Source organism: Pseudomonas sp. zjy_15 (genome assembly GCF_043101865.1).
GTDB classification, from domain to species: domain Bacteria; phylum Pseudomonadota; class Gammaproteobacteria; order Pseudomonadales; family Pseudomonadaceae; genus Aquipseudomonas; species Aquipseudomonas putida_Y.
In genome coordinates this window covers 1-53,251 of the sequence record NZ_JBICII010000023.1, presented here as the reverse complement: position 1 = coordinate 53,251, position 53,251 = coordinate 1, and the positions used below count along the sequence as shown (strand labels likewise).

Genomic DNA, 53,251 nt, shown 5'->3' with positions numbered 1-53,251 from the left:
AATTGGCCACCAGGGCCGGCCTCTTCGCGGGTAAACCCGCTCCTACGAAGACCGGCAGATACAAAAAAGCCCGCAGCGAATGCGGGCTTTGTCGTATCTGGCCGTTTGATCAGAACCGATAAACTTCCATATCGGTGCGAATCGGCGAGGCCATCGGGATTTTGGGTTTCTCCGGCCCTTTCTTCACCTGCTTCGGTGCAGCGGACTTTTTCGGTGCCTCTTCGGCAATCGCCGGCTGGTTGGCCAGCGGCTTCACCGCTGTGCTCAACTGTTCGGCCAACTTCTGCAGCAGTTGCCCCTGGGCTTGCACCTGCGACGACTCACTGCCCTCGTGCTGTTGCTCGAGGTGAATGATGCGGTTGTCACGCACATGGCCACGGCGGTCCAGCAAACGCCACTGGGCATCCAGGATGGCCGGCTGGTTCTTGCCCGAGTCCAGGCGAGTGATCGACAACAGCACTTGCACGTCCGGGGTGAAGCCTTCGGTCGCCGGGGCCAGTACTACGCGCTGGCTGTCCAAGCGCCAGGCCAGTTGACGCACCAGCAGTTGGTCGATATCCGATGAAAGGCTACCAGCCCAACGACCGTCGGTCGCCGCGCTCAGGCTGCCATCAGCTTGACGCTGCAAGAACGTCTCACGCTGAAGATAGTCGGCCACCGATACCGGGCCAAGTACAACGGCCATACCCGCACTCTGCGAAGGCTGGCCAGGATCACCACTGTCGAGCTGATACAGGGCAACCGGCTGATGCATGGTGCACCCGCCAAGTCCCAGCAGGCCAGTCATCAACAGCGCAAATGGAAGGCGCAGAAATTTCATCATCCCATCCAGGCGGCTGCCACAAGGCACACCGCAGTGATACATGTATATTCAAACGGGCACACGGCTACGCCGGCACCGCAAGGGGCATATCATCCGCGAAATAACCGTACGACTCCAGCGTTTCTGCCCGAAACGGCGTTGAAATTGCCGTTCCAGGCATTACAACCGGTTATGTCGGCACCTCCACCTGCAACCCATCGACACGCTGGAACCCGCGTGGCAGCTTGCTGCCGCGCCGACCGCGCTCGCCCTTGTAGTGTTCCAGGTCGTCCGCCTTCAAAGACAGGGTACGCTTGCCGGCCTGCAATACAAGGGTCGCACCTTCGGGAATCACGGCTAGATCGGTCACAAATTCTTCACGGCTGGCCACCCGGTCACCCGGCACGCCAATGATCTTGTTGCCCTTGCCTTTACCCAACTGTGGCAAGTCGCTGACCTTGAACACCAGCAGGCGGCCTTCGGTGGTCACCGCCGCCAACCAGTCCTGCTCGCGATCAGCCACTGGGCGCGGGGTCATGACCTTGGCCCCGTTGGGCAAGCTGAGCAAGCCCTTGCCGGCCTTGTTCTTGGCCTGCAGGTCCTCACCCTTGACCACAAAGCCGTAACCGGCATCCGAAGCCACCACGTACAGCGCATCGTCGTCAGGCAACAACACACATTCGAAAGTCGCCCCCGGTGGCGGTGTCAGACGGCCAGTCAGCGGCTCACCCTGGCCACGCGCCGATGGCAGGCTGTGGGCGGCCAGCGAGTAGCTGCGACCGGTGGAATCGATAAGCACGGCAAACTGGTTGGAACGCCCGGCCGCGGCAGCCTTGAAGCCGTCGCCGGCCTTGTAGGAAAGGCCAGTGGCGTCGATATCGTGGCCCTTGGCGCAGCGCACCCAGCCTTTCTCCGACAGCACCACGGTGACGGGCTCAGTCGGCATCAGCTCATTTTCCGACAGCGCTTTGGCTTCGGCACGCGCTACGATCGGCGAACGACGATCATCGCCATAGGTTTCGGCATCCTTGATCAGCTCGCTGCGCACCAGCTTGCGCAGTTTGGCCTCGCTCCCCAGCAGGGCCTGCAGCTTGGCTTGCTCCTTCAGCAACTCATCCTGCTCACCGCGGATCTTCATCTCTTCCAGGCGCGCCAACTGCCGCAAGCGGGTCTCGAGGATGTAGTCGGCCTGGATCTCGGTCAGCTCGAAACGCTCGATCAGGGCCTGCTTGGGGTATTCCTCGGTACGGATGATGTGGATCACTTCATCCAGGTTGAGGAACGCGGTGAGTAAACCGTCCAACAGGTGCAGACGCTTCTCGACCTTATCCAGACGGTGCTGCAGGCGGCGACGAACGGTATTGGTGCGGAACTCCAGCCACTCTACCAATATGGTTCGCAGGTTTTTCAACTGCGGACGGCCGTCCAGGCCGATGATGTTCACGTTGACCCGGTAGGTGCTTTCCAGGTCAGTGGTAGCGAACAGGTGCTGCATCAGCTCGTCGACATCCACGCGGTTGGAACGCGGGATGATGACGATACGGCACGGGTTTTCGTGGTCCGACTCGTCGCGCAGGTCGGCGACCATCGGCAGCTTCTTGGCCTGCATCTGCGCGGCAATCTGCTCCAGCACTTTGGCCCCGGAGACCTGGTGCGGCAGCGCCGTGACGACGATGTCGCCATCTTCGACGCGGTACACGGCGCGCATGCGGATCGAGCCGCGGCCGCTTTCGTACATCTTGAGAATTTCTGCCCGCGGCGTAACGATCTCTGCCTCGGTCGGGTAATCCGGCCCTTGGATGTGCTCGCACAACTGCTCGATGGTCGCCTTGGGCTCATCGAGCAGTCGCACACAGGCACTGGCCACCTCTCGCAGGTTGTGCGGCGGCACATCGGTGGCCATGCCCACGGCGATACCGGTGGTACCGTTGAGCAGGATGTTGGGCAGGCGCGCGGGCAGCACGGCCGGCTCCTGCAACGTGCCGTCGAAGTTCGGCACCCAGTCCACGGTGCCCTGGCCGACTTCGCTGAGCAGCACTTCAGCGTAGCGCGACAGCCGCGCCTCGGTATAGCGCATGGCGGCGAACGACTTCGGATCATCCGGCGCACCCCAGTTACCCTGGCCATCGACCAGGGTGTAGCGGTAGCTGAACGGCTGCGCCATCAGCACCATGGCCTCGTAGCAGGCCGAGTCGCCATGGGGATGGAACTTGCCGAGCACATCACCGACGGTACGCGCCGACTTCTTGTGCTTGGCATCGGCATCGAGCCCCAACTCGCTCATGGCATAGACGATGCGTCGCTGCACCGGCTTCAGGCCGTCGCCGATGTGCGGCAGGGCACGGTCCATGATCACGTACATGGAATAGTTGAGGTAGGCCTGTTCGGTGAAGTCAGCCAGCGAGCGGCGTTCGACGCCGTCCAGGCTGAGTTCCAGTGAGTCGCTCATGCGGGCCTCGTCATTATTTCAGGTTCTGGCGCAGCAGCATGGTGCCACCGCGCTGGGTAAATTCAAGTTGTTGCAGGGCACTCATGCCCAGCAGTACGGTGGGGCCGTCCAGGCCCGGCACCACGATGGCGCGTACGTTCTGCAGGCGGATATCGCCCAGTTGCAGGCTGGCCAAGCGCGTGCGGTAGCCTTCGGTGCGGCCGTTGGCGGTGCTCAGTAGCACGGGGCTACCGCGCTCCAGGCTCAGTTCACGGGCCAACGCCTCCGGGATCGCCACGTCGGTGGCGCCGGTGTCGAGCATGAAATGCACCACCTGCCCGTTGATGGCACCATCCACCACGAAGTGGCCCTGGCCATTACTCAGCAGGCGCACTTCGATATAGCCTGCACCATGCTCGGATTGCACCTGGCTATTGGGGTTACGCTGGCTGTCTTCCCACTGGCCGAAAAAACGCGTGGCAAGAAACAGCGCCGCCGCCCAGGCGACGATCATCAGCACCCTGCCCGCGCGCTTGCCCGGCGCCTGGCTCATGGTTTGGCGCTCCAGCCGCCTTGCGGTGCGTCGAAGCGCCAGACGACCGGGCGGGTTTCGCCATCGGCTCGGGCGCTGTCGTTGTTGTCCAGGCCAATCCAGGCACCCTTGGCATCGATCACCAGTGCTTCGGCCAGGCCAAACGGCTGCGCGTAACGCCGTGACTCGACCAGCGCATCGGCAGCGAACGACCAGCAACGCTCGACCTTGCCACTGTCGGCATCACGCCGGCACACCCGGTAGGCGTTACGTTCTAGGGTAAACAGCTTGCCCTCGAACCAGGCCAGGTCCGCGAAGTCGCGCGACAGGGCCCGGGCATTGGGCATTTGCGCCGGTTGCATCTCGACCCCGGCCTCGCTCAGCAGCACGCAACTGCGCCCACAAGTCCATACCGACTGCCGGCGCTCAATGGCCACCAGGCCACGGCGCTCACGCTCGGCGGCCAGCCACAGGCGGTCGCCCGCCGGGTTGATCGCCACACCTTCGAACAGGGCATTGAAGTTCAGCAGCATGCCGCTTGCCCGGGCCTGGCGCACCATGGCCGAGTCGATCCTCAACCAGTCCGGCTCGCCTTCCAGCGGCAATTGCAGCACCGCGGCATGCGCCTCGCTGACCAGATAGAGGTTACCCGCCTGATCACAGGTGATACCTTCGAAATCCAGCTCGCCACCGCGAATGTACGATGCCGCCCAGTTGCGCGACTTCAACCCCCATGGCAGGCCGCTTTCCGGGACAGCCGGCGGGGTGAAGGTAAGCGGCTGCGCGCGCCAGGTGGGGTTCTGCTGATCGAAGCGGTAGATACGGTCGTCGTCACGATCGGACACGCCCCACAACCCGCCCCGGCATTCCACCAGACCCGAAAGGTTGCCACCGCGCATACCGTCGATCGGGTGCTCGGCTCTCATCTTCAGCTCTGGCCAGTTGCCCGCCAGGCAAGGCAGGGCAACCAGCACCAGGCAAACGGCAAGGACTTGCCGAATCAAACCATGACCTCGGCCAGGTTGCCCTTGGTTTCCAGCCAGCTCTTGCGGTCACCGGCGCGCTTCTTGGCCAGCAGCTTGTCCATCAGCTCGCAGGTAGCTTCTACATCGTCCAGGGTCAGTTGCACCAGGCGCCGGGTGTTCGGGTCCATGGTGGTTTCGCGCAACTGCGGCGGGTTCATCTCGCCCAGGCCCTTGAAGCGTGTTACCTGAGGCTTGCCACGCTTCTTCTCGGCCACCAGGCGGTCGAGGATGCCGTCACGCTCGGCTTCGTCGAGGGCATAGTAGATTTCCTTGCCCAGGTCGATGCGGTACAGGGGCGGCATGGCCACATAAACATGCCCAGCCTCGACCAGTGCCCGGAAGTGTTGAACGAACAGCGCACACAGCAGTGTGGCGATGTGCAGGCCGTCGGAGTCAGCGTCGGCGAGGATGCAGATCTTGCCATAGCGCAGTTGCGCAAGGTCGGTGGCACCCGGATCGACACCAATGGCCACGGCAATGTTGTGCACTTCCTGGCTGGCCAGGACTTCGCCACCGTCCACTTCCCAGGTGTTGAGGATCTTGCCGCGCAGCGGCAGGATGGCCTGGAATTCCTTGTCCCGCGCCTGCTTGGCCGAACCACCGGCCGAGTCACCCTCGACCAGAAACAACTCGGCACGCATCGGGTCCTGGCCCGCACAATCGGCCAGCTTGCCGGGCAATGCCGGGCCCTGTGTGATGCGCTTGCGCTCGACCTTCTTGCTGGCCTTGAGGCGGCGACCGGCGTTGCTGATGGCCAGTTCTGCCAGTTGCATGCCCAGCTCGGGGTGGGCGTTGAGCCACAGACTGAAAGCATCCTTGACCACGCCGGAGACGAACGCGGCGGCCTCGCGTGATGACAGGCGCTCTTTGGTCTGCCCGGAGAACTGCGGGTCCTGCATCTTCATCGACAGTACGAAGGTGATGCGCTCCCAAACGTCTTCCGGCGCCAGCTTTACCCCGCGCGGCAGCAAGTTGCGGAACTCGCAGAACTCACGCATGGCATCCAGCAGGCCCTGGCGCAGGCCGTTGACGTGGGTGCCGCCCTGGGCAGTGGGGATCAGGTTGACGTAGCTTTCCTGAATGCTGTCACCGCCGTCGGGCAGCCACAGCAAAGCCCAGTCAACCGCTTCCTTGTTACCCGCCAGGCTGCCACAGAACGGCTCGTCGGGCAGGCGCTGGAATTCGTTGACCGAGTCGACCAGGTAGGAGCGCAGGCCATCTTCGTAGTGCCATTCGACCTTTTCGCCGCTGGCCTTGTCCTCGAAGCTGACCAGCAGCCCCGGGCACAATACCGCCTTGGCCTTGAGCACGTGCTTGAGGCGGCTGATGGAGAACTTGGGCGAGTCGAAGTACTTCGGGTCGGGGCTGAAGTACACGCTGGTGCCGGTGTTGCGCTTGCCGACAGAGCCGACCACTTCCAGCTCGCTGGCCTTGAAGCCATCGGCAAAGGTCATCTGGTATTCGTTGCCGTCACGTTTGACGCGCACGCGCACCTGGGTCGACAGGGCGTTGACCACCGAGATGCCCACCCCGTGCAGGCCACCGGAAAACTGATAGTTCTTGTTGGAGAACTTGCCGCCGGCGTGCAGCTTGGTGAGGATCAGCTCGACCCCGGACACGCCCTCTTCCGGATGGATGTCCACCGGCATGCCGCGGCCGTCGTCGCTGACTTCCAGCGAATGGTCGGCATGCAGGATGACCTGCACCGAACGCGCGTGGCCGGCCAGTGCTTCGTCGACACTGTTGTCGATGACTTCCTGGGCCAGGTGGTTGGGGCGGCTGGTATCGGTGTACATGCCCGGCCGCTTGCGGACCGGATCAAGGCCCGAGAGGACTTCGATGGCGTCTGCGTTATAGGCGCTAGCGCTGGGATTGGCCATAGGGTCTCGTCGTCAGTCTGGTGAATGCAAAAAAGTCAAAATACAGAAAAATCGAGCGCCGCATACTGCCCACGGGCAATGCCGGCGAACGCCAGCAGTGCCGGCAGGCGCTCGGCGAAGCCCTGGAAGCTGTGGTCGCCACCGGCCTGGATACGCAGGGCACAAGCACGGTAATAGTGCTCGGCGTGTCGATAGTCCAGGGTTTCATCGGCGGTCTGCAGCCACACTTGATAGCGGTCGGCATCGGCCGGGGCCGCTACTTCCAGCTCGGCCAGGGCCTGCACGTGATCGTGGGTCAGTTCCCAGGTTTCACCGCTGTAATGATTGCGCTGGGTGCCCAGGTAACCGTCGAAATGCTTGTGCGGGGTTACCGCCGGGTTGACCAGCAGGGCCTTGAGGCCATGGCGCTCGGCCAGATGGGTGGCATAGTAGCCGCCGAGCGAACTGCCCACCAGCAGTGGCGCCCCCAGTTCGGCGGTGGCCGCTTCGAGCTGGACCATGGCTTGCCGTGGGTGGTGGTGCAGGGCCGGCACTCGCAGCTGGTCGGCCAGGCCGAGCTGCTGCATGACTGCCTCCAGCTGACGCGCCTTGGTCGAAAGCGGCGAGCTGTTGAAGCCATGGATATAGAGGATGGAACCCGACATGCTGCCCCCGGAATCTGTGGCTTCGCGCCTGATAATGCGGGCGCAGGGACGCGCAGTGTAGCGCGTTCGCCGGGTTTTGGCGCCGCACAGGGGTTTTAGCAACAAATTCTTCAACAGCTTTGAAAGTGCCGGGGGTGCTTTGCGCCCCTGTCGCGACACAAGGCCGCTCTCACAGGGGTACGCGATCTCCTGTGGGAGCGGCCTTGTGTCGCGATAGGGCTGCGCAGCAGCCCCCAAAATCATCAATAGCCAGGGCTATCGAAGTCGAGCTGCACCTCGAAATCCAGTGCCCGCTCCACCCCGGTCTCCAGCCGCCCATCGGCATGCAGGCGCAACCAGCGGTACCCCGGATGCTCTTCGCTCACCTGGAAGTCTTCGCTGCGCGCCGCGAACTGAATGCAGGTCGACGGCGTGGCCAGCAGGCGCCGCCCCCCTCGGACTTCATCCCATTCCTGATGCACATGCCCCCATAACAAAGCCCGTACCTGTGGATATCCTTCAACGATATCGAACAGCGCCTGGGCATTGCGCAAGCCGATCGGCGCGATCCAGGCGCAGCCGATGTCCACTGGCTGATGGTGGAAGCACACCAGGCAATGCCGCTCGCCGGCCTCTTTCAAGGCGGATTCCAGTACGGCCAGCTGGTCATCTTGCAGAAACCCGTGGGTAGCACCCTGCACGGCGGTGTTGAGCATGACCACCCGCCATGCGCCAATATCGGTCACCGCCTGCACCAGTTCCGGCGCCACCTGCGCCATCACCTGAGCCTCGTCATGGTTGCCCGGCAGCCAGCGAGTGGGTATGGCAAACGGTGCGGTCAGCTCCCGAAACGCTTCATAGGATGCCACGCTGGCATCCTGGGACAGGTCGCCCGTGCACAGCAGCAAGTCGACAAGCGGCTGCTCGCGCCGCACCTGGGCCACCACGTGGCGCAGGCTGTCGCGGGTCTTGAGGCCCAGCATGCTGCCAGCCGGGTCAGCGAACAGGTGGGCATCGGTCAGTTGCACCACGTGCACAGGGCGGGATTGGTCTGGCGGCGACAACGGCCATCTCCTCGAATGGATTCAGCGGGGATTATGGCTGGGCGACGGTGACGAGCAAACACCCGCAACCGACTCACGTCACAATTCAGCGAACACTTGCCAGTTCGTGGCCGCAAGCCAGGCAGTGGCTAAGCCATTCACCCAGGAACAGGTTGAGCTGGGCCTTTTCGTCCGGCTGGTGCATGGCGTCGTTCGGATACGGGTAGATGCTGCGCAGGCGCCGGGTGTGTTCGGCACTGACCACTTCGGCCATGCGCGCATCGTGATACACCTGCACTTCCAGGTGTGGCACTGGCAACCAGGGCAGGCTGTGTTCCTGGCGCACATGCAGGGTGGTGGTGTACGGGCAGGCCAGCACCACGTCGATTACCAGCACGCCGAGCATCTGGTCGCCCTGGGTCATGCCGATGCGGCGCGAGCTCTGGGTGGTGCGCATGTCGGGCAACAAGCGCATCAGCCGGGCGTAGTTGGCCTCGCAGGCTGCCTGCAGCCCGACCAGGTCGACTCGATAGCGCTCGCGCAGCAGGTTCACTTCCACATACCTCTTACTTCGTCACGGTTCAGCGCCAGCCATTGCAGGCCAATGATGGTTGCCGCGTTGCAGATGCGCCCGTCGCGCACCGCCTGCAGGGCATCCTCGAACGCCCATACGCGTACGCGAATGTCTTCGCCCTCCTCTTCCAGGCCATGCAGCCCTCCCGCGCCCTCGCTGCTGCAACGGCCGAGGAACAGGTGAACGTATTCGTCACTGCCGCCAGGCGACGGGAAGTAGCGGGTCATCGGCCACAGGGCGCTGAAGGTCAGGCCGGCTTCTTCTTCAGCCTCGCGATGGGCGACTTCCTCGGGCTGCTCGTCTTTGTCGATCAGCCCGGCAACCATCTCGATCAGCCAAGGGTTGGCGACCTTGTCCAGTGCGCCCACGCGGAACTGTTCGATCAGCACCACTTCATCGCGCGCAGGGTCGTACGGCAGCACGCATACCGCATCGTGGCGCACAAACAGCTCGCGACTGATCTCGCGCCCCATGCCACCGGCAAATAGCTCGTGACGCAGGCGTAACTTGTCGAGCTTGTAAAAGCCCTGGAAGCAATTGGCCCGCTCGATGATTTCGAAGCCCTTGGGCACAGCGTTCAACGCGTCTGACATGGAAATCCTCATTACCTCGAATACTGCTTCGCGCCATCCTACTCCGCACGCCTGTTGGTTTCATCCCTTTCCAGCAACCGCTGGCGCACTCGGGACAGCAGCCCTTCACTCTGTTAGCTTAGTGGCGAACTGAAGGCCGCGCAGACGGTCAAAGGCCGACTTTTCCCTGTTCTGCAAGGATCATCATGACACTTGTCAAACTGACTTCCGTGGCCGTGCTGGCACTCGCTCTGGGCGCCTGCCAGAGCCTGTTCACGCCCAACTACCGGGCCCCGCTCGAGGTCAAGCGCGACGCCTGGGAGCATGTCAAACCCGGCTGCAGCGAGAGCGACTGCCCGCTGGTGAACATCGACATGATCCACTTCCCGGCGCTGCCCAAGCTCGACGGCATCGTCGAAAAACGCCTGCTGCAACTGACCGAAGACAATCAGCATGGCACCGCACCAGGCACCCTGCAGGCCTACGAACAGCAATATCTGGCCAGTGCCGACAAACGTAACAGCAGCTACTTGCAAGCCAAGGTACGCGAGCAGCATGACGGGCTGGTGATCATCGAGTTGTCCAGCTACCTGGACAGCGGTGGCGCCCACGGCATGCCCGGCCGCGGCTTCATCAACTATTCACGCAAGCTGGACAAAGTGCTGACCCTGCAGGACATGCTGGTGCCCGGCCAGGAAGACACCTTCTGGAAAACCGTCGAAGAATCGCACCGTGCCTGGCTGATGAGCGTGGGTATGGACAAGGATGCCGAGTTCGTCAAGACCTGGCCGTTCAAGAAATCGCCGCACGTCGCCCTGACGTACGGCGCGGTAGTGGTCAAGTACGAGGTCTATGCCATCGCGCCCTATTCCATGGGCCACGTGGAACTGAAGATCCCCTACCCGCGCCTGAATGGCGTACTCAAGCCTGAACTGTTTCCCGGCCGCGGCTGAGGCTCAGTAACCCATGCAGCACACCTGCCAGCAGCAATGCTGGCAGGGTCGCGCCCAGTTCCGGCGCCTTGGCGGCAATCAGGTGATAGGCCACCGCCCCGGCAAACCAGGCCACCAACGCCTGCCAGTGCAAGCCATTGACCTGGGCTGGCAAACGGCGTCGACGGACCACGTAGTGGTCCATCAGCACCACACCGAACAGCGGTGCGAACACCGAGCCAATCAGCAACAGGAAGTTTTCGTACTGTGCCAGTGGCGCCAACAGGGCGATCAGGGTGCACAACACGCCGATGGCCAACGCCAGGTGCTCGACCTTCAGCGGTAGCAGCACACCGGTGGAAACCGCTGCCGAGTGAATGTCGGCGAAGGCCTTTTCCGACTCGTCCAGCAGAATAAGCAGCAGCGGAATCCCCATGCCGGCGCCCGCCAGGGCCAACAGCAAGGCATTGACTTCGCCACTGGCGGCGAACGCCAGCGTGTACGCCACGCCCAGGCTCATCAGCCAGGTGTTGCCGATGAAGTAGCCAACGACCGTACCGCCGAACACATGCTTGCCATTGCGGGCAAAGCGCGAGTAGTCCGCGATCAGCGGCAGCCAGGACAGCGGCATGGCGATGACGATATCGAAGCCAACCGCCAGCGACATCGAACCATCCCCGGCACGGTTCCACAGCTCCGCCAGGTCGGCCTTGGCGAACAGGTTCCAGGTCAGCCAGAGGCAGGCGCCCAGCAACAACCAGATGCCCCAGGCGCGCAGCACCTTGCGCACGAAGGCCAGTGGCCCGCTGACAGCCAGCAGGGTGGCCAGGGCACCGAAGCACAGGGTCCAGAGCATGGGGCTGTTCCAGGCACTTTCCTCACCGAACGCCCGTGCACCCAACAAGCTGGCAGCATCGCGCATGACGATGATCTCGAAAGCGCCCCAACCCACCAGTTGCAGCAAGTTGAGCAGCGCCGGCAAGCGCGCGCCATGGCTGCCCAGGCTGAGTTTCAGGGTACCCATGGCGGACAGCCCGGTGTCACTGCCGATAACCCCCGCCGCACCCAGCAACAGCACACCGACACCGGTGCCCAGGGCGATGGCCAGCACCGCGCCAGCAAGGCCCAGACCTGGCGCCAGCATGGCACCGACTTGCAGCACCATCAGGCCGATGCCGAGGGAAAACCACAGTGAGAACAGGTCGCGAGCACCGAAGATGCGCTGCTGGATGGGGATTGGATGGTCGGGAGAGAACTGGCTGGGTGATGTCATTGTCATGTCCGCAGGAATGATGGTGAGTGGCATGCACCACCCTGTGGGAGCGGGCTTGCCCGCGAACACCGGCAAAGCCGGTGCCATGCACCGCAGTGCTTGCTTCGCGGGCAAGCCCACTCCCACAGGGTAAGGTGCTGCGGTTTAGACTTTGTGGTACAGCTGGCTGCCTTCCTGGCGGAACCGCTCGGCCTGCTCACGCATGCCTTGCTCGACCGTCACATCCACGGCCTCGATCTTGGCAGCGTACTCACGCACTTCCTGGGTGATCTTCATCGAGCAGAACTTCGGCCCGCACATCGAGCAGAAGTGCGCGACCTTGGCCGATTCCTTCGGCAGGGTCTCGTCGTGGAAAGCACGGGCGGTGTCCGGGTCGAGGCCCAGGTTGAACTGGTCTTCCCAACGGAACTCGAAACGCGCCTTGGACAGGGCGTTGTCGCGGATCTGTGCACCCGGGTGGCCCTTGGCAAGGTCGGCGGCATGCGCGGCGATCTTGTAGGTGATGATGCCGGTCTTGACGTCGTCCTTGTTCGGCAGGCCCAGGTGCTCTTTCGGCGTAACGTAGCAGAGCATGGCGCAACCGAACCAGCCGATCATCGCCGCACCAATGCCCGAGGTGATGTGGTCGTAACCCGGCGCAATGTCGGTGGTCAGTGGGCCGAGGGTGTAGAACGGCGCCTCGTCGCAGCACTCCAGCTGCTTGTCCATGTTCTCTTTGATCAACTGCATCGGCACGTGGCCGGGGCCTTCGATCATGCATTGCACGTCGTGCTTCCAGGCAATCTTGGTCAGCTCGCCGAGGGTTTCAAGCTCACCGAATTGCGCGGCGTCGTTGGCGTCGGCAATCGAGCCAGGGCGCAGGCCGTCGCCCAGCGAGAAGCTGACGTCGTAGGCCTTCATGATTTCGCAGATTTCGTCGAAGTGGGTGTACAGGAAGTTTTCCTTGTGGTGCGCCAGGCACCACTTGGCCATGATCGAGCCACCACGGCTGACGATGCCGGTGACGCGCTTGGCGGTCAGGGGTACATAGCGCAGCAGCACACCGGCGTGAATGGTGAAGTAGTCCACGCCCTGTTCGGCCTGCTCGATCAGGGTGTCGCGGAACAGTTCCCAGGTCAGGTCCTCTGCCACACCGTTGACCTTTTCCAGGGCCTGGTAGATCGGCACGGTACCGATCGGCACCGGCGAGTTGCGAATGATCCACTCGCGGGTTTCGTGGATGTGCTTGCCGGTGGACAGGTCCATGACCGTGTCCGAGCCCCAGCGGATGCCCCAGGTCAGCTTGGCCACCTCTTCCTCGATCGAGGATCCCAGGGCGCTGTTGCCGATGTTGCCGTTGATCTTCACCAGGAAGTTGCGGCCGATGATCATCGGCTCGACTTCCGGGTGGTTGATGTTGGCCGGAATGATCGCGCGGCCACGGGCGATTTCCTGGCGAACGAATTCCGGGGTGATTTCTTTCGGGATGTTGGCACCGAAGCTGTGGCCGGCATGTTGCTCATTCAGCAGGCCGGCGGCGCGGGCCTCCTGTAGCTTCATGTTTTCGCGGATGGCCACGTATTCCATTTCGGCGGTGATGATGCCCTGACGGGCATAGTGCATCTGCGAGACGTTGGCGCCGGCCTTGGCCCGGCGCGGGTTGCGCACATGGGCGAAACGCAGCTTGGCCAGCTCTGCATCGTTCAAGCGCTGCTGGCCGAAGTCGGAGCTCAGACCTTCCAGGCGCTCGGTGTCACCGCGGGCTTCGATCCACGCCGAACGCACATCGGCCAGGCCTTTGCGCACGTCGATGATCACGTCGGGGTCGGTGTACGGGCCAGACGTGTCATACACCAGCACCGGGGCGTTGGCCTCGCCGCCGAAATCGGTCGGAGTGTCATCCAGGCTGATTTCACGCATGGGGACGCGGATGTCCGGGCGCGAGCCTTCGACATACACTTTGCGCGAACGCGGGAACGGTTGTACGGACTGCTGATCGACTTGTGCCGATTCGCTGAGGTTGATCGTTTTTTCTTGTTTGGTCATCACAGGCTCTCCTGACGGCTTCCTAGCAGTGGAATGTCGGGGTGAACCTGAAACGCGCGGACGCACCCTCTTTGGGTGCAGTGCCGGATATGGGGGTGCCTGAAGCTGTATGCAGCTGTGACAATCCCGGACCTGGCACAAGAGGCTCCCCGGGAAGGTGAGCAATCTTGTTCCCTACGCAGGCGCTAACCTGATCAGGTTCAACGGGATCCGCACCTCTGCGATCTCAGCCTTTGCTTCAAGGCACCCCGACAAGAACATGCGCAGTCTAGACTGGAGTGGTCAGCAAAGCCAAGCAGGTAAATGCGCGGATGATGAAAGGCACACCGAGCGATTGTTGCCGGGTGCGCATGGCACTACACTGGCCCATCGCTCGATACTCAACAGTTCAGTAATTAAATTTCGTACAAGGATTGCCTCTATGCTGCGCAAACTCTCACTGGCGATAGCCGTGTCTTGTGCGTCCAACGGAGTGGTCTGGGCAGCGGACGTGCCCTCGACAGTCAAGACCGATCTGGTCAGCGTCTACCAGGAGGCAGTGGACAACAACGCCGACCTGGCTGCCGCACGCGCCGATTACGGTGCGCGCCGCGAAGTGGTGCCGCAGGCCCGCGCCGGGTTGCTGCCAAACCTGTCGGCCGGTGCCGAGATGATGAACACCCGCACCAAGCTGGACGAGCCGTCCATGACGTCCAATCGCAGCGGCAACTCCTGGAGCGCGACCCTGGCTCAACCGATCTTCCGCGCAGATCGCTGGTTCCAGCTGCAAGCCGCCGAAGCAGTCAACGAACAGGCAGCCCTGGAGCTGTCGGCGACCGAGCAAAACCTGATCCTGCAAACCGCGCAAAACTACTTCGCCGTCCTCCGTGCCCAGGACAACCTGGCCGCCACCAAGGCAGAAGAAGCTGCCTTCAAGCGCCAGTTGGATCAGTCCAACGAGCGTTTCGACGTGGGCCTTTCGGACAAGACCGACGTGCTGCAATCCCAAGCCAGTTATGACACTGCACGCGCCAACCGGATCATCGCCGAACGCCAGGTGCAGGATGCCTTCGAGGCCTTGGTGACCCTGACCAACCGTGAGTACACCTCTATCCAGGGCGTGGTGCATAGCCTGCCGGTACAAGTGCCAACGCCCAACGATGCCAAGGCCTGGGTCGAAACCGCCGGGCGCCAGAACCTCAACCTGCTGGCCACCAACTACGCGGTTTCTGCCGCAGAAGAGACCCTGCGTCAGCGCAAGGCCGGGCATGCACCGACCCTGGACGCCGTGGCCAAGTACCAGAAGGGTGACAACGACAGCCTTGGCTTCACCAACCCATCGCAACTGGGGGTGCGCTACAGCGGCGATGTCGAGCAGACCAGCGTTGGCCTGCAACTGAACATACCGATCTACAGCGGCGGCCTGACCAGCTCGCAGGTACGCGAGGCTTACCAGCGCCTGAGCCAGAGCGAGCAACAGCGTGAAAGCCTGCGCCGCCAGGTCGTGGAAAACACCCGCAACCTGCACCGCGCAGTGAACACCGATGTGGAACAGGTGCAGGCGCGCAAGCAGTCGATCATTTCCAACCAGAGCGCGCTGGAAGCCACCGAAATCGGCTACCAGGTCGGTACCCGCAACATCGTCGACGTGCTTGATGCCCAGCGCCAGCTGTACACCTCGGTGCGCGACTACAACAATAGCCGTTACGACTACATCCTCGACAACCTGAGCCTGAAGCAGGCAGCCGGCACCCTGAGCCCGCAAGACCTGCAGGACCTGAAGCGCTACCTGAAACCTGACTACAACCCGGACAAGGACTTCCTGCCGCCGGACCTGGCGGCAGCAGCGGCCAAGAACTTCGAGCGCAGGCCTTGAGATAGGGGCTGGACTCTTCGCGGGCTTGCCCGCTCCCACACGGTGCCAGGCCTGAAGGCATGATGCACCTGTGGGAGCTGGCTCGCTGGAGATAGGCCTCCAAAATCTCCAGCCCTGAACGACAACGCCTAGGCGGCTACGGCAATCGTCGAGTCGATGCGTTGAACCGACATATCACCAATTAGCGCAGGCCCCGCAGGTTCAGGGGCGAACGCAGCCATTGCATCAACAAGATTCCCCAGGTTCGGTAGCGAGTGCTCGACAGCAAACAGCGACGCCCCTGCGGAAAGGGCTGAAACCTCTGGCACGGCAACCGCTTCAGATGTGACCATTGCCGGCTGCGCAAAGATAAAGTCCTCCGCTGTCACCTGCGCAACTTCGAGCGCATCCAGGTACAGCATCTTCACAATACCTTCCTGCCCCGGCACTGCCTGGGTATCAACGGCTACACCGTGGATCTGCGCAAAGTCATTGAGTTTGAAGCGCTGGACTTTGCTGACGTGCAGATCCTCGAAGCGACTGATGCCTACCTGGGTCAGGTCAATCTTGTCGATACCGTGTCGGAACCCCCGAAGGGTGTTCTTGTAATCGCTCACACCTTCTTGTTTTGTCACCAGAAACACGCTGGGCGCAACCGTCGGCGGGGAATATATCGTGCCTGCCAACGAAGCCACCAACTGCCCGGAGGCGTCACTGGCAAGCGACACGCCACCTGCACCACCGGTAAGCAGAACATTCGCGCTGACAGGCGGGGTCGTCTGCTCTTCAGGGCTGCCCTCGAAATAACCTGGTGCAGCGGTGAAAGCGTCAAGGAAACGGAAGTTCGCTGACCGCAGTTCGGCAATCGTAGTGTCCGCAAGCGTCAGCTTCTGCCCACTGCCAAGGTCGAGCACAGTCGAATTGCCGTCCTGTTGCATCTGCAAGTCAGCAAACCCTGAACCACCAAAGCCGACCAGGTCGATCACCTCACGCGAAGTCTCGAACTGCTTGAGTACATCATTACCGCCTGCACGCCTGTGGATGACAAAGCGGTCGGTACCCTCACCCCCCTTGAGGAGATTGTACCCACGGCCACCATCCAGTAATGCCCCGGCGGTCCCGGCAATCAAGGTATCGTCGCCATCACCACTGATAAGGTTTTGCACCGAACCAGGGGCTATGGTGAGCGCCGCACCGGCAATACTGGCGCTGCCGCTGGCCAGATCCACCGAGATACTGCGACTTACTGCAGCCGCGTTCAACGTATTGCGCCCGCCAGCGGTGCCGCTGATGGCATCGTCAAGCTTCGCGCGCCCTGGGTTTTCTGCCACCAGGTTCGCGTAGTCGTCGGTGAAGTAATAGACATCATCGGTGGTGCCGGGGCTGCCGACGAGGCGCAGCGTCCAGCGATCAAGCGTTAGCGGTAAGCCAGCAACAGCATTACGCACCTCAAGCTTCCACTCCCCAGCCGAGCGCTCTGCGCGATGATGGGTCGACATGAACCCATATTTGAACGCCCCTGAACGCGAATCGCCCAGATCGTCATCACCCGAGCCCGGCGCCTTGCCTGTGCGATCGAGCAGTACGCTGCGCGTGCCGCCAGGCGACACCAGCGTGAGCGTCATGTCGCCAAGGCGGCCGACCATCGAGTGGACATCGACCTCCACATGCTCCACCAGCAAATCAGCCGGCAGGGTCAAAGACAAAGTCGCAACCTGCCCCGCCGCAACCTGTTGAGCCACTGGTTCACTGCTGGCTGTCAGCAGCCGTTCATTGGCCTTGGTCGCCCGGCTCCCCCAGGACTCGGCAAGGCGCACCGCGGCGCGGGCGTCGATCATGCCAAAGCCATAGTCGTGGCTGGCGTGCATGCCACCGCCATTCCAATTGCGCCCTGCGTTGTAAGCCCATTGGGTTGATGCGTCATCCACTTTGCGCGCAGACAGTGCGAGGATCTGCTGAACATCCCGGTAACCCAACCCCGGGTTGGCCTGCAACATCAACGCCACCACGCCTGAGACGATCGGCGCGGCGAAGCTGGTGCCCTGAGTCGTGCTGTAGGCGCTGCCGACCGACGCACCGCGCTCCGCTTCAAGGCTGACGCCACTGGATAAAACATGGCTCCCCGGTGCAGCGACCAGCAAGCTGGAACCTGGATTGGAAAAGGGTGCCGTGGCAGCTTGCAGCACCGAGAGGTCTGCCTTTGCATTGATGGCCGCCACTTCAATGGCGTGGCGGTTGTTGTTGGTCAGCGAGCCCTGTGCATTACCGCCTTTATGGCGCTGGTTGCCACCAGAGGCAACGACGATGGTGCCTAGCCCGCCACGGCCGTTGGTGGCGGCAAGCGTAGTGCTGAATGCCAGCGCCAGAGCAGTATCGACTTTTCCTTCTGGAACATTTGTGAGCCCGAAGTCCGTTTTGAAACCCCAACTGTTGTTGGCTATGTCGTAGTTGACCATTTGCCCCAGATTGGTCAGGTCATCGCCTTTGTTGGCCAGGTAGTGCCCGCCGATCTTCGCCTCATATGCGATGCCGATCCCTCCTTGATCATTGCGCGCGCCAACCATGACCCCAGCCACTTGAGTGGCATGATTGGACGCCAGAGCGGGCAGCGTGCCATTGGTGCGTTGGGTTTGCAGCCAGATGGGATCGATATTCGGCTTGAGATCGGGGTGCCCGATGTCGAAGATTTCCGGCGCCACGGCAAACTCCCCTCCCGGCTCGAACTGCCCTATCCTCACCCCCTTGCCCGTGAAGTCACGCCATACCGGCGCGACATTGATCTCGTCCAGATACCACTGCCGCCCCGACAGCGGGTCAGCGGGGGATTGTTCATGGCGCAACGTTACCGGTGCCCGCAAGGGTGCTGATGCAGCACTGCCCACCTCGGTCACACTCATGGACGCGTTGCCGGCAGCATCGACCAAGTCGTAGCGGAAACTGACATCACCGTCATGGCCTGGTAACGGCGTGACCTCCACATCACCCTGCTCGTTCAGCCGCACTGTTGCACCCTTGCCAGCGCTGACTGAGGCGATGCGCAATGGCCCGCTGCTGCCAAGTGGCTGATCATTGCCCAGCAGCGCCGTTGCAGGGACTATTAGCGCCGTATCAGTGGTGGCGAATGTAGCCAGTTGCTCAGGCGAGAGCCTGTCGCCGATTGGCATGGCGCCCCCGCCGAGAAGATCGACGGCAGCAATGTCGGCGAAGCTGAGTTTCTGGATGTTGCTCAAACTCAGACGGCCATCTCGTCCCGCCACGGTGTCGGTGATCAGGTGGCCCGATTCGGTACGTGTGATCAGGTACTCGTCGTGAGCACCATGCAAACTGACCAGGTTGGTGCCCGCGCCTCCGTCGATCGTGGCATCGCCGCGTCCGGCCTCGATCACGTCATCGGCAGCACCGCCCGTAATCTGATCAGCGCCACCACCGGCGTAAATGATACTTCCGCCCGCCGAGGCCCGGATGCGATCCCCCTTGGGGCCCGCATAGATCACCGACTTGCCGGTACCACCAATGATGTCGTTACGGCCCGTACCGCCAACCAGCACATCGTTGCCGCCACCGCCAATCAGCAAGCTGTCGCCCGAGCCGCCCTTGATGAAAACTCCGCGTTGACCGCCGCTGGCGATGATGTCCTTACCCCGCCCGCCTTGCGCAATGGTCAGCCCGGCCTTGGCCATGTTCAGCCCAACGCCATGCTCCCCCACGATCAGTGCCGTGTCGCGCCCACCATTGCCCTGCATGTTCGCCCAATCGTCGCTGGCACTGATCACGAATACATCGTCGCCCGCCCCGCCGTGATAGGTGTTGCTGCCACCGCCACCAACCAGCCAACTGCCCTCTGGGGCCGCGGTCAAGACATCATCGCCCGCGCTGCCGTACAGCGTCTGTACGCCGAGCGCTGCGGCGTCCAGCGTGCTGCCTTGAGCACTCTGGCTGATGTAGGCCCTTCGGGAAGTGGGCCCGCTTGACGAAGTCAGTAGAGTGCCACCCTCCTGGGCCTCGATCCGATTACCGACGGTATCGGCGAGAAACCTCACCGCCAGTACTTCCCGGTCCTCACCATTAACAGTGAAAGCGCCTCGGGAAATGACCTCGTTACCCTGACGCACCTCTCCTACCGGCTCGACCTGGCCGAGCTTGATCTGGCTAATGCCATGCTCCTGCAATGCCCTCAGCTCACCGGCATCGGCACGCCCGTCGTGGTTGCCATCGACCCACACCTTCAATTGCGCCCAGACGGCGTCTTCAACATTGATGACGCCATCGGCGTTGGCGTCAACACTTGCCAGGGCGGCGAAGCCATCCTTGAACGGCGTTTCACCAGAGCTGCCATCGCTGCCTGCCTTGCCGCCGTAGTATTCGGAGAACAGCTGGCTGACGTTGCTCACCTGGCCGGTACCGTTGTCATGCACCAGCATGCCGGTCAGCCGGTCTGCCCAGCCGGTGCGGCGCAGTGAACCACTGTTATCGATATCGAACAGTACGCCTTCCTCGATACCCGTCAGACCAACGCCCTTGCCGCTGAGGTCGAGCAAGAGCGGGTCGACAAACGTGTTCACCGTAGTCATTGCTGCCAACCCGTTGAGTACCACGGCATTGCGCAGGCTGAAATCCGGTTGTTCATTGCCATCACGATAGAACTGAGCCAGGTGCTGATTGGGTCGCACGTTGGGGTCGATCTGGAGCTCGCCGGGGCGAACACCACCGGTGGCCAAACTGCCCAACTGAGCGGAGGTGAAGTCGGTGTTGTCGAGGGTGCTGTCGGTGAATGCGATACTGTGGGTCAGGCGACGATCGACGTAGCCGTTGGAGACGTCATTGCGGATATCGTCCTGGCCTTGGAGGTCGCGGCGGGATTCGGTTGTGGGGGTGATTTCGATGTTCAAGGATGGATCTATAGCCCCTGGATTCTCAGAATCTACGAGTTCGGAGATCACACTGGCCAAGCCATTTCCCGCAACTTCTCCTATTGAATAAAGAAAAGATGCAATGGCGGTCGGCGAATCAATACGAGATTTCCAGTACTTGGCCATGCCACGCATATCATCCGGAGCCACTACAGTGCTATTAGCCATTCTACTATCAGTCTGAATGGACAACCAAAACTCACTACCCGGGCTTCCCGCCGCATCCAGTACCTTTTTCCAATATGACTCGCGATACTCCGGATCGGTTAACTCAAACACAGAGTTCAAAGTCCAGGCATCTTTCGACCTACCCAAGCTTTTAAATACGTCACTATGGAAATCCCAAACCTCCATATGATTTGGATCACCATCTAACGTACCATCCATCACCCTGCGCTCTTGAAGCTCCAAATAAGCTTTCCCCATTTCCAATCTTACTTCTTCAACATCTGCCTCGCTCATGGGGCGCCCGGCATCTGCCTCAGTTCGTTTCATGAAATTTATAGCAGCCAACCCTGCTATGGAGTTGCCTTTAGCAACGCCATTGGCAAGCACGGCATATCGATCCCCCTTCATAGCCATATAGTCATACATATCCCCAACACCTTTGGACTCAAAAATTTTACGCGCAACCGCTATATCTTCTTTTGTCAACCCCGACATTTGCCACCTCATCTTCTGCTATTGATTAAAAAATCGACCACTGAGCGCCTCACTTCCAACCACCGCACTAACTTATCAGGGCGCATTATCACCTTGACGAGTACGTCTCCAAACACTACAAATGTCATTCCGCACGAATAGTAATTCGGCACTTTCGGGCGCCAGCTGCAATACCCCACAGCAGCCAAGTCATCGAGCTCACCCTGCCAATAGATAAGCTTCTTGTGATTTTCAAAAATCGTGTCACGCGCCTCTACACGATAGAGGCTGCTTGACTCATCGTACTCAGCAAGCGTTATTGTTTCTGCTGGGCTTTTCCGCAAAAGAAAATCGAGTTGACGCCGTAAATCCCCCTCTCTTGCAGTTATCGGGCCCACTGCGACCAACAGCCCCTCATGCTCCAAGCCCTGCCGGAACACTAGACTGTCATCCGCCGGCTCGAGCTCTGGCCAGGTCATTGACAAAAATACAGATACCAGGTTTGCGTCACAGCCTTTTTTGTTATAAATAAAGCCAGGATCAAAAGAGCTTTTTCCCTCATATTCTGGCCAAAATGGAAAGTACAACCTAGAGAACTTGTACACTTCCCCTGAAATTCTGCCGCACACGAAAGGATCAAACGTTACCTCCCCTGGCTTCCAAGGTTCGCTTTTCCAAGCCACAACTATCATCACCAGCACGGGAGTCAACAAGAGTACAGCGGAGCAAAGCCTCAAAAAATTCCAAGCCCATAGGAAAAACAAACATGGTATTTTTCTCATAATGACTTAGCGCTCCTTCAGCTTTCTCGGACATGCAACCAAAAGAGGGCAGAATCTAACTTTGATCATTTCCCTTCTCCTTGCCTTACACCTCGCCTTGCAATTCTTCAATTCTATTAACCACACACCTCAACTCACCCCGCAAAAAATCAACACTCACAAGAGCCTGCCCTCTTATCACGCTAAGCCTGACGCGCCTCTTCCACATCGGACATTTCCATCCTGATTATTTATCGACCCGATACCTCGCAGCATTCATGAAAAACTCACCCACTGCCAAAGCAATGTTATGCCACTCCCCAAGCCTCTCCCATAAAAATTCCACATTAACAATTGCATCCCCTCCGGGTATCAAAAACTTCAAATAGCAACGCGAGTAATTGGCCTTGGGTTCCACCCAGTTGCAATAACCGATGTATTGCATGCGTCCCTTGGCCTCCAGCCAGAAAAAGCCCTTGCGCCGATTAGGAAATTCACTATCAACACCCTCGAGAAAATTTAGTCCGAGATCTTCGTTCAGCTTGCTAGCCTTAACTAGAGCCGCGGGTGTTTCACGAAGATAATGCTGGAGCTGTTTTCTCAACCCTGCTTCCCCATGCAGCCAAGGCCCAATTGCGACCGATATCCCATCAAAGCGAAAAGACGTCGCCTCACCGTAAGAGACGGGCTGCATCTCCGGCCAACTCATTGCCATATAGAGTGACGCCAAGTTTGCACCACAGCCTTTTTTGATATTTATAAATACCGGCTCCCAAGAACTCTTGCCCTCATCCCCAGACCAATAGATCACATACTTCCTAGGGAGCTCATAAACAACACCCGAGACCTTTCCACACACCATTGGATTAGGGGTCGTCAGCTTCTTCGGCGCCCAAGTCGGGGTAACAACAATGGCGACCAACAACCACGCCACACTTAGCAACAACAACAATTTGCTAAAACCCCACAGCACCAAACCAAATCTTCTACACAGCGCAATTAGCTTTCCGAACAGCACCTTCACAAAGAGAAAGATATACCTGCAACCAATCATCACCCCTCCCTAGAGCCAGTCTGCCCATATCAGCCACTAAGCAAACTTCGCTTCAGACAATGCATGAACTTCTCCAAAATTTCTTTCGCACAACACGGAAATGCTGCTCCCAGCCCCAAACGCATCTGAACCACCGAGACCGACAGCACAGCAACTCGCCATGCCAGCCAATATTATTGGCACTACAGATCCGCATTAAGCTCCAAGCCGCTCTATATACAATGCACGCATTTTTATATTTCATTCATCGCTCCTTCAGACTTTCCTTTGCATGCCGCTGCAGGGGACTCAAGAAGAAACTGATAACCCTGCGCCTATCCACAATCACTTCTGCACGCACAGCCATGCCTGCCGTCAACGGCAAGTCATTATCCCCTACGCGCAAAGCTTCCTTGGCCAACTTGATTCGAGCGCTATACAAAAGACCGTGCCGGTCATCCTCAATGGCATCATCGGAAATACTCTCCACCACCCCCGGTACAACGCCATACCTAGTAAAGGTGAATGTCTCGATCTTCACTTCCACGTGCTGACCCGGAAAAACAAAGCCGATATCTTTGTTCTCGACTTTCACTTCCACTTCCACCGGCTCGCCCGTCGGCACAATGACCATCAGTGTCTGCGCGGGTGTAACCACCCCGCCCTGTGTATGGATCGCCAACTGCTGGACGGTGCCGTCAACGGGGGATGTCAGTACCTTGAGGCGATGCCGCTGCTCGGCCTTGTTCAACTCCTGCTCAAGGGTTGCAATGCGCCGTTGCGCCTCACCGTGAAGGTCGAGCATGGCTCTGCGCAGTTGGGCAATGGCACCGCTACGGCGGTGCTGAGCAGCAAGCCGTGCAGCGTTCAGTTCGTCGATGCGCGAGCGCTGGAGTGCCAGTTCGCGTTCCTGCTCCAGGCGGGCCTGCTCCTTTTCCAGGTAGGTGTGCTTGGCCACGGCCGATTCGCTGAACAACAGCTTGTAATCCGCCGTCAGTTGGCGGGTGATCACCAACAGTTGCCGGAGCGCGTCAGCCCGGCCCTGGGCGGAACGGATTTCGGCAGCGCGTTGACCGATTTCGGCATCGGCCTGTTCCAGCGTGGCCTGCAACTCCAGGTATTGCCCCTCCAGCCAGCGCTGCGCGCCTGCCTGCTGCGCGGCCGTGGCCTGCGGTATCAATGGTGCCAGGGAGGCAGGTGCCACATCGCCGTCCAGCGCACTCAGCAGTGTGCTGGCGCGGGCCTGATCGATCTGTGCAGCCAGCAGTTCGCTGCCCAGGCGCTTGATATCAGCCTCGGTCAACTGCCCTTCCAGTTCGACCAGCACATCGCCTTTGCGCACCGGCTGGCCATCGACGACGTGGATCGACTGCACCACCGCGACCTCGCTGGCCTGTATCAACTTGCTCCTGCCACTGGGCACGATCTTGCCTTCGGCACTGGCGATGACATCGATCTCACCGATGCAAGCCCAGGCAAGCGCCAGCCCGATGAACATCAGCAGGCTCCACTGCAGGTAGCGCGGCAAGGGATGCACTGGCGTTTCCTGCAAGGACAGTGCCGCAGGTAAAAAGGCCAGTTCGTCGGCTTCACGTACGGGGCCGTCCATGCACCGGCGCTTTCGCCATGCCGTCCTCCACGCATCCCGGTAGCGCTCGGCAAGGTCCTTGAACGCCACACTCATACGGCGGCCCCGAGCTGCAGTTGATGCAGGTAGGCATAGGTGCCCTGTGGATAACCCAGCAGCTCATCATGAGTCCCTTGCTCGATGATCTGCCCACGCTCCATGACCACGATGCGGTCGGCATGGCGTACTGCCGAAAGCCGATGGGCAATGATGATGACCGTGCGCTGCGCGCAAATCCGCGCCATGTTCTGCTGGATGATCCGTTCGGACTCATAGTCCAGCGCACTGGTGGCTTCGTCGAAAATGAGGATGCGTGGGTTGCCGAACAGCGCTCGGGCGATGGCTATGCGCTGTCGCTGCCCACCCGACAGGCTGGCGCCGTGCTCACCAATCAGGGTTTCGTAGCCATCCGGTAATTCGAGGATGAACTCGTGAGCACCCGCCAGCGTCGCTGCGGCGATCACTTCTTCAAGCGGTGCTGCTGGGTTGCCGAGGGCAATGTTCTCGCGCACGGTGCGCCGAAAAAGCACGTTGTCCTGCAACACCACGCCGATCTGCCGACGCAGTGACGCCACATCGGCTACCGCCAGGTCAGCACCGTCGAGCAATACCCGCCCCCGCTCAGGTGAGTACAGCCGCTGAATCAAGCGTGTCAGCGTGCTCTTGCCTGACCCCGAGCGACCTACAACGCCTATCACTTCTCCGGCGGCGATCTTCAGGCTGACATCGCGCACCACTTCGCCCCCGTCCGGCCGATAGCGAAAACACACACGATCGAGTTCGATCTGCCCGACAAGTGTGGGCAGCACCGTGCCCTTGCCTTGGTTGACCTCGGTACGGGTGTTGAGAATGTCGCCCAGGCGTTGAATCGATACCCCTGTCTGCTGGAAGCTGGTCCAGAGTTGGGCCAGGCGGATGATGGGCTGCGACACGCGCCCTGCGAGCATGTTGAAGGCGATCAGCTCGCCCACCGTGAGTGCGCCTTCGATGACCAGCCGGGCCCCCAGCCACAAGGTGGCTACCGTGACCAGCTTGCCGATCAGGCCGACGCTTTCATTGGCCAGACTGGAAAGGTTCTGGGTCTTGAAACTGGCAGATACATAAGCGGCCAACTGATCATTCCAGCGCCGGGTCACCTGAGGTTCCACGGCCATCGACTTCAGTGTGTCGATGCCGTTGACCGCCTCGACCAAAAAAGCCTGGTTCTCGGCGCCGCGTTGGAAGCTTTGATCAATCAACGCCCGCAGTAGCGGAGTAACGACCAGGGATACGAGAAAGTAGAAAGGCAGCGAGCCAACGACGACCAGCGTCAACCATCCGCTATAGAGGAACATGACAGCGATGAAGACCACCGAGAACAGCACATCCAGCACTAGCGTGATGCTGTTGTTGGTCAGGAAACTTCTGATGTTCTCCAGTTCTCGCACTCGGGCAACCGAGTCACCGACTCGCCTGGCGTGAAAATAGGCGGTTGGAAGATCGATCAAATGCCTGAACAGTTTTGCACCCAGTTCGACATCGATTCTTGACGCTGTATGAGCTGCCACATAGGTACGCAACCCACTCAGCAATGTTTCAAACAGAACGACGACCAATAAACCCAAGGCGATAACATCCAGCGTGGTCAAACCGCGATGCACCAGGACTTTGTCCATTACCACCTGAAAGAACAAAGGCGTCAGCAAAGCCAGTATCTGAATGACCAGGGAAACCACGAGCACTTCGCCAAATAGCCGCCTGTACTTCACCAGAGCAGGAATGAACCAGGTAAAGTCGAAGCGCGACAGCCCTAGGGGCAACTGGGCATCGGAGCGAACCAGAATGAGTTCTCCCGACCAGCGCACCACCAGTTCCGCGAGGGTCAGCGCTTGCGGCGCGCGGGAGTGCGGGTCCTGCACCAGAACCTGCTCGCCCTCCACGCGCGCGATGATGAAGTATTCACCACGCGTATCCACTGCAATAGCGGGCAAAGGAGTATGCTGCAGCCGAGCCGGATCGACGCTGCGGTGTCTGGCCTTGAGGCCCAGTTGCTGAAATGCCCGAAGTAGTGTGCAGGTAGAGAAACGCTCACCCGCTGCTGCATGATCGTGCTGCAACTGCTCGGCAGAGACGGCAACACCATGGTAACGCGCCAGCGTGATAAGACACACCAGCCCACTTTCAATAGTGTTGGCATTGCCATCAGATAAATCAGCCATCACGCCACCTCTTATGAAAACCGGACATGAGGCGATACTAGCCCGAAGCAATAGGACAAACGTCCTACAAGCTTCCGACACAAGCGTGTGACACTTCTGACTTTTAAAGTCTATTCGTAGGAAGTTTCCTAACGGCGAGAAATCCAGTGTAGGAAGTTATAACTTACGCCGTAGGAATAAATAACCAGAATCAGACATACCCACTCTAGACCGGGTCTTTGAGTGGATATGTCGATTATCAGCGGATCAAGGCCCCCAGACCCTCGAGCAATCGCTGCAAAGCCCCCTGATTGGCCCGCATCACCGCCCTGCCCGCCTCGCCCATGCGCTGGGCATCCTGCGGCAGTTCCACCAGACGGCGCACCGCGCCGGCCAGCCCGTCAGCATCATCCACCTGCTGCAACGCACCCGCCTCGCGCAGCATCGCGCTGATTTCGAGGAAGTTGAACACATGCGGCCCCATGAGCACCGGCAAGGCCAGCGCCGCAGGCTCCAACGGATTGTGCCCACCGGTCGGCACCAGGCTGCCACCGACGAAGGCAATATCGGCCAGGGCATACAGGAACAGCAGTTCGCCCATGGTGTCGCCCAGCAATACCTGCGTTTGCGCATCGACCAGCGTGCCGGCAGAGCGGCGCACGGTGGTGAACTGCTCGCTGCACAGCGCATGCACTGCATTGAAGCGCTCGGGATGGCGCGGCACCAGGATCAGCAAGGCATCGCCATGCACCTGCAACAACTGCCGATGCGCCTGCAGGATCAAGGCATCTTCACCTTCGTGGGTGCTGGCGGCGATCCACACAGGGCGCTGGCCGCCCCCCCACTGTTCACGCAATGCCCTGGCGCGCGGCAACAGCTGTTCGTCGATCGTCAGGTCGAACTTGATCGAACCGGTGACTCGCACGCGCTCAGGGCGTGCACCCAGGTCACGGAAGCGCTGGGCCTCGGTTTCGGTCTGCACGGCAATCAGGCTCATCTCGGCCAGCATCGGCCGGGTCAGCCTGGCAAAGCGCCCATAGCCACGGGCCGAGCGCTCGGACAAGCGCGCATTGGCCAGCGCCACCGGAATGCCGCGCCTGGCACACTGGTGAATGTGGTTGGGCCAAAGCTCGGTTTCCATGATGATGCCCAGCTTAGGCTGCACATGATCGAGAAAACGCCCCGCCGCCCAAGGCAGGTCGTAGGGCAGGTAGCAATGCTGCACGCGCGGTTCGTCGGCGAACATGGCGCGGATGCGTTCAGAGCCGGTAGGGGTCATGCAGGTCAGTGTGATCGGCAGCTCCGGGTAAGCCTTGAGCAAGGAACGCACCATGGGTGCGGCCGCAATGCTCTCGCCCACCGATACCGCATGTACCCAGATACCACCCTGGCGCATGGCCGGCAGCTTGAAAGCGAAGCGCTCGCCGATACGCTGGCCATAGGCCGGCGCCTTGCGCGCGCGCAGGTACAGGCGCAGCGCAACCAGCGGCAGGCCCAGGTGAAACAGCAAGGTATAGAGAGTTCTGTTCATGGCGGCTAAGTCTACCCGATCGCGCGAAGGTGCACTGCAAAGCGCTCGGCCAGCCACTGCGCAGCCGGGCCCAGAGGTTCATCGCGGCGCCAGGCCAGCTCTGCCACCAAGGCCGGCGGCCGCCAGTCGCTGTCCAGTTCGACCATGTGCGCCTGGTAGGTCGGGTACTGCACCACATGCCGGGGTAACCAGGCCCAGCCCAGGCCGCGCATCAGTAGTTCGGCCATGGCGTAGAAGCTGTCGGCACGCCAGACCTGCGGGCTGATCGCTTCGCCGCCGGGGTAACCGCTTTGTTGTGGCGTGATCAGCAACTGCCGGTGGCGGGCCAATTGTTGCCGGGTAACCCGGCCTTCGCCCGCCAGCGGGTGGCCGACCGCGCACACCGTGACCATCTCCACGCTGCCCAAGGCACGGCGTTCCAAGGAAGCCGGGATGCTTTCGTGGAGGAAGAAAAGGCCCAGATCGGCGCGGCGCTCCACCAGCTTGCGCGCCACATCGCCCTGGGCTCCGCTGGCCAGTTGCACCTCCAGGAACGGGTAGCGGCTAGCCAGTTCGTCGAGGCTGTCGATCACCGGCTGATATGGCATGGCTTCGTCCTGAGCGACCCGCAGCAAGGCCTCCTGCCCGCGCATCAGGGCCAGGGCGCGGCCATCCAGGCGTTCGCACTGGCGTAACAATTCGCGGGCGTCTTCCAGCAAGGCGCTGCCGTTTTCAGTCAATTTCGGTTGCCGGCCGCTGCTGCGCTCGAACAGGGTGACCCCTAGGTCTGTTTCGAGCAGCGCGATGGCGCTGCTGATCGCCGACTGGGCTTTGTGCTGCTCACGTGCCACCGCGGAGAACGAGCGCAGTTCTGCAACGCGCAGAAAGGTACGCAATTGTTCAAGGTTCCATTGCTCGGCCATCAACCTATCTCCCCAATTGATAGGTAATGACTTTACCCCATCCAGGCAACGTCTAGAATGCTCGCTCAGTAACGGAGGATCCCGCCATGAATGCCTATACCTACCTCGCCATTGCCATCTGCGCCGAAGTCGTCGCTACCGCCTCGATGAAGGCGGTTAAAGGCCTGAGCACGCCGTTGCCACTGCTGCTGATGGTGGTTGGCTATGGCATTGCGTTCTGGATGCTGACGCTGGTGGTACGCAGCATTCCGGTGGGGATTGCCTATGCCATCTGGTCGGGGCTGGGGATTGTGCTGATCAGTGTGGCGGCGCTGGTGATCTATGGGCAGAAGCTGGATATGCCGGCGATGCTTGGCATGGCCATGATCGTGGGTGGCGTGGTGGTGATTCAGCTGTTTTCGAAGACCGCTGGGCATTGAGAGCCGGTGTGCGGGGCTCGCCGACGATAGGGCCCTCACAGGTATAGCCTGTATACTTGCCAGCTGTCCCAGTCTTCGAGGTACCGCCATGCCATCTGCCATTTCCACTGACGTGCTGATCGTCGGCGCCGGGGTCGCAGGCCTCTGGCTCAATGCCCGCCTGCGCCGCCTGGGCTACTCGACAGTACTGGTGGAGCGCGCCAGCCTTGGCGGCGAGCAGACCATCAAGTCGCAGGGCATCATCCATGGCGGCACCAAATACGCCCTGCACGGCGCCCTGACCGGCGCCTCGGAAGCCATCGCCGACATGCCGCGCCGCTGGCGCGAGGCCTTGGCCGGCAACGGTGAACTCGACCTCGGGCGTACCCGCCTGCTCTCCGATGCCCACTACCTGTGGTCGCCGGGCACCTTGGCCGGCAACCTCACAAGCTTCTTCGCCAGCAAAGCCGTGCGCGGTCGGGTCGACCAGGTCAAGGGTGACCAGTTGCCACCGGCACTGCAGGACCGCGCGTTCAAGGGCAAGGTGTACCGCCTGGCGGAACTGGTGGTCGATGTCCCCAGCCTGCTGGCCAACCTGGCCGAGCTGGCCGGCGAGTCCTTGCTGGCAGGTGAACGCATCGAACCCTTGCGTGAAGCTGATGCGTTGGTCGGCCTGCGTGTGGACGACCGGGAAATCCGTGCCCAGCGCATCGTGTTGAGCGCCGGAGCCGGCACCGAAGGCTTGCTGCAGGCGCTGGGCCTGGATCAGCCGGCCATGCAAACCCGCCCGCTGCACATGGTCATGGCCAAGGGCCCGAACCTCAAACCTTTGTACGCCCACTGCCTCGGCGGCGGGCCCAAGCCGCGGGTAACGGTGACCACCCATCCGGCAGCCGATGGCCAGTGGGTCTGGTACCTCGGTGGGGACCTGGCCGAAGCCGATGGCGTGGCGCGCGAGCCTGCAGCGCAGATTGCTGCAGCGCAGAAGGAAATCGCCAGCCTGCTGCCATGGGTCGACCAGAGCCTGGTGCGCTGGGCCACACTGCGCGTCGACCGCGCTGAGCCGGCACAATCTGGCCTGGTACGCCCGGACAACGCCTTCCTTGCCGACCAGCAGCGTCTGCTGGTGGGCTGGCCGACCAAGCTGGCACTGGCACCGGACTTCAGCGACCGGGTGATCAGCCACCTGGAGCGCGACGGCATTCGTCCACAAGCACAGGCCGACCTGACCGACCTGCCACGCCCTCCGCTGGGCGTACCGGCCTGGGAGCAACTGCTGCCATGAGCCTTCCAACCCTGCACGAATTCCATCGCCCGCTGGGCAGCACCGGCCTCAAGGTCTCGCCACTGGGCCTCGGCACGGTCAAGCTGGGCCGCGATCAGGGCGTGAAGTACCCCACGGGCTTCACGATCCCCGGCGATGAAGACGCCCGCCTGTTACTGGCCCAGGCCCGCGAGCTTGGCATCAACCTGATCGACACCGCCCCGGCCTATGGCCACAGCGAAGAACGCCTGGGCCCGCTGCTGCGCGGCCAACGTGATGAATGGGTAATCGTCAGCAAGGTCGGTGAAGAGTTCGAGGAGGGCATGTCGCATTTTGACTTCAGCGCCGCCCACACCCGCCGCTCGGTGGAGCGCAGCCTGCGCCGGCTCGAAACCGACCGCATTGAACTGGTGCTGGTGCATTCCGATGGCAACGACCTGGCCATCCTCGAACAGCAGGAGGTCTACCAGACCTTGGCCGAACTCAAGCAGGAGGGCAAGATCCTCGGTTTCGGGCTGTCCGGCAAGACCGTCGCCGGCGGCCTGAAGGCGCTGGAGCAAGGCGACTGCGCCATGGTCACCTACAACCTAAATGAACAGGCAGAACGCCCGGTGCTGGACTACGCTGCCGAACACGGCAAGGCCATCCTGGTAAAGAAGGCCTTGGCGAGCGGGCACATCTGCCTGGCCCCGGGCGTCGACCCGGTGCAGGCCAGCTTCGAGCTGCTGTTCGCCCACCCGGGCGTCAGCAGTGCTATTGTCGGCACCATCAACCCGTTGCACCTGGCCCACAACGTGGCCACCGTCGCCCGCATCCTGGGCCAGCATTGAGTTACCTCAGGCCTCCGACTCAGGGCCTGGAGACGGACCCGACGCAAGGAGGAGCCTCGTGGCGCGAACGCTGATCCGCAAGAACCCGAGCAACTTCAAGACACTGCCACTGCATGTCGAGGCCACGCCCGAAGGCTTGATCTACCAAAGCATCGGCATGCCGCTGAACTTTGCCCAGACCCAGCAACGGCGCAAGGCCATCCAGTTACCCGACGCGCAACATTTCGTGGTCGAACTGGCCAACCTGGGCGTGTCAGTGCGCCTCACGCTGCATTGGCAGAACCGCGATTACTGGGTACTGGTGCGCCAGCGCCGCCAAGACCGTGGCGATGTGGTGCTGAAACTGATTTCCGGTTATGTACCGGCACAGGAGCTGAACCTGCCGCTGCACACGGCTGTACAGGAAGTGGCCGAGGAGTGTCTGCTGGAAACCCCGGAAGGTTGGCTGGGCGGGCGCTTCAACGACACCTGGCTGCCCGTACCCTACGCCGCCGCCCTGCACTACCGCGAAACACCCCACTTCGTGCTGGCACCTCAGTCCGGTGCCGCACGCCCGGTGCATTGCGGCAAGCTGATGCTAATGGAGCGCCCACGGGCCTATGTGCACCTGCCCACCGCTTCGCTACAGCTGATCTATGACATGCGCCTGCAAGTGCCCCGGGACGCCAAGAAACTCAGCTTGTTCCACGTTGACGAGCGGCTGGAGGGCGACCAACTGGTGGCGCGACTCAACCGCAAACGGCCCGACCTGTACCTGATGCCATTGAAGGACGGCCAGCCACTGGCAGAGCTGTACACGCTGAAAAAGGATGAACTGGTGCCGGCGAGTACGCGTGGGCTGTACCTGGCAGAAAGTTTTGCCCGGCAGGAAGGCTGGGTGGTGGCAGATGAACGGGTACGCTGGAAGGATTGGGTGAAGCAGCAGGGTTTGGTGGAAAGCAAGCCCGCACGGGCGTCGCACTTGCAACGGTTTGGCGACAAGGCGCGAGCGCTGCTGGAGCGGGCGCGGACCTCGCTGAACAAGTGACGTCCCGGGAACTTACACCTGCTTGCTGGAGCGGGTAACCCCGCCCCTGCAGAGGGCCGCCGCAGCGGCCCCAAGGTCAGATCAATTCTTGCGAATTTTCTCGACAATCGCCGTGGTCGAGCTGTTCTCGACCAGCCCCAGCACCTTCACGGTGCCGCCATAGCCCTTGACGATATCAGCGCCCACCACCTGGTCGATGCCATAGTCGCCACCCTTCACCAGCACATCCGGCTTGACCTGGCTCAGCAGGTTTTCCGGGGTGCCTTCCGGGAAACTGATCACCCAGTCCACCGCGCCCAGACCGGCCAGCACGGCCATACGCCGGTCAACGCTGTTGATCGGCCGGCCCGGCCCCTTCAGGCGGCTTACCGAGGCATCGTCGTTTACCGCAACGATCAGGCGATCACCCTGGGCACGCGCCTGCTCCAGGTAGGTGACATGCCCGGCATGCAGGATGTCGAAGCAGCCATTGGTAAAGACGATCTTTTCGTTGTGCGCCCGCGCGTCATCAATGGCCAGCAGCAGTTGCTCAAGGCCGAGCACGCCGCGCTCGGAGCCTTCCTCACGCTGGATGGCCCGGCGCAGTTCAGGGGCGCTGATGGCAGCCGTACCCAGCTTGCCGACCACGATGCCCGCCGCCAGATTGGCCAGGGCCACCGCATGGGGCAGGTCCTCACCCGCAGCAATGGCCGCGGCAAGGGTGGAAATAACAGTATCGCCGGCACCGGTCACATCGAACACTTCGCGTGCCCGCGCTGGCAGGTGCAACGCCGGCTGACCAACACGCAACAGGGTCATGCCATGCTCACCGCGGGTGACCAGCAAGGCGCCCAGATCCAGGTCCTGCAGCAACTGCAAGCCCTTGGCGACCAGTTCGGCTTCATCGACGCAACGGCCGACAATGGTCTCGAATTCGCTGAGGTTCGGGGTAATCAGGCTGGCGCCACGGTAGATGGAAAAGTCCTTGCCCTTGGGGTCGGCCAGCACCGGAATACGCTTGGCGCGCGCCGCCTGGATCAGGTCTTGGTGATTCTTCAATGCACCTTTGCCGTAGTCGGACAGCACCAGCACCTTGACGCCTTCGAGCAGGCCATCGACCTCCGCGCCCAGCGACAGCGGGTCGGTGGCGAACGGCTCTTCGAAATCGATACGCAGCAGTTGCTGGTGACGGCTCATGACCCGCAGCTTGACGATAGTCGGCTGGTGCGCGATGCGCTGGAATACCGAACGGACACCGGCAGCCTGCAGACTGTTGGCCAGGCTGTCGGCAGCTTCATCCTGGCCGGTAACACCGATCAGCGAAGCCGGCGCGCCCAGCGCAGCAATGTTCAAGGCAACGTTGGCCGCACCGCCGGGGCGATCCTCGATCTGATCGACCTTGACCACCGGGACTGGCGCTTCGGGCGAAATACGCGAAGTACCGCCATGCCAGTAGCGGTCGAGCATGACATCGCCGACCACCAGTACCGGGGCTTGATCGAAACGCGGCATGGACAACTTCATGGGCAACCCATATGGAAATAATGAACAGGGGCAGGATATTAGCACAGGGTAGTCAATGGCTTTATGGCCAGATCATCCCTGGAAAATTCCCGTGACAATCGGGGCCATGACGGCCCCGATCAAGGAGGGTTCAGGTGATATCGGCCTTGGCCGGCTCATCCAGCCCCATGGCATGCAGGCGGGCATAATGGCCATTAGCCGCAAGCAGCTCGGCGTGAGTACCGCGCTCGACCAGGCGGCCCTGGTCCATGACCAGGATCTGGTCGGCCTTCTCGATGGTCGACAGGCGATGAGCAATCACCAGCGTGGTACGGCCTTGCATCACATGGTCCAGAGCGGCCTGGATATGCCGCTCGGACTCGGTATCCAACGCCGAAGTGGCTTCGTCGAGGATCAGCAACGGCGCGTTTTTAAGCAGCGCACGGGCAATAGCCAGGCGCTGGCGCTGGCCACCAGAAAGCAGTACACCGTTCTCACCCACTTCAGTATCGAAGCCCTTTGGCAGCCGGTCGACGAATTCCTTGGCATAGGCATCGGCCGCGGCGGCCTCGATGTCTGCGCGCGGCGCGCCAGCCAGGTCACCATAGGCGATGTTGTTGGCCACGGTGTCGTTGAACAGGGTGACATGCTGGGTGACCTGCGAAACATGGCGGCGCAGGTTGCGCAGGCGATAGTTCTCGATCTCCACGCCATCGAGCAGGATCTGCCCCTTGTCGTGGTGATAGAAACGCGGGATCAGGGCCGCCAGGGTAGACTTGCCACTGCCAGAGCGGCCGACCAGGGCGATCATCTGCCCGGGCTCGGCGACAAAACTGATGTCGCTCAGCACTTCACGCTCGGTACCCGGGTAAGTGAAGCTCAGGTTACGCACTTCCAGGCGCCCTTCCACGCGTTCCTTCTCGACAGTACCGGTGTCCACTTCGGGTGCTTCGTCCAGTTGCTCGAAGATGCTCTCGGCACCTGCCAGGCCCTTCTGGATGGTCGAGCTGACTTCCGACAACTGGCGAATAGGCTTGGGCAGCAGGCCGGCAGCGGTGATATAAGCCACCAGGTCACCGGCAGTAGAATCCCCGCGCAGGAACAGTACCAGGAACATCAGCGCAGCCATGGCGCTATAGATCACCAGCTGAAGCATCGGTGTGTACAGCGCGCCGGTCTTGGTCATGCGCAGTTGCTTGTCGGTGTTGCTCTGGCTGGCCTGGTCGAATCGCCGCTCCTCATAAGCCTCGCCACCGAAGCTACGGACCACGCGGTACCCCTGGATGGTTTCCGAGGCAACGTGGGTGACGTCGCCCATGGCTACCTGGATCTTCTTGCTCTGCTTGCGGAATTTCTTGCTGGCGATGCTGACCATTACCGCGATCACCGGCAGGATGGCGACCATCACCAAGGTCAGGTGCCAGTTCATCCAGAGCAGATAGGCAAACAGGAACACCACGGTCAGGCCTTCGCGGATCACTACCTTGATGGCGTCGGTAGCGGCGCCGGTGACCATGGTCACATTGAAGGTAATGCGCGAAATCAGGTGCCCGGAGTTGTGGTTGTCGAAGTAGCGGTTGGGCAACACCAGCAGCTTGTTGAACAAAGCCACCCGCAGGTCATGCACCAGGCTCAGAGAGACCTTCGCCAGGAAGTAGTTGCCGAGGAACGAGCCCAGGCCCTGCCACGCAGCGATCAGGATGATCAGCAGCGGCACCGCCTGCAGCAATTGCAGGTCACGCAGGTAGGGGACGTTGGGGAACAATACCGCTTCGGGGTTGCTCAGCCCATCGACGAAGTACTTGAGAATGCCGGCCAGCATTGGCTGGGTCGAGGCAAAGATCACGAAACCGACAATGCTCAGCAGGAAAATGCCGACATAGGGTTTCACATAGCTCAACAGCCGGAAGTAGATCTTCAGGCTGGAGGTGTGCTCCGCTGGTCGCGGTGTTTCGGCCATTATCGAGCTCGCTGTTCAGGTTGAACCGGCAATTTTACCACAGGCGTCATTTTCGGCACGCCCCCATGGCAGCAACATGGCAAGGCCCACCGGCAGCCAGCTGATGAACCATTCGGCACGTGGCGTACCGGTGAGGCTGGCGGCATCGAACTGCATGGCCAGGGTCGAGTACACCCAGAAGCCCAGCAGAACCTTGCCCAGCAGGGTACCGCGTGCGCGCACGATTTCGCCCAGCGTGAACAGCCATACCATTACCCACAGCAACATGCCGGGCAAGCCCACTTCAACGGCAACATGGGTGAACATGTTGTGGGTGTGATCGAAGTGCATGCCGACGGCGCTCACTTTGTAATCAGCCCCCAGGCCAAGACCAGCCCAAGGGTGCGCGGCAATCATCTCGACCACGGCATGGAAAATTTCCGGCCGGAAGGACGAGCCCCGCTGGGCGATAAGGTCGTACACGGCCAAAAAGGCCAGGCCGGTGGCAAGCAGCGCCAGAACAGAAAACACCCGGCTGTGGCGGTCACGGAACCACAGCGGCGCCATCACCACGGTAATCACCAGTGCCAGAATAGCGCCACGGCTCTGGCTAAGTATGGCGAAAGCCCCCAGGCAAGCCAGTGCCGCCAGCCATAACAACTGCAAGCCACGTTGCCGAGGTGGCTCGTAGAGCATCAAGAGTACGGCCGAACCAATGACATACGCCCCCAGGATAGGGTGGGATATCTCGCCGATACCCGCCAGCCTGACCAGCAGCGGCGTACGCTGCAACCCATAGAAATTGATGATGGAGAGCAACGCAGCGATGGCGAGCAGCACGCTACCAAGCTGCAATAGCTGACGAATGCGGGCCTGGCCAAACTGGGCCAACAGCGGAAACGCCAGCAGGAACACCAGAATGTAGAGCAAGCGTTTGAGCTCGCGTCCGGGCTCCTCGGCGGGCGACCATGCCAGGCTCAGGCCGCTCCAGGCCAGCAGGAGCAGCACACTCCCCCACAGCGCCGGTTGGCGCCTCCAGGCTTGCACCAGCACTCCTCGGGCCGACCAGGCCAATACCAGCGTTGGCAGCCACAAGAACAACACCAGACCTTGCTGATAAACCTTGTTGCTGGGTGCCAGGGCAATCGCCGCCAGGAACCAGACCAGGCCCAAACCTAACCAGGCCTGTGCCCAGTTTTTTTGATACAACATCCTTTCCCCCGATGAATCAAAAACACCATCCATGGTGCTACAGCATTATTTTCGGCATTATTGCCGGTCATTTTGCTCGCCAGACGACAAGGCTCTATTCATGCAATGCTCCCGGCTCACCCAGGTCGACTTCGATCAGCTGACACTCGGCGCACAGGTGCTTGAGGCAGACAGCCATGGCGCCAAAGTCTACCTGCTCACAGATGGAAATTTCCTCAAGGTTTTTCGTAGGAAGCGGCTGATTTCGTCTGCACTGCTACGTCCTTACTCGCAGCGCTTCGTCGATAACGCCGCGCGCCTGGCGCAACTGGGCATCCCCACCCTCGAAGTGATCAGCCAGCACAAGCTCGACCTGCCAGGCCGCACTGCGGTGCTGTATCGCCCACTACCAGGACGGACGCTGCTGCAGATGTCGCGCGATGACGGCTTCAGCTGGGACATTTACCTGCCACGCCTGATCGAACTGATCCGTCAGTTGCACCGCAGCGGCGTTTACTTCCGTTCGCTGCACCTGGGCAATGTGGTGGTCACCCCCGACCAGCATCTGGGCTTGATCGACGTGGCCGACATGCGCTTTCTGCGCCCGCCACTGTCGGCCCGCATGATTCGACGCAATGTGCAGCACATGGTGCGCTATATCGAGCGGGAGAACCTGGGCGATCGGTTCCCCCTAGCCGCCTTCGAGTCAGCCTTGCTGACACGCTGAGCGTCAACTGCGCAACAGGCTCTGCGAGCCGTTGCAGAACGCCTGCCAGGCCTGCTCCGGTGCCAGTGCCTGGCGCTGCTTCGCGGCTATCATCGATGCACTGAGCGCCGTACAGCGCTCGATCGCCTCAGCCCAGGCGCTTTCGTCGGCAACCGGCAGGTAGCCACCGGTGTCGCGCAGCTGTTCGCGGAACACCTCCAGGTCGCTGCACACCACCGGTACATCGGCCATCACCGCCTCTTGCACCACCAGCCCCAGACCCTCGGAACGCGAAGGCACCAATAGCCAGTCGAATGCCCGATACAGCTGCTGCAGGTCTTCGCGGTGACCGCGCAGATGAACACGCTCAGCCAGGCCCAGCGCGTTGATACGCTGCTGCAGCATGGCATGCTGCGGCCCCTCGCCAATGATCGCCAACTGCAAGCCCGGCTGCCGTGCACTGGCCCTGGCGAATGCTCCAATCAGCATTTCGAAGCCTTTACTCTCTACCAACCGCCCTACCGCACCCAGCATCACTCCAGCACCCTGAGGCAACCGCAGCGCCTGCCTGGCCTGGTCCCGGCTCAACAAAGGCTCGACGAATGCAAGCGGGTCAAGCGCCATGCGCAGCGTTTGCACCGGCCTGCCCAGGTCACACGCCAGCGACTCGGCCAAGGTCTGTGATACCGCTGCAATACTCAGACGCTCAGACGGAAACATCTGCAACAAGCGGACATCGCTGGCATGCAGACGCGTCTTGCCATGGAACAGTACCTTTGCACGCACGTGCGGAATGCGCTGTAACAACGGCAGCACCAACCGGGCGACACCAATACCATCGAGCAGCACGATTTCTGCCCCGGCCTCGGCCAGTGCCTTGCGCAAGCGCATGCGCAGCCACGGGCGCAGCAAGCGCCACAAGTGCCGCCCTTTGAGCGCACGTGACGGCATATGCCATTCCCGGGTCGAACCGAGCCCACAACAGAGCCCGCTTCCCAGCAACAGCCAGTTACTGATCCGGGCATCGGCACCCGCGTTCGACAAGACCTGCCGATGCACCTTGTGGATGGACATGTACGGCGTTCCACCCGCCCACATCATATTGACGATGTTCATGGGCCCTCTCCCGCTCAAGTCAGGTGGGACAGCGACTTCATTGAACAAAAATGGTGATTCCCATGCCGATCAAGGCACCCGCTAACAGCGTCAATGCCAGCTTCATCCGATCACGTTGACGACGCTTGGCCTTACGCTCCACCTCAATGGGCAAGGTCACGTGATTGCCAAAACCAGTGTGCAATACTGCATCACCCTCCAAGGTGACCGCTGTCAGATTTAACTCAGCGTAGCGACGGGAAAGCGCCTTTTCTCCAGCATAGGCGGCAAATGGCGCACAGCGCTGGTAATCGCTCAATCGGCGCAGCCCTGGGTTGAGCGAAAACGCCTGCCACTCGGCCTTGTCGGACAGCAGCGGATAACACGGCACCCCGGCGATCACCTGGCGATCGCCCAAGTGGATGTACGGGCTGTGGATAGCCAAGTCGTGGGCATGGCTGCGCAGCCACACCTGCAGCAGGTTGGGGCTGACATCCAGGATGGCCTGCGAGTCTTCGACAAAGCCTTGGCGGTAGAATTGCCAGTCGTCTTCGCAGTGAAAAATGTACGGTGTCTTGACGTGGCTGTAGGCCAGGTCGATAGACGGCAACTGGCCAAGTTTGGGCCGATTGACGAAAACCTTGCAATGCGGCTTCCAGTGTCCCGGTACAGCGGCATGCACAGCATCGTCGCCAGAGTCTTCGGTGATGAATACCTCGCGAATGGGCGCGGTGTTGTAGCGATCGAAACTCTCAAGGGTGTCTTTGAGCAGATCGAACCGCCCACAACTGGTCACGACGAGCGTGACATCACTCTCATTTGAAAAGCGCACCGGATTCCCTCCGCATTACGACTATCGGCCTTCAACGACCCGCTCCTGGGCGTGAAAGCTCTTGTTTAGATGCCCAGCTTCAGACGCAGCCGCTGCCATGCAGACAATGGCGGATGGGGCCTGAGCGCCGGGCGCATGTGGTCGACGATGCTACGTCCAACTGCGCCGAAACTAAAACGGGAAACCGCCAGATGGCGGCCATTTTCTGCAATCTGCCGGGCTAGCTCGGGGTCCGCGCGCAAACGACGGAGCTTCTCCTGAAGGGTCGGGATGTTGTCATAGAACACCACGTTGTGCATGTCCTGCAGGCCCAGCGCACGGTTCTCTTCCTCGCCCTGGTCGTATGCCAGCAACACACAGCCACAGGCCATGGCTTCGAAGTTCTTGATCATGTATTCGCCCATGCCGACATCGGCACTGACGAAGAAACGAATACGGTTGAGCGTGTTGCAGTAGTCCTCGCCCGACTTGGTGCGGGTTACCAACAGGTTCTCGACCTGCCCCAACTCGTCCAGCAGTGCCTTGCGGCCGCTATAGGCCACACTGTTGACGCTGCCGACAAAGGCCAGTTCGATATCACGTTCACGCTCTTGGTCGGTCAGCAACTGCTCGTCGTAGCCCTTGGGCACGAACACCGCGTCAAAACCTTCCTGGCGCAGGCGCTCGCTGACCATGTAGCCGGAGCTGATCACCCGCGCCCATGGCAACTGGCGGTAATGAGCACTGAACTTGCCGGTGTACTTGCACGGGATGTAGTTCTGGTAGGCGTCGTGCTCGAGAATCACCAGGTTCGGCACAGTGCGGATAAAGGCCACCTGACGGATCTCCTGCTTGAAACGCAGGAAGAACACGATGCGGTCATAGCGCTCGACTTGCACCTCACGCTTGAAGTAACGGCGCAGGTTGCGCTGATCCTGGCTGGTCAGCCAGCGCAGGTCGCACTCGCAGTTGGCCGCGACGCCATCGTACAGGCGGTCAAGAATGGCCCGCTGTTCCTTCTGCACCAGAAATAGGACTTTCATTGCTTTCCTTGGGCGCTCTGCGCCTTCGCGGTCAACCATGGGGTGTGCTTACAGCTCACGCCGCCAGAACAGCTCGTGTCGGCGCACGGCCTTGCGGAAGAATTCGTTCTCCCCATAAGGCGATGGCTGTCGCCCGGCAAGCCAGCGTTGCAGCACGCGGCGCAGGCGGCGCTTGAACGGTGCCGGCGGCTGCAGGTCGTGCATCATGCCCAAGGCCATGGCCTTGTCGCGCTGGGTCGCGCAATCCAGCACCAGGCTGCAGGGTGCCCAGGCCTGGGCAGCGCTCAATTGCGGCGGCAAGGCCACGCCATCGCCACTGTCGCCCATCGGCCAGCGGTCGTTATCGTGCAGGTGGTTCGCGTAACACAGCAAGGTTTTTGGCTGCCAGGCCATACCTTGCAAGGCTTCCAGCACTGCCGCCTGAGCGCAGATATGGTCCGGGTGGGGGTCTAGCTGCGGGTGGGGCATCACCAGCACCTCTGGCCTGGCCAGCTCCAGCAAGGCTCGCAGGTCGGCCAGCAGGTTGTGCCAGGTGGGTGCGCCATCACGGTCGCCCGGTAACGGGAACGGGTTGAACTGGCGGAACACGCGGATATCGGCCAGGTCGGCTTCACGTGAGGCCGCCGGCTGGTCGGGTGCGGCCTGCATGGCAGGCAGCTGCAGGCAGAAGTAACCCAGCTGTATGCAACGCGACTCCGGCACACCGGCCCAACGCGGCACGACGATGCTGTCCCAGGCACGCAGGCGCCCCTTCAGGCGCGCGGCCTCGGCCTTTGCCAAGCCCATCTGCTGATAGTGCTCGGCCTCTATCTCACCGGCGGTCAGAGTCACCACCCAGCTTTCATCCGCCTGGCTGTACAAACCATACGCGGCCAATTCGGCGTCGTCGGCATGTGGCGCGATCACCATCACCCGACGACGCTGCAACTCGACCGAAGGGGTTATCCACAGGCGCAACTGCCCCTGCAGCCGGCAATTCCGGCCGCGCAGTCGCAACGTACCGGCCTGCAGTGGTGCAGCAAGACCGGTCAGGTTAAGGAAGCGCACGCCATCGACGCCACGCTCGAACGTTTGCCGATCGGTCTGCTCGCCGGCCAGCAGCTCGACCCGAGGGTCGAGAAAGCGCCCCAACCAGCTGCTTTTGAGCCGCAGTTCAAGCACCAGGATTTCGTCACCTTGCAACGTGCACTCGGCCTTGAGCCAGCCATCGAGCAGGCTGGCAGGAACCTGCTGCGCCTGATCGCCGAAGTCGTATGCGTAGTCCTCGCCCGGCGCATAGAACAGATGGTCGGCAAACCAGGCCTCATGCGCAGCCCAGAGCAGCGGCAACAGCAGCAGTGGCAGCCACCACCAACTGAATACCCCGAGGGCGACCAGCGCAACCAGGCCCGCCAGCAACCCCAGGCGTTTGTTGCGCCGGTGGCGCTTGAGCAACTGCTGCTTGCGGCTCACGCTTGATACACCGGCACAGGGTTACACCAGCGGTCCTTGTACTCACGGTCAGCACGGCCGAACGAAAACCGCAGCGGCTTGTTGCGCGCCCGGGCGTCTTCCCAGGCGGCCTGGGTATTGAGGAAGCTCAGCACGCTGCCTGGGCTGAAGGCCTTGGTTTCAGGGTCGACGCCGCCATTGATGTACTCGACGCTGATCCACTCCGGCGCTTCGACCCGGTACACCAGCTGGATGGCAATCGACTTACCGTCCAGCAGCAACACCGAGCCGATCAGCAGCTCACGCAGGCGCTCCAGCACATCGGCCATACGCTCGGCACCGGTGGCAGGGAAGCCCCAGCGGCGCAGGAACAGGTCGCAGTACATGCTGGCGATTTCCTGAGCACTGAAGTCGCTGATCGGGCGCACCACACCACCCGCCTCTTCCAGCAGGCGCAGTTCACGGCGCTGGTTGTAGCGGAACTTCTTCGACAGGTCTTCAGGCGCCCGGGCCATGGCCAACTGCTCCTTCTGCGCCTTGAGACCGCTGAAACGGCCTTGGTTCAGCTCGGACAGGTAACGCACGGTATGGCGCAACGGCGCAGCGGCATCAGACGCCGCCGGCAGAATGATCTCGGCATTACCGAGGTCGAACAGGGCTTTCTTGCCAGCACGCTTCAGCACGTCCTTGGACAGCGCCAGGTGACGCCCCCAGGCCGGGATCGCGGCTTTCAGCTCGCCAGCCTGGTGCCAGCCCAGATAGCGCACCGGGATCTGCGCCAGATCCGCCAGTTGCTCGACCACCAGAGGATGGGTGGCGACACTGCCGCCAAAGCGCGCCCATGCCTCGGCATAAGCCTTGGCATCAATAGCTTGCCAACCGCGTTCGCGGAAGGCCTGGATACGATTGAGCATCAGGCCTGCCCCACCAACGCGCGCACCTGCGGGAGGTGCCAGAAGGCCTCGCGCACCGCCTGGTCAGAGAAACGCTCACGCAGGCGCTGCAGCATGTGGCTGGCACAGGCCTGGCGCTGCTCAGCCTCCAGTACGGCCATGTGCTTCAGGCCTTGGGCCAGCTGCGCGGCATCGCCCAGCGGGAACAGAACGCCAACGCCCTCGACCACTTCGCGGGCACCGCCACAGGCCGTGGCCAGCACCGGCACACCGGCAACCATCGCTTCGAGCAGGACCATGCCGAACGGTTCGTGATCGGAACTCAAAGCGAACACGTCGAACGCCTGGAAGTAACGGCGCGCATCCGGTACCTGGCCAAGAAAGTCGACTTGCCCGGCAATGCCAAGCTCGGCGGCCAATGCCTTGAGGCTGGCCTCCAGACGCCCCTTGCCGAGGATCGCCAGGCGGGCGCCGGCAGGCAGCCCCGGCAGTGCCTGGGCAAAACCGCGCAACAGGGTAGCCTGGTCCTTGTCCGGGTGCAGGCGCCCAACATTGCCGACGATCCACGCCTGAGAATCCAGGCCCAGGGCCTGGCGTGCATCAGCGCGCGGCACCAGCGCTGCTTGCAGGGCGTCGATGTCGATGCGGTTGTACAGGGTCTGGATGCGCTCGGCCGGCCACTGCGGCAAGCAACGGCGCATATCGTCACGTACCGCGTCCGAAACCCCCAACAGGCTCAGACGCTTGCTGAACAGGTTCGCGAACAGGCGGCGGCCTTTGCGCTGGTAGTCGCCAAAGGCATGGTGCACACCAATCACCGGCAGGCCGGTCCCCAGCAGGGCAACGTAGATCGGCTTGAAGCGATGGGCGATGCAGAAGGCGAAATTGCGCTCGGCCGCAATGCGCCGCAATGCGCGGATAGCGCCAAGTTTCAGGCCACGCACGGCCTTGGAACTGAACTCAAGGAACAGCACCTCGTCCGACGCACAGCCAGCCGCTACCTGCGCGTCGGCGGCGCCGGTGAGGAACACCGTGGTGACCTGATACCCACGCCCTTGAAACAGGCTGGCGTACTGACGGGCGCAGTCCAGGAACGGCCCGTCATAGCCATGGCAGAACTGCAGGATGCGCGGTTCAGAGCGGCTGGTCATACGGGGCCGCGCCGTCCTTTACAACCAGGATGTCTTCCATGATCAGGTACTGCAGGTCCGAGCCGAAGAACATGTTCAACGCATCGGTCGGCGAGCAGATCATCGGTTCACCACGACGGTTCAGCGAGGTGTTCAGCGACACGCCGTTGCCAGTCAGGTCTTCCAGTGCCTTCATCATGTCGTAGTAGCGCGGGTTGTACTCGCGCTTGAGCACCTGGGCACGCGAAGTGCCGTCCTCATGTACCACTTCCGGCACGCGGGTCTTCCACTCTTCAGCCACTTCGAAGGTGAAGGTCATGAACGGCGCGGGATGGTCGACCTTGATCATCTGTGGGGCGACAGTGTCGAGCATCGACGGGCAGAAAGGTCTCCAGCGTTCGCGGAACTTGATCTGGTGGTTGATGCGGTCAGCCACGCCTTCCACGCTCGGGCAACCGATGATCGAGCGGCCACCCAGGGCACGCGGCCCGAACTCCATGCGGCCCTGGAACCAGGCTACCGGGTTGCCATCGACCATGATCTGGGCGATTTGCTGCGGCATGTTCTCGAGTTTGCGCCACTTTGGCTGGTTCGGGTGACGGGCGCAGGCAGCGATCACGTCTTCGTTGGAGTACGACGGGCCGAGGTAGACGTGCTCCATCTTCTCGACCGGAACGCCACGGGCGTGAGAAACATAGGCAGCGGCGCCAACGGCAGTCCCGGCGTCGCCGGAGGCCGGCTGGACGAACAGTTCCTTTACGTCCGGACGGGCGATGATCTTCTGGTTGAGCTTGACGTTCAGCGCGCAGCCGCCGGCGAAGGCCAGCTTGCCGGTTTCACGCAGGGTGTCACCCAGATAATGGTCGATCATCTGCAACGCCAGCTTCTCGAACAGCGCCTGCATGCTGGCGGCGTAATGGATGTACGGCTCGTCGGCGATGTCGCCTTCGCGCTTGGGGCCCAGCCATTCGATCAGCTTTGGCGAGAAGTAGAAGCCCTTGCCCTTCTCTTTATAGCGGCGCAGGCCGATAACGTTGGCGTACTCGGTGTTGATGACCAGCTCGCCGTTTTCGAAGCTGGCCAGACGCGAGAAATCATACTTGCTGGCGTCGCCATACGGCGCCATACCCATGACCTTGAACTCGCCGTCGAGCATTTCGAAGCCAAGGAACTCGGTGATGGCACCGTAAAGGCCGCCCAGCGAGTCCGGGTCGAAGAATTCCTTGATCTTGTGGATCTTGCCGTTTTCACCGTAGCCAAAGAAGGTAGTGGCGTACTCGCCCTTGCCGTCGATGCCGAGGATTGCGGTTTTTTCCTTGAAGCCCGAGCAGTGATAAGCACTGGAAGCGTGGGCCAAGTGGTGCTCGACAGGCTCGATCTTGACCTTTTTCGGGTCGAAGCCCAGTTGCTCCAGGCACCAGACGATCTTCTTGCGATAGCGCTTGTAGCGACGGTTGCCCATCAGGATGGCATCGAGTGCACGATCCGGGGCGTACCAATAGCGCTTGGCATAGTGCCAACGCGCCTTGCCGAACAGGCTGATCGGGGCGAACGGAATGGCTACCACGTCGACGTCGGACGGCTTGATGCCTGCCTGTTCCAGGCAGAACTTCGCCGACTCGTAGGGCATGCGGTTCTTCGCATGCTTGTCACGCACGAAGCGCTCTTCTTCGGCGGCGGCAATCAGCTTGCCGTCAATGTACAGGGCCGCGGAAGGGTCATGGCTAAGGGCGCCGGACAGGCCAAGAATCGTCAATGCCAAGGGATTAGCCTCTTCATTCGGTAAAAATGCGCCATCGGCCGCTTGGGCGGATGGCGGCTAAAGGGCGGGATTATAACGCAAACATCGGGGGCACACCGCCCCCTTGTAGGAGCGGGTTCACCCGCGAAGCAGGCAACGCGGTGGATGGCACCGGCGTCGCCGGCGTTCGCGGGTAAACCCGCGCCTACAGGTTTACTCGGCGATCAGCCAGTCCATGCGGTAGCTACCAGCAGTCTGTGCCAGCTCTTTGGCCAGCCATGGCAACAGCTCCTTGAGCTCATCCTCCAGCCCCCACGGCGGGTTGGCGATGGCCAGGCCAGAGCCGTTCAGCCCCTGAGGGCTGTCCTGGTGATGCACATACAGCTCAACCCGCAACAGTTTCGGCGCGCCGGTGCTGGTCAGGTCCTGGTAATAGCGGGCCAGCGAACGCTGGTCCTTGATCGGGTACCAGATGGCCACAACCGTCTGGCGCATGCGGCCAATCGCCTCTTTCATGGCAGTGGTGCAGCGCTTGAGCTCATCGGCCTGCTCGAACGGCGGGTCGATCAGCATGATCGCGCGCTTTTCCTGCACCGGCAGCAAGGCCCGCGGCACATGCCAGCCTTCACCCAGGTGCACGGTCACGCGCGGGTCTTTTTTCATGTTTTCTTTGAGGAGCGGCCCGTCTTCGGGGTGTTTCTCGTTGAGCAGGGCGCGGTCCTGCTGGCGCATCAGGCGACGAGCCAGTTCGGGCGAACCCGGGTAGTAGCGCAGCTCGCCATCGGCGTTCAGGCGCTTGATGATGCGCAGGTAGTCGTCGGCCATGGCCGGCAGGTCATCGCGATTCCACAGGCGGGCTACGCCTTCCAGGTATTCGCCGGTACGGCTTGCCTGGTCACCCTGCAGGTCGTACAGGCCGAGCCCTGCGTGGGTATCGATATAGGCGAACGGCTGCTCCTTGCGCGACATCAGGGCAATGAGGCGGGTCAGCACAATGTGCTTGAGGACGTCGGCGTGGTTGCCGGCGTGGAAGGCGTGACGATAGTTCATGGCAACTCCTGCGGGGGTGGCAAGTTTACCTTGCCTTGCAGGCGGAGTCAGGCCTGGCTGCTGATTGGCGGCACCCGCAAAGCAGGCGCCGCCAATTCAACGGGTGTTACTTGTCGGCGTGATACGCCGCATCAGCAGCTTCGAAGCGCTTGACCATCGCCTGCGAAGGGCTGCCCAGCTTGCTCACCAGAACAATGGCGATGCTGGCGAACAGGAAGCCCGGGATGATCTCGTACAGCCCGAGGGTGTCGAAGTTCTTCCACAGGATCACCGTCAGCGCACCCACCACGATACCGGCCAGCGCACCGTTACGGGTCATGCCTTTCCACAGCACCGAGATCAGCACCACCGGACCGAAGGCAGCACCGAAGCCAGCCCAGGCATAGGCCACCAGACCCAGTACGCGGTTTTCCGGATTGGCAGCCATGGCGATGGCGATCAGGGCCACGGCCAACACCATCAGACGGCCGACCCACACCAGCTCGACCTGCGAAGCATTCTTGCGCAGGAAGGCCTTGTAGAAGTCTTCGGTCAAGGCACTGGAGCACACCAGCAACTGGCAGCTCAGGGTACTCATGACCGCGGCCAGGATAGCCGACAGCAGGACACCTGCGATCCATGGGTTGAACAGGATCTTGGCCAGTTCGATGAACACACGTTCGTGGTTCTCGCTTACCGGGCCTGCCAGCTCAGGATGGGCCGAGAAGTAGGCGATACCGAAGAAGCCTACAGCGCAGGTACCCGCCAGGCACAGGATCATCCAGGTCATGGAAATGCGGCGCGCCTTGGCGATCGACTTTACCGAATCAGCGGCCATGAAGCGCGCCAGGATATGCGGCTGGCCGAAGTAACCCAGGCCCCAGCCCATCAGCGAGATGATGCCGATGAAGGTAGCGCCCTTGAGCAGGTCGAAGTGTGCCGGGTTCACCGCCTCGATAGCGGCGAAGGTCTGGTCGAAGCCACCGGTGGCGATCAGCACGAACACCGGGGTGAGGATGAGCGCGAAGATCATCAGCGTGGCCTGCACGGTATCGGTCCAGCTCACAGCCAGGAAACCACCGATGAATGTGTAGGCGATGGTCGCCGCTGCACCCGCCCACAGCGCGGTTTCGTACGACATGCCGAAGGTGCTCTCGAACAGACGGGCACCGGCAACGATGCCGGAGGCGCAATAGATGGTGAAGAACACCAGGATCACGATGGCGGAAATGATGCGCAGCAGGCCACTATTGTCTTCGAAACGGCTGGAGAAATAGTCCGGCAGGGTCAGCGCGTCACCGTTGTGCTCGGTCTGCACACGCAGCCGGCCGGCCACGAACAGCCAGTTCAGGTAGGCACCAACCGTCAGGCCGACGGCGATCCAGACCTCGGACAGGCCCGCGAAGTAGATGGCACCAGGCAGGCCCATCAGCAGCCAGCCACTCATGTCGGAGGCACCGGCAGACAGCGCGGTGACCACGCTACCCAGGCTGCGACCGCCCAGAATGTAATCGGAAAGGTTCTTGGTGGCGCGATAGGCGGCGAAGCCGATCAGCACCATTGCTGCGATGTAGATCACGAAGGTGATCGTTAGTGGATTGCCCATGCGTGTGCCCTGGCGTTTGTTTTTATCATGCACAACCGCAACGATGGCGGTTGCACCCAGGCGGCGAATGCTATGCAACAACGCAAAGAAGGTGCAACCATTTTTCTTTTGCAAGTTGCACCTGCCCGTGCATTTTCCGACAAAGCCCATTTTTTGCTCCTTTTGGGAGTAAAAAACCGGTTTTTCAGAATAAATCGCACCGATAACGCCCCTTTTCAGGGTGAGGGAATGGCTATCGGACGAGTTGCACCTTCTACGAGAAAAATTCAGGTTGCACCTAGTTGCACCCGAATTGTCCTACAGCTACTCTTGATGCCAGCTTAGGCCACAACCGTGGCAATAACGAGGATAAGAAATGGCGACTACCACCCTTGGGGTCAAACTCGACGACCCGACCCGTGAGCGACTCAAAGCAGCTGCGCAGTCCATCGACCGCACGCCTCACTGGTTGATCAAGCAAGCGATCTTCAATTACCTGGAGAAGCTCGAGGGTGGTGCCACCCTGACCGAACTCAACGGTCATGCCAGCAACCCGGTCGACGATGCCGGTGAAGTCCAGGCCGACCACAGCCACCAGTGCTTCCTCGAATTTGCCGAGAGCATCTTGCCGCAGTCGGTACTGCGCTCGGCGATCACCGCTGCCTACCGCCGCCCCGAGCAGGAAGTGGTGCCAATGCTGCTGGAGCAGGCGCGCCTGAGCGCACCGCTGGCCGAAGCCACCAACAAACTGGCCGCAAGCATTGCCGAAAAACTGCGCAATCAGAAAAGCGCCGGCGGCCGTGCCGGTGTCGTCCAGGGCCTGCTGCAGGAATTCTCGCTGTCGTCTCAGGAAGGCGTGGCGCTGATGTGCCTGGCCGAAGCCTTGCTGCGCATCCCCGACAAAGGCACCCGCGATGCGCTGATCCGCGACAAGATCAGTACCGGCAACTGGCAGCCGCACCTGGGCAACAGCCCGTCACTGTTCGTCAACGCCGCCACCTGGGGGCTGCTGCTGACCGGCAAGCTGGTCAGCACCCACAACGAAACTGGCCTCACCTCCTCGCTCACTCGCATCATCGGCAAGAGCGGCGAGCCGATGATCCGCAAGGGCGTCGACATGGCCATGCGCCTGATGGGTGAGCAGTTCGTCACCGGCGAGACCATTGCCGAAGCACTGGCCAACGCCAGCCGCTTCGAGTCCAAAGGCTTCCGCTACTCCTACGACATGCTCGGCGAAGCCGCACTGACCGAGCAGGACGCGCAGAAGTACCTGGCGTCCTACGAGCAGGCCATTCACTCGATTGGCAAGGCCTCGCATGGCCGTGGCATCTACGAAGGCCCAGGCATCTCGATCAAGCTGTCGGCACTGCACCCGCGCTACAGCCGCGCCCAGTACGAGCGCGTGATGGAAGAGCTGTACCCGCGCCTGCTGTCGCTGACGCTGCTGGCCAAGCAGTACGACATCGGCCTGAACATCGACGCCGAAGAAGCCGACCGCCTGGAGCTTTCGCTGGACCTGCTCGAGCGCCTGTGCTTCGAGCCATCCCTGGCTGGCTGGAACGGCATCGGTTTCGTTATCCAGGCCTACCAGAAGCGCTGCCCGTACGTGATCGACTATGTCATCGATCTGGCCAAGCGCAGCCGCCACCGCCTGATGATCCGCCTGGTAAAAGGCGCCTACTGGGACAGCGAGGTCAAGCGTGCCCAGGTCGAAGGCCTGGAAGGCTACCCGGTCTATACCCGCAAGGTGTACACCGACGTGTCCTACGTGGCCTGCGCCCGCAAGTTGCTGGCCGTGCCAGAAGCCATCTACCCGCAGTTCGCCACCCACAACGCTCACACCCTGTCGGCCATTTACCACATTGCCGGGCAGAACTACTACCCGGGTCAATACGAGTTCCAGTGCCTGCACGGCATGGGCGAGCCGCTGTACGAACAAGTGGTTGGCAAGATTGCCGATGGCAAGCTGAACCGCCCGTGCCGCGTGTACGCACCGGTCGGCACCCATGAAACGCTGCTGGCCTACCTGGTGCGCCGTTTGCTGGAAAACGGCGCCAACACCTCGTTCGTCAACCGCATCGCCGACCACTCGATCTCCATCCAGGAACTGGTCGCCGACCCGGTGGTCAGCATCGAGCGCATGGGTACTCAGGAAGGCAGTATCGGCCTGCCACACCCGCGTATCCCGCTGCCGCGCGATCTGTATGGCACTGAACGGGCCAACTCGGCCGGCATCGACATGGCCAACGAACACCGCCTGGCATCGCTGTCCTGCGCCATGCTGGCCACCGCTCACAACGACTGGAAGGCTGCCCCGCTGCTGGCCTGCACCGCCAGCGAGAGCGCTGCCGCACCGGTACTGAACCCGGCGGACCACCGCGATGTGGTGGGCCACGTGCAAGAAGCCACCGTTGTTGACGTGGACAACGCCATCCAGTGCGCACTGAACGCCGCGCCGATCTGGCAGGCCACTCCGCCAGCCGAGCGCGCTGCCATTCTGGAACGCACCGCCGACCTGATGGAGGCAGAAATCCAGCCGCTGATGGGGCTGCTCATCCGCGAGGCCGGCAAGACTTTCGCCAACGCCATCGCCGAAGTGCGTGAAGCCGTGGACTTCCTGCGCTACTACGCGGTGCAGGCACGTAACGACTTCAGCAACGACGCCCACCGCCCACTGGGTCCGGTGGTGTGCATCAGCCCATGGAACTTCCCGCTGGCGATCTTCACCGGCCAGGTGGCCGCAGCCCTGGCTGCCGGCAACCCGGTATTGGCCAAGCCTGCCGAGCAAACCCCGCTGATCGCCGCCCAGGCCGTGCGCCTGCTGCTGGAAGCGGGCATCCCCGAAGGTGTGTTGCAGCTGCTGCCAGGCCGCGGTGAAACCGTCGGTGCCGGCCTGGTCGGAGACGAGCGCGTCAAAGGCGTGATGTTCACCGGTTCCACCGAAGTAGCCCGCCTGCTGCAGCGCAACGTCGCTGGCCGTCTGGACAACCAGGGCCGCCCGATCCCGCTGATCGCCGAAACCGGCGGCCAGAACGCGATGATCGTCGACTCCTCGGCACTGACCGAACAGGTCGTGATCGACGTGGTGTCCTCGGCCTTCGACAGTGCCGGCCAGCGTTGCTCGGCCCTGCGCGTGCTGTGCCTGCAGGAAGACTCCGCCGACCGCGTAATCGAAATGCTCAAGGGCGCCATGGCTGAAAGCCGCCTGGGCTGCCCGGACCGCCTGGCCGTGGACATCGGCCCGGTGATCGACGCCGAAGCCAAGGCCGGCATCGAGAAGCACATCCAGGGCATGCGCGAGAAAGGCCGCTCGGTCTACCAAGTCGCCATTGCCGATGCTGCCGAGATCAAGCGCGGCACCTTCGTCATGCCAACCCTGATCGAGCTGGACAGCTTCGACGAGCTGAAGCGCGAAATTTTCGGCCCCGTACTGCACGTTGTGCGCTACAACCGCCGCAATCTGGACCAACTGATCGAGCAGATCAACAACTCCGGCTATGGCCTGACCTTGGGCGTGCACACCCGCATCGACGAGACCATTGCCAAAGTGGTGGAAACCGCCAATGCCGGCAACATGTACGTCAACCGCAACATTGTGGGTGCAGTGGTAGGCGTGCAGCCGTTCGGTGGTGAAGGCCTGTCCGGCACCGGCCCGAAAGCCGGCGGCCCGCTGTACCTGTACCGCCTGCTGTCGACCCGCCCGGCCGACGCCATTGGCCGCCACTTCCAGCAGCAGGACGGCGAAGGCACGCCGGACCGCACCCTGCACGAACAGCTGGTAAAGCCGCTGCACGGCCTGAAGGCTTGGGCCGAGAACAACCAGCTGGCCGACCTGGCCGCGCTGTGCAGCCAGTTCGCCAGCCAGTCGCAGAGCGGCATCGCCCGCCTGCTGCCAGGCCCGACCGGCGAGCGCAACAGCTACACCATCCTGCCGCGTGAGCACGTACTGTGCCTGGCCGACAACGAAACCGACCTGCTGGCGCAGTTCGCCGCAGTCCTGGCCGTTGGCAGCTCGGCGGTGTGGGTTGACGGTGAACCGGGCAAGGCCCTGCGCGCCCGCCTGCCGCGTGAGCTGCAGGCCAAGGTGAAGCTGGTCGCGGACTGGAACAAGGATGAAGTGGCGTTCGACGCCGTGATCCACCATGGCGACTCGGACCAGCTGCGCGGCGTATGCCAGCAGGTAGCCAAGCGTGCCGGGGCGATCGTTGGGGTGCACGGGCTGTCCAGCGGTGATCACCAGATTGCGCTGGAACGCCTGGTCATCGAGCGCGCGGTGAGTGTGAACACTGCAGCGGCAGGCGGTAACGCCAGCCTGATGACCATTGGCTAATGGCTGAGGGTTGTTGAAAAAAAGGAGAGCCTCGGCTCTCCTTTTTTTATGGGTGCCTGTCCCGAAGCAGGGGCTGGACACAGGCCGTCGTAGGAGCGGGTTTACCCGCGAAAGGGCCGGCCCTGCTGGCCAATCTCCACCCGCCGTTCACCGTTGCCGCCGCTACCGTATTCGCGGGTAAACCCGCTCCTACACCGGAT

Annotated in this window: 39 protein-coding genes and 1 riboswitch; of the genes, 9 read left to right on the top strand and 30 right to left on the bottom strand. The window is 61.6% G+C overall.

Annotated features, from left to right (window positions below; translation table 11 throughout):
* Positions 1 to 109 precede the first annotated feature (109 nt).
* The 9 genes from ACF8EF_RS03375 to ACF8EF_RS03335 form a co-directional block, all read right to left on the bottom strand.
* Positions 110 to 820 (bottom strand): membrane integrity-associated transporter subunit PqiC, encoded by a 711-nt coding sequence (locus ACF8EF_RS03375; protein ID WP_176683131.1) that lies wholly within the window; start codon positions 818 to 820, stop codon positions 110 to 112.
* 172 nt (positions 821 to 992) lie between these two features.
* Entirely contained in the window at positions 993 to 3,251 is a 2,259-nt protein-coding gene (gene parC, locus ACF8EF_RS03370; RefSeq protein ID WP_014859646.1) for a DNA topoisomerase IV subunit A, read from the bottom strand.
* Between the two features lie 13 nt (positions 3,252 to 3,264).
* Positions 3,265 to 3,783 carry a TIGR02281 family clan AA aspartic protease gene (locus ACF8EF_RS03365; protein ID WP_176683129.1) on the bottom strand — a complete coding sequence of 173 codons (519 nt, stop codon included), beginning with the start codon at positions 3,781 to 3,783 and terminating at the stop codon, positions 3,265 to 3,267.
* A complete protein-coding gene (locus ACF8EF_RS03360) occupies positions 3,780 to 4,766 on the bottom strand; it encodes an esterase-like activity of phytase family protein (protein WP_392460971.1) in 987 nt (328 codons plus the stop codon). Before ACF8EF_RS03360 ends, ACF8EF_RS03365 begins: the two co-directional genes overlap by 4 nt.
* Entirely contained in the window at positions 4,763 to 6,667 is a 1,905-nt protein-coding gene (gene parE, locus ACF8EF_RS03355) for a DNA topoisomerase IV subunit B (protein WP_176683127.1), read from the bottom strand. Before parE ends, ACF8EF_RS03360 begins: the two co-directional genes overlap by 4 nt.
* Before the next feature lie 35 nt (positions 6,668 to 6,702).
* Positions 6,703 to 7,311 (bottom strand): YqiA/YcfP family alpha/beta fold hydrolase, encoded by a 609-nt coding sequence (locus tag ACF8EF_RS03350; RefSeq protein WP_392460970.1) that lies wholly within the window; start codon positions 7,309 to 7,311, stop codon positions 6,703 to 6,705.
* A 242-nt stretch (positions 7,312 to 7,553) separates the two neighbouring features.
* The gene (cpdA, locus tag ACF8EF_RS03345) at positions 7,554 to 8,354 is read right to left on the bottom strand and encodes a 3',5'-cyclic-AMP phosphodiesterase (RefSeq protein WP_392460969.1); all 801 of its coding nucleotides are present in this window, start codon (positions 8,352 to 8,354) and stop codon (positions 7,554 to 7,556) included.
* A gap of 85 nt (positions 8,355 to 8,439) precedes the next feature.
* Positions 8,440 to 8,892: a DUF1249 domain-containing protein gene (locus tag ACF8EF_RS03340; protein WP_176683124.1), complete on the bottom strand. Its 453-nt coding sequence runs from the start codon at positions 8,890 to 8,892 to the stop codon at positions 8,440 to 8,442.
* Positions 8,883 to 9,500: an NUDIX domain-containing protein gene (locus ACF8EF_RS03335; protein ID WP_003249478.1), complete on the bottom strand. Its 618-nt coding sequence runs from the start codon at positions 9,498 to 9,500 to the stop codon at positions 8,883 to 8,885. Before ACF8EF_RS03335 ends, ACF8EF_RS03340 begins: the two co-directional genes overlap by 10 nt.
* Before the next feature lie 185 nt (positions 9,501 to 9,685).
* Between ACF8EF_RS03335 and ACF8EF_RS03330 the strand changes: the two genes are divergently transcribed.
* The gene (locus ACF8EF_RS03330) at positions 9,686 to 10,432 is read left to right on the top strand and encodes an RsiV family protein (RefSeq protein ID WP_176683123.1); all 747 of its coding nucleotides are present in this window, start codon (positions 9,686 to 9,688) and stop codon (positions 10,430 to 10,432) included.
* On the opposite strand, the gene cytX is transcribed toward ACF8EF_RS03330, so the two are convergent.
* Together cytX and thiC are read right to left on the bottom strand one after the other, a co-directional pair.
* Positions 10,401 to 11,684: a putative hydroxymethylpyrimidine transporter CytX gene (gene cytX, locus ACF8EF_RS03325; protein WP_332730669.1), complete on the bottom strand. Its 1,284-nt coding sequence runs from the start codon at positions 11,682 to 11,684 to the stop codon at positions 10,401 to 10,403. The two genes, ACF8EF_RS03330 and cytX, sit on opposite strands and share 32 nt — an antisense overlap.
* 144 nt (positions 11,685 to 11,828) lie before the next feature.
* The gene (thiC, locus tag ACF8EF_RS03320; RefSeq protein WP_021783856.1) at positions 11,829 to 13,709 is read right to left on the bottom strand and encodes a phosphomethylpyrimidine synthase ThiC; all 1,881 of its coding nucleotides are present in this window, start codon (positions 13,707 to 13,709) and stop codon (positions 11,829 to 11,831) included.
* Positions 13,710 to 13,863: 154 nt separating this feature from the next.
* Positions 13,864 to 13,970, bottom strand: a riboswitch (TPP riboswitch).
* A gap of 160 nt (positions 13,971 to 14,130) precedes the next feature.
* Here thiC and ACF8EF_RS03315 point away from each other — a divergent pair.
* A complete protein-coding gene (locus ACF8EF_RS03315; RefSeq protein WP_021783855.1) occupies positions 14,131 to 15,564 on the top strand; it encodes a TolC family outer membrane protein in 1,434 nt (477 codons plus the stop codon).
* Between the two features lie 128 nt (positions 15,565 to 15,692).
* On the opposite strand, the gene ACF8EF_RS03310 is transcribed toward ACF8EF_RS03315, so the two are convergent.
* The 7 genes from ACF8EF_RS03310 to ACF8EF_RS03280 form a co-directional block, all read right to left on the bottom strand.
* Entirely contained in the window at positions 15,693 to 21,047 is a 5,355-nt protein-coding gene (locus ACF8EF_RS03310) for a S8 family serine peptidase (RefSeq protein ID WP_392460968.1), read from the bottom strand.
* Positions 21,048 to 21,124: 77 nt separating this feature from the next.
* Positions 21,125 to 21,805 (bottom strand): hypothetical protein, encoded by a 681-nt coding sequence (locus tag ACF8EF_RS03305; RefSeq protein WP_176683122.1) that lies wholly within the window; start codon positions 21,803 to 21,805, stop codon positions 21,125 to 21,127.
* 298 nt (positions 21,806 to 22,103) lie between these two features.
* Positions 22,104 to 22,910, bottom strand: a complete 807-nt coding sequence (locus ACF8EF_RS03300) for a hypothetical protein (protein ID WP_176683121.1) — start codon at positions 22,908 to 22,910, stop codon at positions 22,104 to 22,106.
* A gap of 244 nt (positions 22,911 to 23,154) precedes the next feature.
* Positions 23,155 to 24,573: an HlyD family type I secretion periplasmic adaptor subunit gene (locus ACF8EF_RS03295; protein ID WP_392460966.1), complete on the bottom strand. Its 1,419-nt coding sequence runs from the start codon at positions 24,571 to 24,573 to the stop codon at positions 23,155 to 23,157.
* The gene (locus ACF8EF_RS03290) at positions 24,570 to 26,714 is read right to left on the bottom strand and encodes a type I secretion system permease/ATPase (RefSeq protein WP_392460965.1); all 2,145 of its coding nucleotides are present in this window, start codon (positions 26,712 to 26,714) and stop codon (positions 24,570 to 24,572) included. Before ACF8EF_RS03290 ends, ACF8EF_RS03295 begins: the two co-directional genes overlap by 4 nt.
* A gap of 238 nt (positions 26,715 to 26,952) precedes the next feature.
* Positions 26,953 to 28,224: a lipid IV(A) 3-deoxy-D-manno-octulosonic acid transferase gene (gene waaA / locus ACF8EF_RS03285; protein WP_392460964.1), complete on the bottom strand. Its 1,272-nt coding sequence runs from the start codon at positions 28,222 to 28,224 to the stop codon at positions 26,953 to 26,955.
* Positions 28,225 to 28,235: 11 nt separating this feature from the next.
* Positions 28,236 to 29,126 carry a LysR family transcriptional regulator gene (locus ACF8EF_RS03280; RefSeq protein ID WP_003249460.1) on the bottom strand — a complete coding sequence of 297 codons (891 nt, stop codon included), beginning with the start codon at positions 29,124 to 29,126 and terminating at the stop codon, positions 28,236 to 28,238.
* 86 nt (positions 29,127 to 29,212) lie between these two features.
* On the opposite strand from ACF8EF_RS03280, the gene ACF8EF_RS03275 reads away from it, so the two are divergent.
* The 4 genes from ACF8EF_RS03275 (at position 29,213) to ACF8EF_RS03260 (ending at position 32,645) form a co-directional block, all read left to right on the top strand.
* Entirely contained in the window at positions 29,213 to 29,545 is a 333-nt protein-coding gene (locus ACF8EF_RS03275; RefSeq protein ID WP_176683116.1) for a multidrug efflux SMR transporter, read from the top strand.
* An 88-nt stretch (positions 29,546 to 29,633) separates the two neighbouring features.
* Positions 29,634 to 30,809, top strand: a complete 1,176-nt coding sequence (locus ACF8EF_RS03270; protein ID WP_176683115.1) for an FAD-binding oxidoreductase — start codon at positions 29,634 to 29,636, stop codon at positions 30,807 to 30,809.
* On the top strand, positions 30,806 to 31,618 hold the full coding sequence (locus tag ACF8EF_RS03265) for an aldo/keto reductase (RefSeq protein WP_176683114.1): 813 nt from the start codon (positions 30,806 to 30,808) through the stop codon (positions 31,616 to 31,618). Before ACF8EF_RS03270 ends, ACF8EF_RS03265 begins: the two co-directional genes overlap by 4 nt.
* Before the next feature lie 58 nt (positions 31,619 to 31,676).
* A complete protein-coding gene (locus ACF8EF_RS03260) occupies positions 31,677 to 32,645 on the top strand; it encodes a metal ABC transporter ATPase (RefSeq protein ID WP_176683113.1) in 969 nt (322 codons plus the stop codon).
* Between the two features lie 81 nt (positions 32,646 to 32,726).
* On the opposite strand, the gene hldE is transcribed toward ACF8EF_RS03260, so the two are convergent.
* From hldE to ACF8EF_RS03245, 3 genes are all read right to left on the bottom strand, one after another.
* Positions 32,727 to 34,148 carry a bifunctional D-glycero-beta-D-manno-heptose-7-phosphate kinase/D-glycero-beta-D-manno-heptose 1-phosphate adenylyltransferase HldE gene (gene hldE / locus ACF8EF_RS03255; RefSeq protein WP_021783834.1) on the bottom strand — a complete coding sequence of 474 codons (1,422 nt, stop codon included), beginning with the start codon at positions 34,146 to 34,148 and terminating at the stop codon, positions 32,727 to 32,729.
* Positions 34,149 to 34,278: 130 nt separating this feature from the next.
* Positions 34,279 to 36,087, bottom strand: a complete 1,809-nt coding sequence (gene msbA / locus ACF8EF_RS03250; RefSeq protein ID WP_084850259.1) for a lipid A export permease/ATP-binding protein MsbA — start codon at positions 36,085 to 36,087, stop codon at positions 34,279 to 34,281.
* A 15-nt stretch (positions 36,088 to 36,102) separates the two neighbouring features.
* Positions 36,103 to 37,278 (bottom strand): O-antigen ligase, encoded by a 1,176-nt coding sequence (locus ACF8EF_RS03245; RefSeq protein WP_176683112.1) that lies wholly within the window; start codon positions 37,276 to 37,278, stop codon positions 36,103 to 36,105.
* A 100-nt stretch (positions 37,279 to 37,378) separates the two neighbouring features.
* Between ACF8EF_RS03245 and ACF8EF_RS03240 the strand changes: the two genes are divergently transcribed.
* Positions 37,379 to 37,984 carry a toluene tolerance protein gene (locus ACF8EF_RS03240; RefSeq protein ID WP_176683111.1) on the top strand — a complete coding sequence of 202 codons (606 nt, stop codon included), beginning with the start codon at positions 37,379 to 37,381 and terminating at the stop codon, positions 37,982 to 37,984.
* Positions 37,985 to 37,987: 3 nt separating this feature from the next.
* On the opposite strand, the gene ACF8EF_RS03235 is transcribed toward ACF8EF_RS03240, so the two are convergent.
* From ACF8EF_RS03235 to putP, 9 genes are all read right to left on the bottom strand, one after another.
* On the bottom strand, positions 37,988 to 39,079 hold the full coding sequence (locus tag ACF8EF_RS03235) for a glycosyltransferase (RefSeq protein ID WP_392460963.1): 1,092 nt from the start codon (positions 39,077 to 39,079) through the stop codon (positions 37,988 to 37,990).
* A 37-nt stretch (positions 39,080 to 39,116) separates the two neighbouring features.
* Positions 39,117 to 39,890 carry a glycosyltransferase family 2 protein gene (locus ACF8EF_RS03230; RefSeq protein WP_176683109.1) on the bottom strand — a complete coding sequence of 258 codons (774 nt, stop codon included), beginning with the start codon at positions 39,888 to 39,890 and terminating at the stop codon, positions 39,117 to 39,119.
* A 65-nt stretch (positions 39,891 to 39,955) separates the two neighbouring features.
* Entirely contained in the window at positions 39,956 to 40,912 is a 957-nt protein-coding gene (locus ACF8EF_RS03225) for a glycosyltransferase (RefSeq protein WP_392460962.1), read from the bottom strand.
* A 48-nt stretch (positions 40,913 to 40,960) separates the two neighbouring features.
* The gene (locus tag ACF8EF_RS03220) at positions 40,961 to 42,364 is read right to left on the bottom strand and encodes a PIG-L family deacetylase (protein ID WP_176683107.1); all 1,404 of its coding nucleotides are present in this window, start codon (positions 42,362 to 42,364) and stop codon (positions 40,961 to 40,963) included.
* Positions 42,361 to 43,257 carry an antimicrobial resistance protein Mig-14 gene (locus ACF8EF_RS03215; protein WP_176683106.1) on the bottom strand — a complete coding sequence of 299 codons (897 nt, stop codon included), beginning with the start codon at positions 43,255 to 43,257 and terminating at the stop codon, positions 42,361 to 42,363. The genes ACF8EF_RS03220 and ACF8EF_RS03215 overlap by 4 nt, the downstream gene beginning before the upstream one ends.
* The gene (locus tag ACF8EF_RS03210; RefSeq protein WP_176683105.1) at positions 43,257 to 44,387 is read right to left on the bottom strand and encodes a glycosyltransferase; all 1,131 of its coding nucleotides are present in this window, start codon (positions 44,385 to 44,387) and stop codon (positions 43,257 to 43,259) included. Before ACF8EF_RS03210 ends, ACF8EF_RS03215 begins: the two co-directional genes overlap by 1 nt.
* A complete protein-coding gene (locus ACF8EF_RS03205) occupies positions 44,371 to 46,128 on the bottom strand; it encodes a carbamoyltransferase (protein WP_003249431.1) in 1,758 nt (585 codons plus the stop codon). Before ACF8EF_RS03205 ends, ACF8EF_RS03210 begins: the two co-directional genes overlap by 17 nt.
* A gap of 192 nt (positions 46,129 to 46,320) precedes the next feature.
* Positions 46,321 to 47,157, bottom strand: coding sequence for a 23S rRNA (adenine(2030)-N(6))-methyltransferase RlmJ (locus ACF8EF_RS03200; RefSeq protein ID WP_176683104.1), 837 nt, complete (start codon positions 47,155 to 47,157; stop codon positions 46,321 to 46,323).
* A gap of 106 nt (positions 47,158 to 47,263) precedes the next feature.
* Positions 47,264 to 48,742 (bottom strand): sodium/proline symporter PutP, encoded by a 1,479-nt coding sequence (gene putP, locus ACF8EF_RS03195; protein WP_176683103.1) that lies wholly within the window; start codon positions 48,740 to 48,742, stop codon positions 47,264 to 47,266.
* 27 nt (positions 48,743 to 48,769) lie between these two features.
* Here putP and ACF8EF_RS03190 point away from each other — a divergent pair, with 27 nt between their 5' ends.
* Together ACF8EF_RS03190 and putA are read left to right on the top strand one after the other, a co-directional pair.
* On the top strand, positions 48,770 to 49,066 hold the full coding sequence (locus ACF8EF_RS03190; protein ID WP_176686030.1) for a hypothetical protein: 297 nt from the start codon (positions 48,770 to 48,772) through the stop codon (positions 49,064 to 49,066).
* Positions 49,067 to 49,097: 31 nt separating this feature from the next.
* Positions 49,098 to 53,051 (top strand): trifunctional transcriptional regulator/proline dehydrogenase/L-glutamate gamma-semialdehyde dehydrogenase, encoded by a 3,954-nt coding sequence (gene putA, locus ACF8EF_RS03185; RefSeq protein ID WP_176683102.1) that lies wholly within the window; start codon positions 49,098 to 49,100, stop codon positions 53,049 to 53,051.
* The last annotated feature ends 200 nt before the right edge of the window (positions 53,052 to 53,251 follow it).

Coding starts and splice junctions, on each gene's coding strand:
- ACF8EF_RS03330 (WP_176683123.1), top strand. CDS start 9,686: ATGACACTTGTCAAACTGACTTCCGTGGCCGTGCTGGCACTCGCTCTG.
- thiC (WP_021783856.1), bottom strand. CDS start 13,709: ATGACCAAACAAGAAAAAACGATCAACCTCAGCGAATCGGCACAAGTC.
- putA (WP_176683102.1), top strand. CDS start 49,098: ATGGCGACTACCACCCTTGGGGTCAAACTCGACGACCCGACCCGTGAG.
- ACF8EF_RS03375 (WP_176683131.1), bottom strand. CDS start 820: ATGAAATTTCTGCGCCTTCCATTTGCGCTGTTGATGACTGGCCTGCTG.
- ACF8EF_RS03235 (WP_392460963.1), bottom strand. CDS start 39,079: ATGAACATCGTCAATATGATGTGGGCGGGTGGAACGCCGTACATGTCC.
- ACF8EF_RS03310 (WP_392460968.1), bottom strand. CDS start 21,047: ATGTATGACTATATGGCTATGAAGGGGGATCGATATGCCGTGCTTGCC.
- waaA (WP_392460964.1), bottom strand. CDS start 28,224: ATGAACAGAACTCTCTATACCTTGCTGTTTCACCTGGGCCTGCCGCTG.
- ACF8EF_RS03290 (WP_392460965.1), bottom strand. CDS start 26,714: ATGGCTGATTTATCTGATGGCAATGCCAACACTATTGAAAGTGGGCTG.
- parE (WP_176683127.1), bottom strand. CDS start 6,667: ATGGCCAATCCCAGCGCTAGCGCCTATAACGCAGACGCCATCGAAGTC.
- ACF8EF_RS03300 (WP_176683121.1), bottom strand. CDS start 22,910: ATGATTGGTTGCAGGTATATCTTTCTCTTTGTGAAGGTGCTGTTCGGA.
- ACF8EF_RS03210 (WP_176683105.1), bottom strand. CDS start 44,387: ATGACCAGCCGCTCTGAACCGCGCATCCTGCAGTTCTGCCATGGCTAT.
- ACF8EF_RS03335 (WP_003249478.1), bottom strand. CDS start 9,500: ATGTCAGACGCGTTGAACGCTGTGCCCAAGGGCTTCGAAATCATCGAG.
- ACF8EF_RS03200 (WP_176683104.1), bottom strand. CDS start 47,157: ATGAACTATCGTCACGCCTTCCACGCCGGCAACCACGCCGACGTCCTC.
- ACF8EF_RS03295 (WP_392460966.1), bottom strand. CDS start 24,573: ATGAGTGTGGCGTTCAAGGACCTTGCCGAGCGCTACCGGGATGCGTGG.
- putP (WP_176683103.1), bottom strand. CDS start 48,742: ATGGGCAATCCACTAACGATCACCTTCGTGATCTACATCGCAGCAATG.
- ACF8EF_RS03365 (WP_176683129.1), bottom strand. CDS start 3,783: ATGAGCCAGGCGCCGGGCAAGCGCGCGGGCAGGGTGCTGATGATCGTC.
- msbA (WP_084850259.1), bottom strand. CDS start 36,087: ATGGCCGAAACACCGCGACCAGCGGAGCACACCTCCAGCCTGAAGATC.
- parC (WP_014859646.1), bottom strand. CDS start 3,251: ATGAGCGACTCACTGGAACTCAGCCTGGACGGCGTCGAACGCCGCTCG.
- ACF8EF_RS03315 (WP_021783855.1), top strand. CDS start 14,131: ATGCTGCGCAAACTCTCACTGGCGATAGCCGTGTCTTGTGCGTCCAAC.
- ACF8EF_RS03350 (WP_392460970.1), bottom strand. CDS start 7,311: ATGTCGGGTTCCATCCTCTATATCCATGGCTTCAACAGCTCGCCGCTT.
- ACF8EF_RS03280 (WP_003249460.1), bottom strand. CDS start 29,126: ATGGCCGAGCAATGGAACCTTGAACAATTGCGTACCTTTCTGCGCGTT.
- ACF8EF_RS03270 (WP_176683115.1), top strand. CDS start 29,634: ATGCCATCTGCCATTTCCACTGACGTGCTGATCGTCGGCGCCGGGGTC.
- cytX (WP_332730669.1), bottom strand. CDS start 11,684: ATGACATCACCCAGCCAGTTCTCTCCCGACCATCCAATCCCCATCCAG.
- ACF8EF_RS03215 (WP_176683106.1), bottom strand. CDS start 43,257: ATGCTCAATCGTATCCAGGCCTTCCGCGAACGCGGTTGGCAAGCTATT.
- ACF8EF_RS03275 (WP_176683116.1), top strand. CDS start 29,213: ATGAATGCCTATACCTACCTCGCCATTGCCATCTGCGCCGAAGTCGTC.
- hldE (WP_021783834.1), bottom strand. CDS start 34,148: ATGAAGTTGTCCATGCCGCGTTTCGATCAAGCCCCGGTACTGGTGGTC.
- ACF8EF_RS03245 (WP_176683112.1), bottom strand. CDS start 37,278: ATGTTGTATCAAAAAAACTGGGCACAGGCCTGGTTAGGTTTGGGCCTG.
- ACF8EF_RS03190 (WP_176686030.1), top strand. CDS start 48,770: ATGCACAACCGCAACGATGGCGGTTGCACCCAGGCGGCGAATGCTATG.
- ACF8EF_RS03265 (WP_176683114.1), top strand. CDS start 30,806: ATGAGCCTTCCAACCCTGCACGAATTCCATCGCCCGCTGGGCAGCACC.
- ACF8EF_RS03240 (WP_176683111.1), top strand. CDS start 37,379: ATGCAATGCTCCCGGCTCACCCAGGTCGACTTCGATCAGCTGACACTC.
- ACF8EF_RS03225 (WP_392460962.1), bottom strand. CDS start 40,912: ATGAAAGTCCTATTTCTGGTGCAGAAGGAACAGCGGGCCATTCTTGAC.